Here is a 57,494-nt window from a genome sequence, read left to right as displayed (position 1 = left end):
GTTTTTCAGTTGATGGATTTGAAAATGTAAAAAAGCGTATTGAACTGGGTAAGAAGTTAGCGTGGCTATTATTTCATCCGAAGTATAAAGAGTTATTTTATGATTTTGCTTTGCATACGATTCCTACAGGCTCAAGGTTAGATTATGAACAATATTTCAAGGGAATAAAAGGATATCGTACGCCGCAGCTTAGAGAGGTGTTTTCTATTGTCCCTCCGGCGCGACAAGATCCATTAGATTGGTTTCATCCTTATATAAATGTAGAGAATTTTTTTATAGTTCAGGAGCCGCAGGAAAAGATTGATGTTACGACATGGTTTCTAAAGAAACAAAGGAACATTCATTACATTGCTTCATTTATTAGCTTTCCTAAAAGATTCCACAGCTTCGTGTTATAATAAAAAAGCCCCGCACTTTTTGGAAAATGCGGGGATCGACCATATATCTTACGTTCTTTGCGTATTGAATGAAAAAATGTTGTTGTAACAGCGTGAAAAAAGATGAACTTTAGAAGGAAATAACGAATTTGGATGAACAAACCCCTGTTTATGTAGCAGGGAAGTTTGGCCCGTCTAATTTTGGATTTCCTGTTTCAGGTTTGTTTCGTTGTTTACTTTGTTTTTTCTTCTTTTCATTTTTATTTTTAGCCATAGTAACACCTCCCATTTGTATTGTTACCATTTCTATAAAACACATGCAGAATACAAACTTTTCTAATTTCTAAAGGATGAAGAAGAAACACGAAAGAAAGTTTCGCTTTATTTGCCGAATCACAACTAGTTTTGTCAATCATGCAGGAGTGATAACTGGGTTGTCGAAATTACATGGCAAAGGGAAAGCAAAGAAGGAGGCGTTTTATAGATGGCGATGGTTCAGAAGGAAAATGTAATGAAGAAAATGGATCAAATGTTAAGTGCTCTTGATTTGCTGGAAATGAATGTTTCACTTAGGGTTAATCATGATTTAAAGGACAGACGTGAGGATATATGTAAGAAAGTAGAAATAACAGAAATGCACATTCAACATATGGAAGATAAATTAGTGCATCATGAGAAGAAAGGAAATTGGCTGCAAACGTTTCAAAACGTTGTCGTAGGTGCATAATAAGTAAGGTGGGATAAAGTGAAGTATCAAGCGTTAAAGCAATCTTCAATAAAGTTAATAGAGTATAACGATGAAACAATTGTTAAAAAAAGAGAAGTAGTAGAATATGATTTTTATACTGATATGAAGCCGTTTGTGGATAGGGTAGATAACGAGTTGAGGGCTTGGAAAGAATTGGCTTATCGATGGATAAAAGAAGAACATCCTAAATATGTCCATTTTCAACAAATAGATCAAGTGTGCGAAAATTTACAAAATAATGCTTTGCAGTGCTTTGTGAATAAAGGAAAAGGAAAACGGTTTTATGAAACGCACCAGGCGATTTTATATACGTTACAGACTATTGTGGAATTATGTAAATAACAAGAGGGAAATCCCTCTTGTGTTTTTTTATGATTCTGTAATTTTATGACGAGGTCTTGTTGCTCCGCTTGTTTCTAATTCTCGTATCAACACTCGATATTCTGAAATACAGATTTTCCCTTCCAAATAACAATGTCGCGCAAAGTCGAGCAATTCATTCATATTTTCTGTACAATACCCCTTTTTTTGTGAAAATGCTTGTTTTAAATCCCCTAATATCATGTTGATTCCTCCCCCATGAGAATCTTCTTCTTTTATATCATAACATGAAAGGGTTTACTTTCTTATTTTTTTAAAAATTTAAACTTCCGACAAAAACAGACAATTATATAAGAACACCTTTTATTTTGTCGGTACATATTCTAAAGGTAGAAACTAAGATAAAGGGGGAGAGAATGCATGTTTCAACAATCTACTTATCAAGGGTTTCATTCAAACCCACAACCAAACACGTATCAACATAATGGGGAGCCATATTTACGCTACAATATGTATCCTTTCACACCTTATTATGGGAATCAAAATTATTATCAACCATTTGAAGTATCATTTATGAATCAGCATGAGCAGCCTTATATGAATATGCCGTATTATGCACCGCCGCAGCCACAACCATCTATGTTTTATCCGCCAAAGCAGCCCTTTCAACCATATCCAAAAATGAACAAGCAGAAACAGCAACCGAGTCAGTTTTCTAGTTTGGTGTCTCAATTTAAAACAGCAGATGGAAATTATGATGTGAACAAAATGATGAATACAGCAGGCCAAATGATGAATGCAGTAAATCAGGTTACAGGAATTGTAAAACAAGTTGGTGGTTTCTTCGGAAAGTAATAGCGTGACAATGAGTCAAGCTCTTCATTTGATAACTTATAATCTAGACGAATTTCCTTTGAAGAAATAGGTGTATATAACAAGCGGCTTTTACTCTTTTCTCATATTGTAAAGTGTAGTTAGATTTTGAGTGAGAGAGGAGAGAAAAACTATGCGTCATTGTCATCCTTGTTTTGGAGGACATAAGCCAACAGGTCCTATTTGTACAACACCTCCTGTTGTTCATCCAACGAAACAATGTGTAACACACACTTTTTCTACAACGGTGGTGCCACATATTCACCCAACTCATACAACGCATGTGCATCATCAACAAATTAAAAACCAACATTTCTTCCCACAAACAAATTCAAGTGTAAATGTTGTAGATCCAGGATTTGGAGACCCAGGTTATGGTGGAGGATTTGGTGGAGGGTGTGGACACCATGGATACCCTCAGCAAGTATCACCGTTTGGTCCAAACGCAGGCCCTAATGTATCACCGTTTGGTCCAAACGCAGGCCCTAATGTATCACCATTTGGCCCGAACGCAGGTCCTAATGTATCGCCATTTGGTCCAAATGCAGGCCCTAATGTAGGTGGAATATTTAAAAAGTAAATGTTATGTTAGAACTAGCGAGATGCTAGTTCTTTTCTTTTTATTGGAGTGTTGATATGAAAGTTTTAGCTGTAACAGGATACAAACCGTTTGAACTTGGGATATTTCAGAATGATCACCCAGGTGTTGCTTATATAAAAAAAGCGTTACATCGTAAATTTCTTGCCTTTTTGGAAGAAGGATTAGAATGGGTGATGATTAGTGGACAACTTGGGGTTGAATTATGGGCTGCAGAAGTTGTGTTTGATTTACAATTAGAATATCCCGATTTAAAACTAGCTGTGTTTACTCCTTTTTTAGCACAAGAGGAAAACTGGAAAGAAGGAAATAAAGAATGGTATGAGCTTATTTTAGAGCAAGCTGATCATGTTGATAGTATTACAAAAAGAAAATATGAAAGCCCGGAGCAATTTCGATTAAAAAATCAATTTTTTATTGAAAAAAGTGACGCACTTTTAGCTGTATATGATGAAGAAAAACCAGGAAGTCCAAAATATATAGTAGAGGCAGCTAAGAAAAAAGGAGAAATAGAAAATTATCACAGCTATTTCATTCTTTTTTCTGATTTACAAGATATAATAGAAGAAGAACAGTGGAATGATGCAGAGTAATATGGAAGATTACTCGCGCATATATGATTGACAAAAGGGACTGTTTCTGAAAAAATTTAGCTAATAAAAGTTTTGGTGAAAATTTGAGGTGAAGAGAATGATTTCGGATAAAATTAAATTAACGGCAAAAGATATTTTAGAAAAAGAATTTAAAACAGGTATGAGAGGATATCAGCAAGAAGAGGTCGACAAGTTTCTTGATATGATTATTAAAGATTATGAAGCGTTTCATAAGGAACTGGAACAATTGCAACAGCAAAACGCACGTTTGAAACGTGAATTAGAAGAGCAGAAACTTGCTGCAGCACAAGCGCCGCAACAAACGATTCCAACACCGGCTGCACAACCTGTATATAGCAATACAAATACAGATATTTTGAAACGTTTATCTAATTTAGAAAAAGCTGTTTTTGGAAGCAAATTATATGAGTAATGTAGAAATGAAAAAGATTGAATCATCTTACATATAAAAAAAGCATTGCAAAATCTTTTTGTTTCCACTATACTAATCTTTGTCATAGCGTTTGGGTAATCGCTGCAACGTGAACGTTGTAGAGGAAAGTCCATGCTCGCACGACCTGAGATGGTCGTAGTGTTCGTGCCTAGCCAATTCATAAGCTAGGGTATTCTGGCCGCGAGGCTGGTTTAACGGCAGGGAAAAAACCTAAGTCCTTTTGGATATGGTTTGACTACCTTTAAAGTGCCACAGTGACGAAGTCCTTGAAGAAATGATAGGAGTGGAACGAGGTAAACCCCACGAGCGAGAAACCCAAATAATGGTAGGGGAATCTTTTCCAAGGAAATGAACGATGGAAAAGGACAGGTTCGAGTAACCTGTAGATAGATGATTACCACCGGAGTACGAGGCGTGGGCCGTTTGTAGTACAAAGGAACAGAACATGGCTTACAGAACGTTATGAACCAATTACGTAATGACTCAGCTCTCCTTTGAAAGAGGAGAGTTTTTTATTTGTATGAAGTAATGATGCGTGAGTTACAATGGTAAAGAAAACAATACTTTATCATACTTAATAATTTATAGAGTGATTATTGTTTGATTATACATAAGAGGTGAATAGAAAATGGGAAAAGTTACTTTAATTGCAACAGCAGCGATGGGAATTGAAGCTCTAGTTGCAAGAGAAGTTCGTGATCTTGGCTACGAGTGCCAAGTAGATAACGGAAAAGTAACATTTGAAGCAGATGTAAATGCAATTTGTCGTGCCAATTTATGGTTGCGTACTGCTGATCGTGTCAAAATCAAAGTAGGTGAATTTAAAGCAACTACGTTTGATGAATTATTTGAGAAGACAAAGGCTTTAAATTGGGGAGATTATATTCCTGAAAATGGAGAATTTCCTGTTATTGGTAAATCTCTGAAATCAACTTTATTTAGTGTTCCAGATTGCCAACGTATCGTCAAAAAAGCTGTTGTGGAAAAGTTGAAATCAACATATAAGCGTACAACTTGGTTTGAAGAGAATGGTCCTTTATTCCGCATTGAGATTGCCATGTTAAAAGATATTGCAACGTTAACAATCGATGCAAGTGGTGTTGGACTGCACAAGCGCGGATATCGTGTTGATCAAGGAGAAGCACCATTGAAAGAAACGTTAGCTGCATCGTTAATTAAACTTACAAATTGGAAACCAGATCGTCCATTCGTTGACCCGTTTTGTGGTTCTGGAACAATTCCGATTGAAGCGGCGCTGATTGGACAAAATATTGCACCAGGATTTAACCGAGACTTTGCATCGGATGAATGGGGCTGGATCGGTAAGCAAAATTGGAAAGAAGCGCGTCAAGAAGTAGAGGATTTAGCAAATTATGATCAGCCATTACAAATTATCGGATCAGATATTGATCATCGTATGGTAAGAATCGCGCAAGATAATGCAGATGAAGTGGGATTAGGTGACTTAATTTCCTTTAAGCAAATGCAAGTAAAAGATTTTACGACAAAAGAGGAATATGGCTATGTTGTAACGAATCCTCCATACGGAGAACGTTTAAGTGAAAAAGCACTTGTTGAAAAGTTATACAAAGAAATGGGAGAAGTATTTCGTCCGTTAGACACTTGGTCCTTATATGTATTAACAAGCTATGAGGCATTTGAAAAATGTTATGGACAAGAAGCGTCGAAAAAGCGTAAATTATTCAATGGCTTTATTCGTACAGATTACTACCAATACTTTGGAAAACGTCGGCCTCGTAATGTATAGTATAAAACCTCTTTTTTGCGCATATACTGGCTACTATGTAATGTGCAAAAGGAGGAATCGATATGGATGGGTTCCAGTTGTCAATGATTCAAAAAGCGATTCATCGTACGTATGATGAACTCGGCAAAGAACTCGACTTTCAAAGTGTAGCAGATGAAATTCAAAAGGCACAGGAAGAATATTTATCTGCGTTATCATATGAAACATTAATTGATAAGCGTTATTTAAAGTCATTAATAGAGTGAAAAAAGTTTTCCTTTACATAAAGGAAAACTTTTTTCACGCATTTCTATGTATTACAACAGGGGAAAGCAACTGCTATTTATAAGTAGCAGTTGCTATATCTTTTTTATAGAAAAACTTTTTGGTTGGAGGCTAAGCATGTTTACTAAGAAGAGATTACCATTTGAAGTAGGGAAACAAGATAATTTTTATGATAAGTTGAATGAGTGGATTGGAGATGTGTTTTACGATATCCTCCCAGAAAAAGGTTTTGAAGAGCGCGATGAACAAATTTTTATGGCGTTTCAATTAGAACGAGCGTTTCAAGAGAAGAAGGTTATGTTTGCTGAAGCTGGTGTTGGGACAGGGAAAACAATTGTATATCTTTTATATGCAATTTGTTATGCACGTTATACAGGAAAGCCCGCTATCATCGCTTGTGCAGATGAAACGCTAATTGAACAGCTTGTAAAAGAAGAAGGGGACATCGCGAAGTTATCAGAAGCATTAGGGTTATCTGTTGATGTTAGACTTGCAAAATCAATGGATAACTATTTATGTTTACGTAAACTAGAAGATGTAATGAGTGGACGAGCTCCAGAAGTAATTGAAGATTTATATTATGAATTGCCACAATTTGTATTTGATCACGGGACAATGCAAAATTTCACACCATATGGAGATCGTAAAGAGTTTCCGTTATTAAATGATGAAGAATGGTCAAAAGTATCTTGGGATTATTTTCAAGATTGTTTCACATGTGAATCTCGCCATCGCTGCGGTCAAACGCTTTCTCGTGAACATTACCGTAAAGCAGCAGATTTAATTATTTGTTCTCAAGATTTCTATATGGACCACATTTGGACATATGATGCTCGTAAGCGTGAAGGACAGATGCCGCTTCTACCAGAAAGTAGCTGTGTTGTTTTTGATGAAGGGCATTTGGTTGAGTATGCAGCACAAAAAGCATTAACGTATCGATTAAAGCAAACGATGATGGAACAATTATTAACAAGATTGTTGCAAAATGACATTCGTGAAGAGTTTGCCCATTTAATAGAAGAAACAATTTGGCAAACAGAACGTTTCTTTGATGTTTTACAAGAGAATAAAAAAGAAATCCCAGGATCAGATCGTTTAGAAATTACGGTAACAGAAAAAGTGACTACAGAAGCAAAACGATTATATGGCAAAATTGCTGAAGTCGGCGATGCATTAGTATTTGAAAGTGAAATGTATACAGTCAACACATATGATTTAAATATTGTTGACGAGCATTTAGATGTGCTAGAACATTCACTTCGTCTTTTCATGCATGAAAAAAATGTGATTACATGGGGAGAAGAAGGGGACGGAGCATTTACATTAGTTATTATGCCACGCGCAGTAGAAGAAGTATTACAAGAGAAAGTATTCTCTAAAAAAATTCCATATATTTTCTCTTCTGCTACATTATCTGAAAATGATTCATTTGCATTTACCGCAAATAGCCTCGGCGTAAAAGATTATCTATCGTTCTCAGTTGCTTCTCCTTTTGATTATGAAGAACAAATGAAAGTGTATTTACCATCCTATCATGAAGAAAATGCATGGGAAAGAAAGTGTCAATATACACTTGAAAATATTCAAAAAACAAATGGACGTACACTTGTATTGTTCCGTACAACTGAGGAGCTTGCTGCATTTAAAGAATACGTAAGCAAAGAACAAATGTCTGTTCCGTTCTTATATGAAGGAGATCAAGAAATTAGTCAGCTCGTTTCACGTTTCCAAAATGAAGAAGAGACTGTCCTTTGTGCTGTTCATTTATGGGAAGGATTAGATATTCCTGGTTCATCCTTATCACATGTCATTATTTGGTCGCTTCCATTCCCTCCAAATGACCCTGTGTTTGAAGCGAAACGAAAACATGTAAATGATCCATTCTGGGACGTAGATGTACCATATATGATTTTACGACTTCGCCAAGGAATTGGGCGCTTAATTCGTACAAGTGAGGACAAAGGAGCGATTTCGTTATTCTTGTCTGAAAATGAGAATGAGAAGGTTGTCGAAGCTGTAAAGAAAGTACTGCCAGTAGAAGGAATTGTTCTGTAAAATGATCTAACGAAGAAAAAGCTTGGTCAATGCCAAGCTTTTTTCTATAGAGAGAAAAGGAATTTATCTATTTATGTCGAAATAAAGGGCAGATAGAAAAAGGAGGAAAGGGAATATGACAATCGCTACACATGAATTAGAAAAAGAATTTTTAGCATATGTGAAAAAGATAAATAATTATGGCGAAGCACTTAATTTAATATTTTGGGACTTGCGTACAGGCGCTCCAAAACAAGGGGTAGATCAGCGCTCGGAAGTGATTGGAATGCTTTCGTCAGAAGTCTTTTCTTTATCCATTTCTGATGAGATGGAAAAATATTTAACAGAATTAGAACAACGAATTGCAGAGAATACAATTTCCGAAACAACGAAAAAAATTGTAGAAGAATGCCGTAAAAAGTATGACCAAAATAAAAAAATTCCGCAAGCTGAGTATGAAGAGTTTGTAAAATTACAAGCAAAATCAGAAAGTGTTTGGGGCGAAGCACGTGAAAAGTCTGATTTTGAAATGTTTAGACCATATTTAGAAAAAATTGTTGCATATAAGAAGAAATTTATTACATATTGGGGTTATGACACGTATAAATATAATACGCTGTTAGATATGTATGAACCGGGTGTAACAGTAGAAATATTAGATCATGTATTTGGGCAATTACGTGAGCGAATTGTACCGCTTGTGAAAGACATTTCAGCGTCTCATAAAACATTAAAAACAGATGTATTATTTAAGCACTTTCCAAAGGAAAAACAAAAGAATTTTACTTTAGAAGTATTAAAACAATTAAATTATAACTTTGAAGCCGGTCGTTTAGATGAAACGATTCATCCTTTTGAAATTACATTAAATAGAGGCGATGTTCGCATTACGACTCGTTATGATGAGAATGACTTCCGAATGGCTGTGTTTGGAACAATTCATGAATGCGGGCATGCTGTATATGAACAAAATATTTCCGAGGATTTAGAAGGAACACCGCTTTGCAGTGGTACTTCAATGGGGATTCATGAATCACAATCGTTATTTTTTGAAAACTTTATTGGGCGTCATAAATCTTTCTGGAAGAAAAATTATGAGTTATTGAAGCAATTTAGTGAGGGGCAATTTGAAAATGTATCGGTAGATGAATTTTATCATGCAATTAATGAATCAAAGCCTTCCTTTATCCGTATTGAGGCGGATGAATTAACGTACCCATTACATATTATGGTTCGCTATGAGTTAGAAAAAGAATTATTTGACGGAACGTTGGAAGTAAAAGATTTGCCAAAAGCATGGAATGATAAAATGGAGAGCTATTTAGGCATTCGTCCAAAAACGGATGCACAAGGAATACTGCAAGACATTCATTGGGCAGATGGATCGTTTGGCTATTTCCCATCTTATGCGCTTGGTTACATGTACGCTGCACAATTTAAACATAAGATGTTAGAAGATATTCCGAGCTTTGATGCATTATTAGAAGAAGGGAATATTACACCAATTCGCGAATGGCTGACAAAAAATATTCACCAATATGGTAAAATAAAAAAACCATTGCAAATATTAGAGGATGTAACTGGTGAAGGACTAAATGCGAATTATTTAGCGGACTATTTAGAAGCAAAATATAAAGAGATTTATGAACTATAAAAAAGAAGAGCCTATCTTAAAAGTATTCCTTTTCGAGACGGCACTGAAAAGTGATTGCTTTGAAAAAACAACACGCACTTTATTAACATGTTAAGAATAAAAAGGAGTCCGTCACCTGTATAGAGTAGGTGACGGACTCTTTTTACAAATTTAAGTTTCTATTTTTTTGTAGCGGAGATGTATATGTTTTTGTGCTTATGTTGCAAGAAATGTATGATTCAAAAAGAATTTTTAAATATAGAGAGGATGAAAGGGTTTTCAAAAGTCGAACAAAACAGATGTTTCGATAATATTTGTACGTGTTTTTCTTAGAAATACTTTTCAAAGTAAACAAAGTGCGTTATAATCCATCTATAAATAAGTTAGCTACACTCATATAATCGCAGGAATAGGGCCTGCAAGTTTCTACCGAAGTACCGTAAATACTTCGACTATGAGTGAGGACGAATAGATTTGCTTGTTTCGTATTCTTTTTTTGCGAAGCTCCAAAAGCGCGTCTCTCACTTGTAACGAGTGGTGGCTGCTTTTGGAGTTTTTTATTTGCATAAGAGGAGGAACAAACATGAAAGTATTACAAGAGAAGATTTTAAGTGAAGGAAAAGTTTTATCTGGTGATGTATTGAAGGTAGATGCATTTTTAAATCATCAAATTGATCCAGTACTTATGCAAGAAATTGGAAAAGAGTTTGCAAAACGCTTTCAAGAAGAGAACATTACAAAAATCGTGACGATTGAATCTTCAGGGATTGCACCAGCGGTTATGGCAGCTTTAGAGCTTGGGGTAAAAGTAATCTTTGCAAGAAAGCGTAAATCGTTAACGTTACAAGACAATATGTATGTTGCCAACGTATATTCATTTACAAAACAAGAAACAAATGAGATTTCATTATCTAAAAAACATATTCATGAAGACGATCGAGTGTTAATTATTGATGATTTCTTAGCAAATGGGCAAGCAGCTTTAGGGCTCATGAGCTTAGTAGAGCAAGCTGGAGCAAGCGTTTCTGGAATTGGGATCGTAATTGAAAAAGCATTTCAAGATGGAGGGAAGAAACTGCGTGAGAGAGGCGTTCGTGTAGAATCATTGGCAGAAATTGCATCGCTTGAAGATGATACAGTTACCTTTGTTCAACATGAGACTGCGGAGGTGAGATAGCCATGAAGCAACATCCATTTAAAATTGCTTCTCTTGGCATACAGCATATGCTTGCGATGTACGCTGGGGCTATTATTGTTCCGCTTATTGTTGGCGGAGGACTTGGGCTAAGTCAGAAAGAATTAACTTACTTAGTTTCTATCGACTTATTAATGTGCGGTGTTGCTACAATCTTACAAGCATTATCAAATCGTTTTTTGGGAATTGGTCTCCCGGTTGTACTTGGGTGTACATTTACAGCAGTTGGACCGATGATTGCAATCGGTAAGCAGTATGGTGTTTCTTCTATATATGGAGCAATTATTGCTGCAGGATTGTTCGTTGTTATTTTTGCGAAACTATTTGGCAAACTAGTAAAGTTGTTTCCACCTGTTGTAACAGGTTCTGTCGTTACAGTAATTGGGGTTACGTTAGTTCCAGCAGCCATTAATGATATGGCTGGTGGTGTAGGGAGTAAAGACTTTGGAAGTTTGGAAAATTTAGCGTTAGCATTTGGTGTACTACTATTTATCATTATTATGTATCGTTTCTTTGATGGTTTTATTCGTTCCATTTCTATTTTACTCGGCCTTTTATTTGGAACGATTATGGCAGCTTTAATGGGGAAAGTAAGCCTACAGACTGTTTGGGAAGCAGATTGGTTTCATGGCATACAGCCTTTTTATTTCGGAACACCTACATTTGAATTCACTCCAATGATTACGATGATTCTCGTTGCTTGTGTAGGGATAGTGGAAGCAACTGGAGTATATTTTGCTTTATCTGATATATGTAATAAAAAGATTGGTGAAAAAGATTTAACAAAAGGGTATCGTGCGGAAGGATTGGCGATGATTTTAGGTGGGATTTTTAATGCCTTTCCGTATACGACTTACTCACAAAACGTCGGTCTTGTGCAATTAACAGGTGTGCGAAATCGCATCATCATTTATGTATGTGGTGGAATGTTAATTGTGCTCGGATTTATCCCTAAAATTGCAGCCATTACAACGATTATTCCAAAGCCGGTGCTTGGCGGTGCAATGCTCGCAATGTTTGGGATGGTGATGGCATATGGAATTAAAATGTTAAGCAATGTTGATTTTGGAAAACAAGAAAACTTACTTATCGTGGCATGTTCTGTTGGAATTGGTCTTGGTGTTACAGTCGTTCCAACGTTATTCTCGCAATTTCCAGAAAGTATTCGTATTTTAACAGACAACGGTATTGTACTTGGAAGTGCTTCAGCGGTTATCTTAAATATTGTATTTCATATGATTCCGGAGCGCGGAACGAAAACAAAAGAAGAGCAAGTTTCAATGAAAAGTGCTGTCACAGAAATGTAAATCAAAAAAGCAAGGTTCTCATGAAGAGACCTTGCTTTTGTTTTTTAGAGGCATCATTTTTCCATACGTACCAAGGCGCCAAATGTATTCAAGTGGACCGTATTGATAGCGGGAAAGCCAAAAGCGACTCATAAAGATTTGTAATATGTAGAAACCGATGCAAAATAATAGTCCAATCCATAATGGAACAGGATAAGCATGTTTGAAAAATAGACCAAATACAATTAACGTTATGATTGTATGTGAAATATAATTTGTTAAGGCCATTCGCCCGACATATTGGAAGGGACGAAGTAACTTTTGCCAGCGCTCTTTCTGTAATAAGCGTATAAGTGTAAAAATATAAAAGATAAATAATGTTTTTCCGCTAAGCATTGTAAAAGCGTGCATATAGATTGGTTCATAAGATGGCTTTGATAAGAAGTAACGGATCATAAAGAACCACATTGGTAATGTTAAGACAAACATAATCATTTGCCATTTTTTAAATTTTGGATCTAGCTCTTTTGTGCGGCGGAATATATCTTTTTTTCCGGCATATAAACCGAGTAAAAACAATCCAACTATTTCTGGAAGCATAAATAGATTCAACTCGATTGCTTCAGAATAAAAGGCATGAAAGCGTTCTTGTATTTGTAACGTCCAGTTTTCTAATGGTATGCTTGGTACGGATAAATTTAGCTCTTCTTTCGATACAAAAGCAATCACTAGACTGCCTAATAGGGTGAGAAATTGGGAAATACATAGTAAAACGAGTGACCAAATGAAAAGAGTACGAGGTTCCCGTTTATAAAATAAGAATAAGAAAAAGCCTGCGATCGCATAACTATGTAAAATATCTCCATCCCATAGTAGAACATAATGAAATAGTCCAAATAATAATAAGAGAAGCAGACGGCGAACAAATAAAGTTTTCGGTCGATCTGTTTTCGCTTCAGCCCGACTCATAAAAATGTAAAAACTGAGTCCAAATAAAAATGAAAAAATGGTATAAAATTTTGTTTGAATAAATAAGTCATAAAAAAGACGAATGTAGCTGTCTATTCCTTCGTAAATTCCTAACATGTCTCGAGAGTCAATACCGGCGATAACGGGCCAGTTCACAAGAAAAATACCAAGTACAGCAATCCCTCTCATGATATCGATAGAATGAATCCTCTCACCTTGCGAAAGATTTTGTTCCATTATTTTCCTCCTTGTTAAATAAATCCCTTTTATTATACAAAATAGACAGGAAAGGGCATAGAGGAAATTTCCAATTATTGAAGCTATTAAGATGTGCTTGATGAGATATAATAAAGGTGCACAACAAATTTTTTCACTCCTTTAAAACAGGTGGTCAAAGCTCCTTTGAAGAAAGGGGCTTTCTTTTTTAGAAATGTATTGATAATGATTCTCTTTAATGGTAAAATGTATTCAAAAGTGATAATCATTATCAAAAAGGTTGGTGTGCGAAATGATATATGCATTCGTTGCAGGAACAGTTGCTATATATATCGGCATAACAAAGTATGTATTAAATGGAGTCGGAGCAACAAAATGAAAAATCTAACATAAAATCCCTTTCATCTATAAAAAGAATGAAAGGGATTTTTTTATTTTTAATGAGAATATGCTGAAAATTTAGTATGATAATAAGGTATATACATCTTGGAATAAAGGGGAACAAGGGGATGACAAACATAGTACAGACAAACAATATGAAAAAACTTGTTTGTTTTTATGAAGAATGGCAAAAGCATGGTGATACAGAAAATAGTTTGAAGTTGTTTGAAGTAATTCAAAAATATAAAGAAGAGCAGTTAATGATTGCATTTTGTGGGCATTTTTCTGCCGGAAAATCGACGATGATGAATTACTTGTACAAAGCGCAGTTATTGCCAACAAGTCCAATTCCAACTAGCGCAAATGTCGTTAAGATTGAAAAAGGACTTGATCGAGTTATTGTTACACTAAAATCAGGGGAGCATTATGAATATGATGGTGCATATTCAGCAGAAGAGTTGAAACAGCTCTGTAAAAATGGTGATGAAATTATTGGTGTGCATATTTACCGAAATGATGCACCAATTCCTGATGGTGTCGTGCTTGTTGATACTCCTGGAATTGATTCAACAGATGATGCGCATCAGCTAGCGACAGAATCTACACTGCATCTTGCAGATGTTATTTTTTATATGATGGATTATAATCATGTGCAGTCTGAAGTGAACTTACAATTTGTGAAAGAGCTAAAGCAACGCAACAAAACGGTGTATCTTGTTGTCAATCAAATTGATAAGCATAAAGAAAATGAATTGTCGTTTGAAGGGTATAAGCAAAGTGTGAAACAATCATTTTTAAATTGGGATATTCAAGTAGATGGTATCTTTTACACTTCATTGCGAATGATGAACCATCCGCATAATGAAATTCAAAGTTTAGAGCGTTTACTTTTTTCTATTATGAAAGAGCGCGATCAACATGTGAAACAAGGGATGGAAAGAGAAACAGAATATTTATTACAAGAGCACCTCTCTGCTATTCTTGCTGAAAATGAAAAGCAACTTCAACCATTTGAAAAAGAAATAGCTTCGCCGTTATCTCTTTCAGAAGTGACAGAAAAGAAGGAAGTACTTCTTGAAAAGAAACAGCGCGTAATTCATAAAGAATCCGATGTAAGAAGTGAATTTATAAAAGGTTTACAAGACATACTGGATAATGCGTATTTAATGCCGTTTGAAATGAGAGAATTAGCAAATCAATATTTAGAAACAAAGTTAACGAAATTTAAAGTTGGTTTACTATTTGCAAAAGGAAAAACAGAGCAAGAGAAACAAAAGCGATTAGAAGCATTTTATTCTGCTCTAAACAAGACTGTGGAAACGCAAATTGATTTTCATGTGAAAGAGTTTATAGTCTCTTTCTTAAAAGAAAAAGGGTTGTTTACAGAAAATATAGGGAAATCTGTGTATGAATTGGAAATTGATTTTTCTCCTGCATTGTTAGCAGAAACGATTAAGCAAGGAGCTGGTTTTACAGGAGATTATTTACTTCTTTATACAGAAGATGTCGCAAATGAGCTTAAGAAAAGATATTTTGTGAAAGCACGGCAAATTTTAGAGAGCAGTACGAGTATATTGAAGGAAAAGATAAAAGAAGAAATAGTTCATCTTGATGAAGAACTGGAGCAATATACTGTATTACAAACTGCAAAAGAAACGAAATTACAATATGCGGCGGCATATGATAAATATGAGAACTACTTACAGGACATTTGGAGAGAGCGCATCCCTGTGCCAGATGGATTACAAATAGAAGAAATACTGCAAGGGAAGAAGTTAGTTGTAAATGAGAAGTTCACATTACAAGAACAAGAAGTGAAAACGGAAAGTCTTTCTTACAGTGAGGAAGAAAGAAAGAGCGAAGCAAAATTAAATATTCATCGCATATTAGAGCGGGTAAAAGGTGCAGAAAAGATAATAGAGTCGCTTCCTACTTTGCAGCATTTACATCAGGAAGTGCTTGAAAAAAGAAAGCGTGTGGAAACAAAGCAGTTTACCGTTGCGCTTTTTGGAGCATTTAGTGCAGGGAAGTCTTCATTTGCCAATGCGTTGCTTGGCGAAAACGTACTCCCGGTATCACCAAATCCAACAACGGCGACGATTAATCAAATTTTACCGGTTACAAAGGATAAGCCTCATGGTACGGTAGTTGTTCAGTTTAAATCACAACAGGCATTATTAGAAGATATGAAAGCTGTTTATAAACTGTTTCATTATGAAATATCTACTTTGGAAGAAGCGTTGTCACAAATAGATACAATCATTCAGTATCCATCACCAAGCGGAAAACAGAAAACAACATTTAGTTTCTTGCGGGCAGTACAAAGGGGATATAAGGCAGTTTTCAACCATTTAGGAGAACAAGTGCAAGTAACAGTAGCTGAATTTGCTGATTATGTAGCGAATGAAGAAAAGTCATGTTTTGTTGAATATATGGAGCTTTATTACGACTGTGCGTTAACAAGGAAAGGGGTGGCTTTAGTTGATACGCCAGGAGCAGATTCGATTAATGCTCGCCATACAGATGTGGCATTCCAATATATTAAAAATGCAGATGCAATTTTATTTGTAACATACTATAACCATGTGTTCTCAAGAGCAGATCGAGAGTTTCTCATTCAGCTTGGGCGCGTCAAAGATACATTTGCTCTTGATAAAATGTTCTTTTTAATCAATGCTGCGGATTTAGCACAATCTGAAGAAGAGCTTGAAATGGTAAAAGGTTATATTGCAGAGCAACTCTTGCAATATGGTATTCGTAATCCGCGCCTCTTTGCGATTTCCAGTTTATGTGCATTAAAAGAAAAGCAAGGTGGCATTATTTCGAAAGAACAGTATGGTGTTTTACAAGATTCGGGAATTTCCGAATTTGAAGAGTCATTTACATCATTTATGATGCATGATCTTATGCTTGTATCTATACATTCTTTATACAGAGCACTGCAAAGCGCAGATCAACTTCTAACAAATATGATAGAGGGAGCAAAACAAGGAAATGATGAAAAAGAGAAGCAAATAAAAAAATATGAAGCAGAGCGAGCACGGCTACTTCATATTATTTCATCATATAGTGTTTTAGCAGAAGAACAAGCAATGAAGAATGAAGTAAAAGAGTTGTTATATTATGTACAGCAACGCTTGTTTTTACGCTATAACGATGTGTTTACGGAATTTATTAATCCTGCAGCACTTCGAACAGATGGAAATGTGAAGGCGAAATTACAAGAATGTCTTATGGAATTAGTTGCTTTTATCCAACAGGACATATTACAAGAAATGCGAGCAACGTCATTACGTCTTGAGAAATGGATTGATGAAGCGATAGGGCGGGCAAGAGATGAGATTGTAATGACATGCCAAAAAGAAAATGAATCCATTTCAATGAGCGAAGTAGCAGAGTATGAATATCAAGTGATTGCACATCAAGAACCATTTCCGTCTATTGATATGAAACATTTTAAAAAGGCGTTATCTCATTTTAAAAATGAGAAAAGCTTTTTTGAAAAAAATGATAAAGCGGCTATGCAAAGCGATACGAAAGAAGCGCTTGAGCCTTTCGTATCTCAATATGTAGCGGATGAAGAAAAATTATTTGTTAATCATTATAAACAGGAATGGGAAATGAAATGGAACTTATCTCAAAATGTTATGCAGGAAGATGTGAAGCAGTATTATGCAAGTCTATTATTTGCTTTAGCAGAAACGATTGATGTGTCACTATATGAAACAAGTAAGGAACAATTACAAGAACAATTGGCAGCGATTGAGAAAGAGATTCATATTTTATAATCTTTATGAAAAAAAGATTCGTTCCATTTTCTTCTGCAGAACAGTATCGAGTGATTTTACAAATCCGGCAAACTCGTCTGTGGAAATCATATGAGTTAAGACTAAACGTCTACCATCTGGTGTTTCACCGCATAAGACGAATGAAGAAAATTCATATGTTTTCCCTTCGATAACTAATTTTGGGTAGGAATAAGTTTCACTTTTCTTTTTCTTTACATCAATTGAGATGACGTTGCATTTTTTCTCATTGTTGTCCATGGTGAATCCCTCCTTTGTATTACTTATGGTAGACAAGGAGGGATTAGAACAAGAGAGAGGAGAGAATTTTTATAGAGATTGTAATTGAACGCATACAAAAGGAGAATGCTCCTCGGTCATTATTATTGCTTGCCGATCCGAGTGAGCAGCAAATTGATTCCTATATAAAACGTGGTTGCATGTATGTTGCAAAAGATGAAGAAAACGTAATAGGTGTATATGTATTACTGGAAACAAGGCCGTATACAATGGAAATCATGAACCTTGCTGTTGTAGATGAACTGCAAGGGAGAGGAATTGGTAAACAATTGTTATACCACGCTATTCAAACAGCGAAAGAATATCATATGCATACACTTGAAATAGGGACAGGAAATTCTAGTGTTTCACAGCTTGCTTTATATCAAAAATGTGGTTTCCGCATTGTTTCGATTGATTTTGATTACTTTTCAAAGCATTATGAAGAGGAGATTATTGAAAATGGAATTGTATGTCGTGATATGATCCGGCTTACAATGTCGCTTTAAGTAGTGGTTTATCAAATCTAGGGGGTAGTGAAGATGGAAGTACATACAGCAATTACAGCACATTCTCGTAAGCAAAATGAAATTGTGAAGACCTTTTTACAATTAGAAGCGCAGCGTGAAGCAGCAATTGATGCTGTAGTAGCACTTGCGTCAAGTGGAAAGCAGTTTTCAGTGGATGCAATTAATACGATAACAAAACAAATGAATGAACTGGCTAAACGAGGTATCGTACCACAGCGTAAGATTGTAACAGAGAATATGGTTATGGAGTATGTAAGACGCTTGACAGAGAAAGAAGGTCGTTAAGTATGATTGTTACGGTTGAATGGTTGCAGAATCATATAGAAGATGAACATGTTCGAGTGATTGATTGTCGTTTTGATTTAGCAAATCCCAATTGGGGGCGTCAGCAGTATGAACAAGAACATATTCCTTACGCGCTATATTTTGATTTGAACCTTGATCTATCGAGTCCTGTAACGAAGCACGGTGGGCGTCATCCGCTTCCTAATATGAAAGAGTTTGCCGAAAAACTTTCGCAAGCTGGCGTTGATGAAAATACGACAGTTGTTGCATATGATAGCCAAAGCGGTGCGATGGCCTCACGTTTATGGTGGCTGTTAACGTATGCAGGGCATAAGAAAGTATATGTGTTAAATGGAGGATTTCCTATATGGAAAGAACGAAATTTACCAACAGAATTTGAATGTACTGAAGTGAAGCGAAAAGAGTTCACTCCAAACGTACAGGAACATATGCTTGTAACGATGGAAAATGTAAGAGAAAGCATTCGTACAAATGCCGATATGACATTAATTGATTCGCGAGAGCCAAAACGGTATGCTGGTATGGAAGAACAAGTGGATTCTCAGGCTGGACATATTCCAACAGCACAAAACTATTTTTGGAAAGAAGGAATCACAGAAGAAGGTAAGTTCAAAGAACAAAAAGAACAAGAGAAGCGTTTCTGCCATCTCGATAAGGAGAAAGAAATCATCGTGTATTGTGGCTCTGGTGTAACGGCTTGTCCTAATATATTAGCGTTACAAACAGCTGGTTTTCGGAATGTAAAATTATATGCCGGAAGTTGGAGCGATTGGATTTCTTATCCAGAAAACGAAATTGAAAAAGAACAGTAGTAAACTCTTGCATACGAAAATATTTTGTATTAAAATAAGGTCACAGCAAGAAGTTGTTGTATAAACATTATATTTTACACATTGTTTGTAATGTGATAAGATAACGACAAGTAAATAACACATCCTGCGGTGTGCGTAACTCATTTATGTCTAAAACCGATGTTAGTAATAAGGAAGCTCAACATTTAGTTATTATAATCAAGCCTTCCGTGTGGAGGAAGATATATGGTAACTGTGAGAGCATCCACCTGCGAGTAGCGGGTTTTTGGACATTTAGGAGGAACGGCACGTGCGGGGGTCTTATTTCAACTTATATCATATAAAATTCCTACGGTGTACGTAGCTTATGTATGTCTTAAACCAATGAGTATAATATGGAAGTTCAATATTTAAATGTAAACAGCAGGCCGTCTTTTTAAGAAGGAAACTGAGAGCATTTGTGAGGACATCCACCTGTGAGAGCAGGTTTATGGACATCTAGAGAGAACGGCATATGTGGGACTATATAAAAAACCTTACGTTTGAAGCGTAAGGTTTTTATTTTTTATGGTCATTTGAAAGATTATCGATGTTCACCATTAAAAGTTCCATAATACACATAGCATTTTCGGTCTTCATCAATTTCTCTTGAGTCTAATGAAAATTCTATAAATTGTTCCTCTTTTTGTATATAGATTATATCGGAATGGAGGGTAGATAAAATATCCTCATGATTCCAAATCTCTTTACTTTCAAGTAAAATAGAGTCCGTGCCTTGCAGTTCTCTAATTTCAAAACCGATATGAGAATATGTATGATCTAAGGGATCATTAAGAAAATCTTCTTTTTGTACGTATAAGACCGCTGTTCCATCACGATCCATCGCGGTTGCTGTTACAACATACGTATCCCCTTCTTTCACGAAATACTCACAGGTCATTCTAGCGATGACTTCCGAAACAGGAATATTTGTATAGTTCCATAAGGCAGGATATTGTCCCTCTTCACTATTCAGTCGATATTCTAACCGCAATTGTCATCCCTCTTCCTTTTTGTTCTACTGTATCACGAATTCTTTTATAATAAAAATATAATTTATAAAGGGGAGTGGGAAGGTGACAAAAACAAAATTGTTAGTATCAAGTGTAATTACTTCTTTAATGGCAACTACTGTATCAGGTTGTACACAAGATCTTCCACCAAAACCAAAGGATAAAAGTTGTTCGAAGTGGAAGTGGGATGATGAGCTTGGTGTTTGGCGATGTAATGATAGTTACTCAAGCCGCGGTGGAGCTTATTATTATGGCGGGAAATATTATCATAATAAGGACACTCTTAAAAAATCATCGGCGTTTAAGTCGTATCAAGCTTCTTCTAAATTTAAAGGAGGGATTGGTAGCGGTACAAAAGGTGGATTTGGAGGGTAAATGATGTCCTTATATAGAAAAGAAAGAAAACAGTTTTATTCTAAATTCCCTCATTTTTGGTCTGATTTATATGGTGGGGAATATAGCTTGTTTCATCTTTTTGAAATAACGGAAGAAACGGTTCGGAATTTACAACTTGCGACAGAGCGAATGGGAAAAATATTTTTTAAGACTGCTAGACTTCTTCGTACGTTATCTGACGCTCAGCTTCTTGAACTTGGATTTCCACTTTCCAGTCTACCTTATATTAGAATGAGGTCTTTGTTTCCTGAATCTGTTATTTCACGTTTTGATTTCGCTGTGACAGATGATGGAATAAAAATGCTGGAGTTTAATAGTGATACGCCGACTTTTATTATGGAATGTTTCCAAATAAATGAAGCAGTTTGCAAGGCTTTTGATTGTTGTGATCCAAACAAGCAGCAAGAACGTCTTCTTTCTTCAGGAATAACAAAAGCTGTCATGGAGAGTGCGAAAGGAATTGAAAATCTAAATATAGTATTTACAGCTCATTATGAACATATAGAAGACTGGAATACAACGCAATATTTGCAAGAATTATGTCAAGTGAAAAGTAAAATCGTACCAATGTCAGAGCTAAGAATTACGGATGAAGCTTTAGTTGATACTGACGGTATTCCAATTGATGTTTTATATCGACAAACGTATCCAATTGAAGACTTACTTGAGGATCACGACCCGATTACTGGAGATTTTGTTGGGATTGAGCTATTGCAACTTGTGAAGAAAGGAAAGCTTTCGATTGTTAATCCGATTTCAGCCTTTCTTATGCAGCCGAAATCCATTCAAAGTTTAATTTGGGGGTTAGCAGTGGAGGGGGCTTTTTATACAAAGGAAGAACAAGAGTGGATTCAGACATATATGATTCCTACATACTTAGAGCCTGATGAATTTTTAGGAAAAGATTCCTTTGTGCAAAAGCCTTCGTTTGGCCGAGAAGGCGACACTGTTACAATTCGTGATAAAGACATGAAAATTATGACGCAAAATTCATATCAAACATATAAAAAAGAACTACCAGTATTTCAAAAGTACATAGAACTTCCAGTTGTTTCTCTTGAAACTACAAAAGGGAAAGAAGATTTGTCCTACGTATTTGGTTCGTTTTTAATTGCTGGGAAGCCAAGTAGCATTGGGATACGTGCTGGTGAAAAGATTACAGGGAATGAATCTTATTATTTACCTGTAGGAATCAAAAAGGGGGAGTATAAATGACGAATTTTTTACTTTATTTAGTTGTTTCGTTAGGTCTTTTATGTATCGGTCTGTTTCTTATGGAAGTGACGACAAAAGTGAAAGAATTTTCGCTCATGGCAAAAGGAAATAAAGCAGCGAGTTATGCACTTGGAGGGAGAGTTCTTGGTCTTGCCATCGTTCTTTATTCAACGGCTGCTCATTCCGTTTCATTGTTTGATATGCTTCTATGGGGAGCAATTGGTGTATTGGCACAAATCATTGTGTTCTACTTAGCAGAATGGCTAACGCCTCGTTTTCATATTAATCAAAGCATTGAAGAGGATAATCAGGCGGTTGGCCTTTTCCTTATGTTTTTATCCGTGTCTATCGGGATTGTCATTGCTGGGTGTTTAACCTATTAAATTTTTATTTTCCAAGAAATACTTGTTGCAATTCAAAAACTTTAAACCGAAAGTGTTGACATCTATTTTAAATAAGAGTAACATTTTCTATGTAATAAAATAAAGTCTCTGTTAGGTGAGGCTCCTGTATAGAGAAATGCTACTGCCCAAAAATGTCGAGAGACGCCAATGGGTCAACAGGAATGATCGAATTAAGGTTTTTCTTAACGTAGCTGGTAATGTACCTATGCTATACAGTGCTAAAGCTCGGCGAGGGAGAGGTTCGTAGATTTCTATATAGAGTAGAAATCGTTTATTTCTGTATGTTATGACCTTTACTCGCTTTTGAGTAAAGGTCTTTTTGTTAACTTACTATGAGAATTTTCATAGTATGAATTGTAATCAAAATGAAAGGGGAGGTGAGGAGCATGTCGAACTCTGACTCGGTTCCGTTACCCATATACTTGGAAACAAAAATATATGATGTAGGCAGGAAACGACTTGTTCCTCCCCCTATATGGATCATAAGGTGACACTTTTTGGTCATCGTAAGCTAAATATGGAACACTTTAAAGGTTATACTGTTAAAGTGGGGTAAATTGAGAAACAAAGCGTTTCTTCCTACGTTGTAAAGGAGGAGACGAACATATGCTACATGTAAACAAACTTGTGGGTAACACTTCTCATAAACAAAGTAAAAAAGAAATGAAAGAACAAATACTGTTACAACAAAATAAAGAGTTGTTAATTGAAATTGCAACAAGAGATGTGAAATCTGTATTTGTTTATTTTAAAACAACAAGAGACGGCCTTTCTATGAAAGAAGCACAAAAGCGCATCCATGTGTATGGGAAAAATGAATTATCTTCAAAACGTACACTTTTGACAGATGTAATCATGAAACTAGGCGGAATGATTCCTAGTTTTACAAAGCAACGTGAGCAGTGTGATGTGGAAACAGTTACTGTGTCTAGAGTAGAAGGAGAGATGAAGCGAGAATCGAAAAGAATCAATCTTCCTGTTGCAGAACTTGTTCCAGGAGATATCGTTTTTCTTTCTGCAGGTGATACAGTTCCAGCTGATGTTCGCATTATTTATGCAAATGATTTATTAGTGGATGAATCTATGTTAACTGGAAAAGAAGCGAATGTAGAGAAATTTGAAAGCTGTTATTATCTTGAACGCAAACGTTTTATTCCATTAAAACGAATGAAAGACTACAACCCACTTCAACTTGAAAATGTATGTTTTAAAGGAACAAAAGTGGTAAGTGGTACAGCGAAGGCAGTTGTTGTTTCAACAGGTAAAAATACGTATCCTGGATTGCTTCATATATGTTGCATGCAAACATCTTGAGTTACGAATGGTGCTAAATATGAAAAAACATTGTATAATAGATGGGTTGAAAAAACGTAGAATGGTAATCTATTTTATATAACCTTACGTGTTAACGTGAGGTTATTATTTTTTGTTAGTAGGAGAGGAATTATGAATAAAGTATTGTTAGTTGATGGAATGGCATTATTATTTCGTGCTTTTTACGCAACAAGTGTATACGGACAATTTATGAAGCGACAAGATGGTACCCCGACAAATGGGATTCATGGTTATATGAAACATTTATTAACAGCGGCGCAAACGATTGAACCAACTCATATTGTAACTTGCTGGGATATGGGCAGTACAACATTCCGAACAGAGTCGTTTTCAAATTATAAAGCAAATCGGGCAGCACCTCCAGAAGAGTTGATACCGCAATTTGATTTAGTTCAAGAAATGACTGCACAGCTATCCATTCCTGTCATTGGTATGAAAGGGTATGAGGCTGATGACTGCATCGGAACGTTAGCGAAAAAGTATTGCAGTGACGCAGAAGTATATATATTAACTGGCGATACAGATTTATTACAGCTTGTTGATACGAATGTTACTGTCATGCTACTTCGCAAAGGGATTGGAAATTATGAGTACTATACACCAGAAAAAATTATGGAAGAAAAAGGGGTAGAACCTTGGCAAATTGTTCACGCTAAAGCATTTATGGGTGATACAAGTGATAATTATCCAGGTGTAAAAGGAATCGGTGAAAAAACGGCGTATAAATTAATTCAAGAATACGGTACAGTAGCTGCGGTATTAGAAAATATTTCATCGTTGACGAAAGCGCAGCGAACAAAAATTGAAAATGATTTAGAGAACTTAAATATATCACTACAATTAGCGGAAATTCATTGTGAAGTTCCTATTTCGTGCTCGTTAGAAGAAAGTGTGCACACAATTGATGAAGGTAAGATGCGCAGTGTTTGTAATCAAATGAATTGGGGCAGACCTGAAATGTTCATAAATATGCTATAAAAAATGTCTGATCAAGTAGAGCTTGGTCAGACATTTTTTGTTAGAATATTTCACTAAGATTCTTGCTTTAATTGTTTTATTCTTTTTTCTCCCCAATCATACATCATTTGTAAAATAGGTTGTAAGCTTTCACCAAGTTCTGTTAAAGAATATTCAACTTTAGGTGGAACTTCTGGATAGACTTTTCTTGTAACAACACCATCATCTTCTAATTCGCGTAACTGTTTTGTTAACACTTTATGAGTAATTTTTGGGAAAAGTTGCTGAATAGCACTAAAGCGCATTGGCCCATGTAGTCCTAGCCGATATAAAATAACAATTTTCCACTTGCCACTTATAATAGATAACGTTAATTCTTTTGCGCAATGAAATTCTTTATTCTTTATTTTTTGTAATACTTCATCACGTAAGTCTTTCCCCATGTTTTTCACCTTCCATTTCGTATCCTAGGGGATACTTTCTATCCTTAAAGTGCATTCTTTTCATATTGTTACATTACATTTATAATGAAAGTGTAGGGGAAAAGAAAGCGCTTTATTCTATATTAACACAATTGGATTTGGGAATCTTAGTATAGAGGGGGAGTATGGATGCAGGAAGTGGGGGAAATGACAAAAAATTTTATTAGTATCTCTTTGGCGGAGGAACCAATCCGTATAAATAGTCGTTATACATTTAGTCTACCGCTATATACGATTGGTATATTATGTATGGAGCTACTTAACAAGGGGTATTTGCAGCTTAACCATAAAGAAGAATTAGAAATCATAAAAGAAAAAACTAGTAATCGTGGGTATGTAAAACATCTTATGGGATATGTGAAGCAGATGCGAGGACGTACGTGTAAAGAATGGATGCATTATTTTGCCGAAAAGACGAAAATAACAAATGATATATTTAAAAGTATTGTGAAAGAAATGAAGGAAGAAGGTACAGTTCGATACCATATGAAAAAGAGCGTTATGAATATGTTTTCACAAGCAAAAATTGAATACGTTACAGGGACAAACTCGTTTGTAGAGTATATGAAACAAGATTCCTTGATGGAAGTAGAAAATAAACTTGAGCTGATGCTGCTATTATGTGAATACGGTGGTGCAGAACGAGCTACTTTACAAAGAGAAAAAGTATATCGGTTCATACAACAAATGCAAGAAGGGGTTTTAGAAGGAGCACAAAGAAAAGTTTTATTTGTGTAAAAATAAATGTGATGAAAAAGGTTCTTCGGATAGGAGAACCTTTTTTGTTTTGCTAATAACTTCTTTAGCTAAGAAAGGTTTTTGAGAATGTGTGCTGTATATAGTTAATATTCATAAAAAACTGCTAGTTTAGGAGGAGAAAAAATGAAAGCGATTACGAAAGATATGTTATTATGGAAACCCTCAAAGCAGCAAATAGAAAATGCAGGTGTCACCTTTTTTATGAAATGGCTTTTAAAAGAGAAAGGTTTATCTTTTAAAAGCCAAACAGAATTATGGGAATGGTCTGTTGAAGAATTAGAATCATTTTGGGAGAGTATTTGGAACTATTGTGAAGTGAAGTCTAGCACACCATATCGTCAAGTTTTAGAATCAAGAAAGATGCCTGGAGCAAAATGGTTCACAGGTTCTACTTTGAATTATGCAGAGCATATTTTTCGACATGTAAAAGAGAATAAACCAGCAATTATTTTTCAGTCTGAATTTAAAAAGAAAACAGAAATAAGCTGGAAAGAGCTACTGGAAAAAACAGCGATGGTAGCCAATTCTTTAAAACGGTTAGGAGTGAAACGAGGAGATCGCATTGCTAGTTATATGCCGAATATTCCAGAGACAATCATTGCTTTTTTAGCGTGTGCAAGCATTGGAGCAGTTTGGTCCAGTTGTTCCCCTGACTTTGGAACGAATACAGTAATAGATCGCTTTCAACAAATTGAGCCAACAATTTTATTTACTGTGGATGGATATGTTTATAATGGTAACATTCAGAATCGACTCGCACATGTAGGGAAAATTCAATCTAGTCTACCTACCTTAAAGCAAACAATTGTCATCCCTTATATGGAAAGGAACGATACGGAATTAAATGGTGCAATGTATTGGGATGAACTCTTGCAAGGCGATTGTGAGCTTATGTTTGAACAAGTTCCATTTGATCATCCTCTTTGGATTTTATTCTCTTCAGGAACAACAGGTTTGCCCAAACCGATTGTTCAAAGTCAAGGTGGAATTTTAATAGAGCAGCTGAAGACATTATTAGTTGAGCAAGGTGTGAATCAAGATGATGTATTTTTCTGGTTTACGACGACAGGCTGGATGATGTGGAATCTTTTAGTAGGTGGTCTTTTAACTGGGGGGACGATTGTTTTATATGACGGTAGTCCATCTTATCCAAGTATACAAATGTTGTGGAACCTTGCAGACGAAGTAGGGGTTACGTTTTTTGGAACAAGTGCAGGTTTTCTTCATGCATGTATGAAGTCTGGAATGAAACCAAAAGAAAAATATCGTTTTTCGAAGTTAAAGGCGATTTGTTCTACTGGTTCACCATTATCTGCTGAAGGATTTGTATGGGTATATGAAAATGTGAAAGAAGATGTATGGCTCGTTTCAACGAGTGGAGGAACAGATGTGTGTACTGCTTTTGTAAGTGGCTCCCCCATCCTTCCTGTTTATGCAGGAAAAATCCAAACGCGTGCTTTAGGAGCCAACGTACAAGCTTTTAATGAGGAAGGAAAGACCGTTATAAATGAAGTAGGGGAATTAGTAATAACTGCTCCTATGCCCTCCATGCCTCTTTATTTTTGGGGAGATCACAATAATTATCGTTATCTTGAAAGTTATTTCGACATGTATCCTGGGATTTGGAGACATGGTGATTGGATTCAATTTGATGAAAAAGGAAGTTGCATTATTTTTGGACGCTCAGATTCTACAATTAATAGGCTTGGTGTTCGCATTGGAACAAGTGAAATATATAGTATAGTGGAGTCATTGGATGATATTGTAGAGGGATTAGTAGTAGATTTAGAACTTTTAGGGCGGAAATCGTATATGCCACTTTTTGTCGTATTACAGCCTGGCATACATATGAATGATGCGTTAAAAGCAAGAATAAAAACAGAAATAAAAGAAAACGTTTCACCGCGGTTTGTTCCTGACGAAATCTATGAAGTGGAACAAATACCGAAAACGTTAAGCGGAAAGAAATTAGAAGTTCCAATTCGGAAGATTTTATTAGGATTTTCACCAGAAAAAGTAGTGAATGAGGGAGCGCTCGTAAATCCAGACTCATTGGATTTTTTCATTGAGCTGGCAAAAATGATGAAGGAGAAAGAAGAAGGAAAATTTCTATAGATCAAGCTGAAAAGCTAAATGTTCCATGACAGTATAAAAACGCGTGCGAATAAAGAAATTTTCAAAGAAAATTCATTCTCATCCTGCATAAAAACATGTATGATAGGAAAGGGACAATTTTTAAATTAGGTGGGAACAGCATGCAGACAGTGCAGGATTATCTTTCATTCTTATATGCAAAAGGGTTCAAGTTATCTGAAGAAGCACAAGGATTTATTAGGTTTGGTCAAGGATATACAGGTGCCTCTGATACAATTGTAAACGCAGCGATTGAGGCGACCATTAAACATCAATTAGAGTTTGATGGGAGTTATTTTGTGGCGCTGCTAGAAAGATTGAAAGAAGAACAAATTACCGATAAAAAAAGCGCAAAGGCTTTTATGCGGAAGTTACAAGCTTAACTTCACGCAGCCTGCGCTTCTTTTTTTACTTTTGCAGGAAGTTCCACAAAAATCATGCCGAGAAAAATACAAAGGCAGCCGAGGATTGCTGAAGTAGATAGTTGTTCACCGGCAACAAGGATGCTTGTTAAAGCGGCGAAGACGGGTTCCATTGCAAAAATAATCGCAACTCTTGTTGAAGAGGTATGTTTTTGAGCTGCTGTTTGAATAAAAAAGGCAATAGAGGTTGCAAATAAAGATGTAGCAAGTAGCGCAAATAAGAAATCGCTGTTCGACCATAAAGAAGTAGAAAATATTTTCTCATAATCCTCAAATAAAAAGGCACAAACAGTCGAAAAGACCCCGACAGATAAGATTTGAGATGTACTTAATAATAAAGGTGATATTTTTTTGGAAAAGACACCGTTGATTAAAATATGGGCTGCAAAGGCAATCGCACAGCCGAGAACGAGTATGTCTCCGATATTAAGCTGAAAGGAGTCAGCAGCAGTTAATAAATAAAGCCCGATTGTGGCAGTGAGAATGCCAAGTAAAACAAAAGGTGTTGCCTTTTGCTTTAAAAAAATGAATGAAAGAATTGGAACCATAATAATGCTGAGCCCCGTTAGAAATCCTGCTTTGGAAGAGGTCGTATAAAGTAGTCCAAATGTTTGCAAAAGATAGCCAACAAATAGAAAGAAGCCTACAATGAGTCCAGCGAAGCTACTATAGTACATTTGTTTTTTTGAAATCTTTTTTGAAAATAAAATTTGAATGAATAATAAAATGATGCCAGCGCATAAAAAACGAATACCGTTAAATGTAAAAGGACCAACAAATGACATTGCATTTTGAACAACGACAAATGTAGCTCCCCAAATAAAGGAGACGAATAATAAAGCAAAAGGAGCAACCCACTCTTTCTTCACATTAAGACCTCCGTTCGTTTTGTAAAATTGCTTTTCTTGCTAGCTCATCTGCAACTTTATTTTGACTGCTTGGAACCCACTTAATAAAGAAAAGCTCAAACTTTTCAATATATGTTAATGCCTCTTGTAAAAGCGGAGCATATGTTTTATTTTTTGCATATTCTTTTTCAATTGCACGTTCTACAAGCTGAGAATCGGTGCGAAAGGATACAATGCTATAATTATGTTCTATACAATATTTTAATGCGATAAGTAAGGCATGGTACTCAGCTTCATGGTTTGACATGATCCCAAGAGGGATAGATAATTGAACCGGTTGCTGAATCCCTTTAATAAAAACACCTGCACCAGAAGGACCAGGATTTCCTTTTGATGCGCCATCAATATATACTTCAATCAAAATAAGATACCTCCGTTAATGAATTGTAAGGCTCCCCGCCTTACTTATCCCTCTATTTGAGGGTAGTAAGACTCCCACCTCAAGATTCAGAGAGAAGCAAGGTAGGGCTGCCCGTAACAGCCCGATTGGTGAGGGCTCATAATCAGTGGGGGATGAAGAAAACCCCCACTGATTAAAGTTTCACTTTATGAGAAAAGCGGGGGAGAACGTTATATATGTACTATCCAATTGTAATGCTATAGCGACATGTAAATGTTTCATTCGCTTGTAAAGACTGAATTCCCTTTTTCTCTTTGAAATCTTTTGCTCGGTTTACTTCATCAGCAATTCCATACCAAGGTTCAATGCAGAGGAAAGGAGCGTCATTTCCGGGTGTCCATACACCGACGAATGGGAAGCCTGTAAATGTTACTTTCACAAATTTATTATGCTTATGAGATCGAATTGCGATTTCATTCGTATTCATATTTTCAAAAATAAGAGCATCATTTTTAAATAAATCATATGTGAGTGGTAATTCTGATGCATGATCTACAATAAGTTGTTTTTCTTTTGAAAGAAATGGTCCTTCTAAAACGCTAGTTTCTAAATATTCTGATCCACGGAATGCGAGATAGTAGTCTGTAAATGATGTACTTTCTACAATCGGGCAATTGAATCCAGGGTGAGCACCAATGGAAAAGAACATTTCTTTCGAAGACGGATTATGTACGTTGTAAGTAACGTGTAGACTTTGCCCCTCGAGTTCATAAGAAACGAATAATTCAAATTCATAGGGATATTTTTGTAACGTTTCTGCATTGCTCGTGACGATATAAGTAATATTTGTTTCACTCTGTTTTTTTATAGAAAAGGTAAGGTCGCGGGCAAAACCGTGTTGTGTTAATGAGTAGGCAGTACCATCTACATAATATGTATGATCGACTAATCTACCGACGATTGGGAATAAAATGGGAGAACGGCGTCCCCAATAGTGAGCGTCTCCTTGCCATAAGTATTCGGTGTTGTCTTCTTTTAAGCGAATGCTTTGCAGTTCTGCACCTTTTTCAGAGATGGAAACGATTACTTTTTCATTTTGAATTGTTGCGATCATGAAGTGAAACCTCCTAAATAGTTCATCGTTTTTATTATACGTTGTCTATAAGAAAAAAGGTAGTAATCTATTGACGGATGGTTAGCTATTGCGTACAATATAAAATTGTTGTGTAAAAACGAATCACGTGGTTCGAAACCATCCCACGTAAAAAAACTAAGGAGTTTTTATGATGAATATTAAAACGTTAGTTGGAAATGGTATTCTTGCAGCTTTATATATTGCTGTTTCCATACTGATTCAGCCATTTGGCTTTACAAATGTACAGTTCCGGGTGTCGGAGATGTTTAATCATCTCGTTGTATTTAATAAAAAATCCATTTACGGAATTGTTTTAGGTGTATTTTTAACAAACTTATTTTTCTCACCGATGATTGCATACGATTTAGTATTTGGAGTAGGACAGTCAGTTTTTGCGCTTCTTGCTACTATTATTTCGATGCGCTTTATTAAAGGAGTTTGGGCACGGATGATTTTTAATACAGTTATCTTTACGATTACAATGTTTATGATAGCGATTGAACTTCATCTTGCATTTGATCTACCATTTTTATTGACATGGCTTACATGTGCAGCTGGTGAATTTGTTGTCATGGCAGTTGGAATGCCAGTTATGTATTGGATCAATAAACGAGTACAATTTGAAAAAATGATGTAAATCATAAAGAAAGAGGCCGCGCCAATTGAAATAGATTGGGCGGCCTTTTTTTACATAAAGTGAAACGTTAATCTTTATCCCGCACCGATTCTACATCTTGAGGTGGGCGCCTTACTACTTTAAAATAGCAAGATAAACGTTTCCCTAAAAAATGAAATGCTCATATAACAAATGGATACCGGATTCATTCGCATATAATACACGGATTTTTGATAAAATATAATAATAAATAAGAAGTCTTCTATAAGGGGAAAATAATATGAAATATAAAATTCATTGGCACTATAAAACAAAACATGGTCTTCAAACTGAGTTAACAACAGAGTATATAAGTATCGAGGAAGCACTTCAACTTGCAGCTGACTTTGAGAAAACTGGACGTGTAAAGACCCTTGTATTTTATGATGAAATGAATGTAGAGTGGACGCTAAAAGAAATGAAAAAGCTCAGTAAACAAGTAGAAGAGGAACCACAAGATATTCATCTTTATTTTGATGGTGGCTACGATATTGAAACAAAAACAGCAGGGATTGGGATATGCGTCTACTATAAAAAGGGAAGTAGTAATTACCGAATTCGCCGCAATGCTTACATAGAAGGAATATACGATAATAATGCAGCTGAATATGCAGCGTTACAATATGGCATACATGTATTGGAAGAGTTACAAGTGAGATATGAAGTAGTTAGACTACGCGGTGACTCGCAAGTTGTACTGCAACAACTTGCTGGAAAATGGCCATGCTACGATGAGCATTTGAATCATTATTTAGATCAGATTGAACAAAAGGCGAAGCAAATGAAATTGAAGCTAATCTTTGAGCCAGTAGCGCGAAAACAAAATAAGGAGGCTCATCAATTGGCGACGCAGGCGCTAGAAGGGACAGCAATCGATAGTCATATAGAAATAACTGGATAGAGGGGTGTAGTGGTGAATAAAAAGCGACTGATTGTTGAGGTAAATGATTTATTAGAGACATATTGTCAAGACTGTTTTTTACAAGAACATAATCGGCAAACGCATAGTAAGTACTACGCCCATTCGTTTTGTATTCGACAATGCACAGTTGGACAACAGTTAAAGAAATATGGAGATCAATTATCATAAAAAACATCCAGAGGTTCCTTTCTCTGGATGTTTTTATCATCTCACTTTTTCCTCTCATGTATAGAATTTAGTGAGAGGGAAGGTTAATGCTTCGCTTCTTGTAATTGATGCTCGCATTGGTCTAATTTTTTTTCTTCATTTCGTAAAAAAGGTTCATCTAAATCCGTTGCAACGGATTTCATAATTTCAAGTTGAGAGCGTGCCGACTCAACTGCATTTGTCGCATGCTCCAGGGATTCTGGGTCCATTGTAATCGTTGCAGAACCTACTAGTTTTTGTGCACTTTCTATGCGGAATTTTACTTCTTCAAAATCATTTACATGTGAGCCCATACTGATTACCTCCTTTGTACTTTCACATTTTACATAGTTTTTGCTCTGCAAAAGGGAAATATACAAAGGAATAATAAAGGAGGCTACCTGTTTGGTAACCTCCTATTATACGTTAGATTAAAGTTTTACTACGTTAGCTGCTTGAGGTCCGCGGTTACCTTCAACGATGTCGAAAGAAACTTCTTGACCTTCTTCTAAAGATTTGTAGCCTTCGCCTTGGATTGCTGTGAAGTGTACGAATACATCGTCAGCACCTTCGATTTCGATGAAACCAAAACCTTTTTCGTTGTTAAACCATTTTACTTTTCCTTGCATGTTACAATTCCTCCTAAAAAACAATTACTTTTTCATTTAGTCATATTCATTTCAAATATTGGCACATTCCCAAAACTAGAAATGCTATATTCTCGAATATTCTGCTAAATGATTAATTTAAATATACACGAAATGGTAGAATTTAGTCAAGTAAGCGGTTTTAAATTTTTGTATTTTTAAATAATTTTTTGCCCAAATTTCTTATATTTTGAATGAAACAAAATACGTAGGAACTGCATTGAATCCAACTTTTCTTTATTATTTTGGGATCCCATTTTAATGGAAAATAAATTCGTTGTTTTTCTTCATGTGTTTCGATAGGAGAAATGCGTGTAAGTACTTCTGTTATAGTATGAGAGTAGTTTTCAATCGTTTTTTAGTGTAAAACAAGGAATTTTGCAGCAGAATATAGAATATATTGTAAGAAGGCTTCGGTGTTTTTTTATAGCGGATTTTTTCCTTGCAATGTATAATCCTTACGTTTTATTTTAAGGGATATGTGAGAGGAAGCTGAACTTATGTTGTTCATACAAGATTGAAGGGGAGATTGTTATGTATCGAACCATTATTCATGGAAAAGAAATCATTATTACATTAGGTCCAAAAATTCGAAAAGAAGTGACCGACAGAAATTCGTTATATGAAGCTGTACTTCAAACTGCAGAAAGACTATTACAAACAAAGCAACCAACGTTTGCAGTAAATCATGATGAGTTTGGACTGATTATTGGTGAAGTGCAGAGAGGGGAAGTAACGGTTTTTGCGGTTGAACATATTATTCCGAAGCAAAATATATTTGGCCCAAAGAACTTTTTGTCTACAATGAATCAGCAAGCAAATTTGTAATATCATGTGAATACGATAGATAAGAGAGCAGTCGTAACAGTAGTTACGGCTGTTTTTTCTGAGAGAGGGGGAAATGAAAAGAATTGTTAAGAAATTCTTTTTACAACATGATCCATGTAAGTATGTTTGGATTTTATTGCGAAAAAATATAGTAGAAAATTGTAGCAATATGACAGAAAATGTCTACTGAAAAATCTTTGCAGCAAAGAGGGGATTGTCTAAAATAAGTATAAGTTTCTGAATATTTATAAAATTTAGTTTTTAAAAATGGAGAGGAGAATGAGAAATGAAACGAGAGGATAGTTCGGCGCGTCAGTTGCAAAGAGAGATAAATTATACAGAAATTGTACAGTCAACTGAATTTCAAGCATTGTTAGAAAAGAAGAAGAGATTTATTATTCCGATGAGCATCTTCTTCCTTAGTTTTTTCATTGCCTTACCGATTTTAACATCTTATTCAACAGAGTTACATACAAAAGTGTTTGGTGATGTGACATGGGCGTGGATTTTTGCTTTTGCTCAATTTGTTATGACGTGGGCGCTCTGTATGATTTATAGCAAAAAAGCTGAATCATTTGATGAAATTGCTCAGAGAATTCATCACAATATAAAAAAAGGGAGGGAATAAAAGTGAATACGACGGCATTTATACTGTTTTTAATAATTGTGCTTGGTACGCTAGTGATCACGTATTTTGCCTCGAAAAAAACGAAAAATGCGAGCGAGTTTTATACAGCTGGCGGAGGGTTAACAGGTTGGCAAAATGGACTGGCTATTGCTGGTGATTATATGTCAGCTGCCTCATTTCTTGGAATTGCCGGAGCGATTGCCTTAACGGGATTTGATGGCTTTTTTTACAGCATTGGTTTTCTAGTTGCTTATTTAGTCGTGTTATATTTAGTAGCTGAGCCCCTGCGGAATTTAGGGAAGTATACGCTAGCGGATATGATTGCAGCACGTTTTGATGCGAAAAAAGTGCGAGGCATTGTGGCGTTAAATACAATGACGATCTCCATTTTTTATATGATTGCTCAATTGGTAGGAGCAGGTGCACTTATTAAATTATTGTTAGGGATTGAATATACAACGTCAGTTTTAATCGTTGGGACGTTAATGACAGTATATGTTATTTTTGGGGGCATGACAGCAACGAGCTGGGTACAAATTGTAAAAGCAGTATTACTTATGGCAGGTACATTTATTATTTCAGTCATTGTATTTGCCAAATTTCATTTTAGTATAACGGAAATGTTTGCCCAGATGAAAACAGCAACACCGCTGAAAGAAGCGTTCTTGCATCCAGGAGTGAAATATAAAGATGGACTCGATACACTTTCTCTAAATTTAGGACTTGTTCTTGGAACAGCAGGCTTACCTCATATTCTTGTGCGCTTTTTTACGGTTCGTGATGCAAAAACAGCACGTCAGTCTGTAGTATGTGCAACATGGTTAATCGGTGCATTTTATATTATGACGATTTTTCTTGGCTTTGGTGCAGCTGCATTTGTTGGAAATGCAGCGATTGTGAAGGCGAACCCAGCAGGGAATATGGCAGCGCCGCTATTAGCAAAAGCGCTGGGCGGAGATTTCTTATTTGCCTTTGTTTCTGCCATTGCATTTGCAACGATTTTAGCCGTTGTAGCGGGACTTGTTTTAACAGCTGCTTCAGCTTTTGCTCACGATTTTTATAATGAAATTGTTCGCAAGGGGAAAGCGACCGAGAAAGAACAAGTATCGATGGCGCGCTATGCATCACTTGGTGTAGCTATATTGTCGATTATGTTGGCGCTATTTGCTCAAACGCTCAATGTTGCGTTCTTAGTTTCCTTAGCCTTTGCGGTTGCTGCAAGTGCGAATTTACCCGTTATTTTATATACGATTTATTGGAGGCGTTTTAATACAACGGGTGCTATTTGTGGAATGCTTGTTGGATTAATTTCAGCCATTGTTTTAGTGGCATTTAGTCCAAATGTGTGGAGCCCAGAAGCCGGAAAAGCAATTTTTGTTGGTGAGGCGTTATTCCCTTATACAACACCAGGAATTATTTCTATCCCACTTGGGTTTTTAGCGGCTTACTTAGGAACAATCTTTTCCAGTAGGAAAGAGGATAAAGCGAAGTTTGATGAAATTCTTGTTAAATCTAATACAGGATATGGCGTGAGTGATATTTCTGGTCATTAAACGAAAGAGCTTTCCGATTTGGGAGAGCTCTTTTTTCATTTTAAACGCTGGAATGGGTAGGATTTGTATCGTTCATGTGGAATGAAGATAAGCAGGAAGTTTTAACTCATCATGGCACCAGTACAGATTGAGAAAGAATAAGTTGTTATGGAAGGTGGAATGTATGGTGAAAATGAAGCAAACAGATGCACTGCTTGTAAAGGATGAAAAATATGTTTGGCATGGCATGCGACCATTTAGCCCGAAAGGAATAATGGTTGGAGCGAAAGCAGAGGGGTGCTGGGTAGAAGATATAGACGGGAAAAGGTATTTAGATGGAATGAGTGGTCTTTGGTGTGTAAATAGCGGATATGGGCGAAAAGAGCTTGCTGAGGCGGCTTATGAGCAATTGCAAAGATTATCCTATTTTCCAATGTCACAATCGCATGAACCTGCGATCAAGCTTGCTGAAAAATTAAATGAATGGTTAGGAGGAGAATATGTTATTTTCTTCTCTAATAGTGGTTCGGAAGCAAACGAAACAGCATTTAAAATAGCAAGGCAATATTATGCCCAAAAAGGGGAAGCATACCGCTATAAATTTATGTCGCGTTATCGCGGTTACCATGGAAATACGATGGCAACGATGGCAGCGACAGGACAGGCGCAGCGTAAATATCAATATGAGCCATTTGCTTCAGGCTTTTTACATGTAACACCACCAGATTGTTATCGAATGCCAGAAATAAAATCGCAAGATATTTATGATGTAGAGTGTGTAAAAGAAATGGATCGTATTATGACATGGGAATTAGGTGAAACGATCGCTGGATTTATTATGGAGCCGATTATTACAGGTGGTGGCATTTTAATGCCGCCGCAATCTTATATGAAGGCTGTGCATGAAATTTGTCAAAAACATGGGGCTTTACTTATTAGTGATGAAGTCATTTGTGGTTTTGGCCGGACTGGAAAAGCATTTGGTTTTATGAATTATGATGTGAAACCTGATATTGTGACAATGGCAAAAGGGATAACAAGTGCATATTTACCATTGTCGGCGACAGCGGTAAAAAAAGAAATATATGAAGCATTTAAAGGGACAGGGGAATATGAGTTTTTCCGTCATATTAATACATTTGGTGGAAACCCCGCAGCTTGTGCACTTGCACTCAAAAACTTAGAAATTATGGAAAATGAAAATTTAATTGAGCGTTCTGCACAAATGGGAGCTCTCTTGTTAGAACAGTTAAAAGAAGAACTTGAAGATCATCCTTTCGTCGGAGATATTCGAGGAAAAGGGTTGCTTGTTGGGATTGAGTTAGTTCGTGATAAAAAGACGAAAGAACCGATTGAGGATGAGAAAATTGCAAGCGTAGTGAATGGTTGTAAAGAAAAAGGATTAATCATTGGACGAAATGGGATGACAACAGCAGGCTACAACAATGTGTTAACGTTGGCACCACCGCTTATTATTTCAAGTGAAGAAATTGCTTTTGTAGTGGGGACGCTGAAAACAGCAATGGATTGTATAAAATAGGAAACAGCAAGCCGTTGTTTGGCTTGCTGTTTTATGATGAATACTATGCACTTTGTTTTAACTGCTTATCTTTCACACCGAAAGAGTACTTCAGCATTGGGGGTGTAATCATTGTTGTCAAAATAACGACGATTACAATGGCTGTAAAGTAGTCTTTTGCTAATAATCCAGACGTTAATCCTTGCCCGGCAATAATAAGAGCAACCTCCCCGCGTGAAACCATACCAGATCCAATGATTGTAGAGGACTGTAAATCAAATCCTGTTATACGTGCCCCAAATCCACATCCGATCAGTTTTGTTAAAACAGCAATTACCGTTAAGGCTAAGATAAACCATACTTTATCTCCAATACCTGCAAATGTAATGTTCATGCCAATACTTACAAAGAAAATAGGAACGAACATTGCATAGGCAATTGGTTCTACTTTCTTTTCAACTTCATGTTTATAATCTGTTTGAGAAATCGCGATACCTGCTGCAAATGCACCGATAATACCTGCAATTCCTAATATTTCACCGAAATACGCAAATGCAAAACAAATAATAAGAGCTGCGCTAATAATAGATTCTGAGACGCGCAGTGGTGATAACCAGCGCATAATCATTGGAACGCCTTTCCAACCAATTAAAATAATAGACGCAAAGAAGACAACTTTCTTCAAGACAACCATTGTTAAGTTTACATCATCAGCACCTAAGAAACTCATTGCAAACGCTAATAAAATCACAACTAAAATATCGTCAAATACAGCTGCGCCAAGCATCGTTGTACTTTCGCGTGTTTTCATTTTCCCTAAATCTCTAAGCGTTTGGACAGAAATACTTACGCTCGTTGCGCATAGTAGGAGGCCTAAAAAGACTGCGTTTGCTTGATCCATACCCATTACAAGACCAGCTACATACCCACCTACAAATGGAAGAATAATCCCCCCAACAGCAACTGCAAAAGAAGAATTGCGATTTTCATTCAGTTCTTTTAAATCCGTTTCCAGTCCAGCCATAAACATAAGAAGGATAACGCCGACTTCACTTAATTGTGTAAGTAAATCTGAGTTATTTACCCACCCTAATACCGCAGGACCGATTATAATACCGACAAGTAATTTTCCAAGTACAGACGGTTGCCCGAGCCTAACACTTATATCCCCTGCGATTTTTGTACTTAATAAAATTAAGGCAATTTGAAAGAAAAATTCCATCTCATCTCTCCTTTTCGTGTTTTGTTTTATATAACGATTTCTCGGAATTTGCTTAATGTAAGATTGTATGTACACATCAAACAAAGGTTCTAAATACAGGTTCTTTTGAACTTGTAATTTGAACCTGTAACAAATATATAATACATTTTCAAAAAAATCAATGTTAATTTAAAAGATTTTCATAGTTTTCATGATTTGGTGACATCATCTTTTTATGAAAAATTCATGTTCTTCTAGGTATGGAACGTCTTTTCATAGCAGATAATAATCCTTAAATGGAATGGTTTTATAAAAAGGATACTATGCTTATGTAGATGTCCTTTAATAGGTGGAAAAGGAGGATATTGAATTTGAGCATGTCAGAAAATACATTATCAATTTTTGCGTTAGGCGGAGTGAACGAGATAGGAAAAAATATGTATGCTATTCAATATAAAAATGAGATTGTAGTAGTAGACTGTGGTTCTAAATTTCCGGATGAAAGCTTATTGGGCATTGATCTTATTATTCCAGATATTACATATTTACAAGAAAATAAAGAAAAAATTCGGGGGCTCTTTGTTACACATGGACATGAAGATCATATTGGGGGGATACCGTATATATTAAAACAATTAAACATCCCTATTTATGCAAGCAAATTGACGCTCGGCTTAATCGAACTGAAATTAAAAGAACATCACTTACAAAATCAAACGAAACTGATTATGATTGACTCTGAATCTGAAATTGAGTTGGAGACAATGCGTCTTACTTTTTTTAAAACAAATCATAGTATTCCTGATTGTCTCGGGATTGCATTTCATACAGAAGAAGGAACAGTCGTACATACAGGGGACTTTAAATTTGATTTAACACCTGTAAATGAGCAATACCCAGATATTCATAAAATGGCAAACATTGGAGAAAAAGGAGTGCTAGCGTTACTTTCTGAAAGTACAAATGCAGAGCGAGCCGGATTTAGCCCCTCAGAGCGCTTGGTAGGTGAACGGATAGAAGAAGCGTTTCAGAAAGCACCAAGAAAAGTGATTCTCTCTACTTTTGCTTCGAATGTGAATCGTGTACAACAAGTAGTGAAAGCTTGTATAAAAACAAATAGGAAATTGGCGTTACTAGGAAGAAGTATGGTAAATGTAGTATCTGTCGCAATGGAGCAAGGATATTTAACGATTCCTGAAGGAATGTTAATTGAAGCGGATGAAATCAATAGGTTAGATCCAGAGAAAGTAGCAATTCTCTGTACAGGTAGCCAAGGGGAACCGATGGCAGCACTTGCTCGTTTAGCTAGTGGAAGTTATCGTCAAGTGGAGATTTTGCCAGAGGATACTGTCATTATTGCGGCAACGCCTATACCTGGAAATGAACGTAACGTGTCACGTATTATTGATAATTTATTTGTGTTAGGTGCCAATGTGATTTACGGTACAGGAAGTTCGACAGGGATGCATGTGTCCGGGCATGCATATCAGGAAGAATTAAAATTAATGTTAACTTTAATGAAACCGAAATATTTTATTCCGATTCATGGTGAATTTAGAATGTTACACCATCATAGTTTGTTAGCAGAGTCTGTTGGGGTTCAAAAAGAGAACATTTTTATCATTAAAAATGGGGATGTAGTGGATATAACGAAACAAGTCGCCTATCAATCAAGAAGGATACCGGCTGGGAACATATATGTAGATGGACTTGGAATTGGCGATGTAGGAAATGCTCTTTTGCGTGATCGCAAACAACTTTCGGAAGATGGTATGCTTGTTATCGTAATTACTTTGAGCAAAACAGACGGAGAAATGATCTCAGGACCAGACATTATTTCACGCGGTTTCATATATGTTCGTGATTCGGAAGAATTTCTTAAGGAGATCAATCAATCCGTTGTAGAAACGATTCAGCGTCTGCAGCAATCTTATGTGGGCCAATGGTCGATTTTGAAGAAGGAAATAAGGGAAAAATTAAGTCAATTGATATATACGAGTACAAAACGAAAACCAATGATTCTTCCGATTATTATTGAAGTGTAATGAATTGTGGAGAAACTGAATCCCGCTTTCAAAGGAGGAGAGGGGGGATAAAGAAACAGAATGCAGCATAATAGAAATCCCCTTTCTATATTAAGGGGATTTTTCGTTTTTGAGGCTAATGGCAAAAGAACCATCTATTTCTTGAACAGAAGCAAATGCGATGCCTTTTATTGTATCAAATCCTTTTGCTTTTAATTCTTTTTGTAGCCAATCTACATTTTTATGAATTAGTTTTAAATTGTCATATTGAATTTGTTCATCAACAATAACTGCTACTGGTAAGCCGGCGTATGTAACATCCATCTGTATATCTTTTGGAGTAAGTGGGATCAGTTCTCTTTTTGGTAAAATACTAATGGAACCATTTGCCTCTAAAATTGCATATTCAATATCACTGACATTTGGATATCCAGCTACTCTTAAGTTAGAGAGTAGTTCTGCAATCGGATATCTGCTTTCTTTTAAGTTTTCAAATAAAATATTTCCATGTTTGATGAGAAGTGTTGGATGTCCAAGAATAAAAGGGTTCAGTTTGTTTAACAAACTAAGCTTTGTAATGAGAAGGTGGAGAAATGTAACAATTATAATACCCGTAATGGCCTGAAATAGGTTGTCTATTTTAATTGCTCCGAAAGCTAAATAAGATAAAAAGATGATAGCGCCAAAATCATGCGGTGTGAGCTGTGCTAATGCTGATTTTCCTAATAGTTTAATCGCTATAATAAATAATATATATAAGAAAGTTACTGTACTTAAAAAAACAAACAACGTTGACACCCCTTAAGACAAATTTGCATGATAAATGGTATACACTTTCTTTACTATGCCCTGCACAGATGATAAATATTACATTTTGAGATTTGATTTATTTTGTTGGGATTTTATATATGAAAATATTAGTAATAGCATTATAATGAAAAAATAGAAAAATAGGAGATTAATAAATGTTAACAAAGAAAAAAGGTATAAAATATAGCCTGATTACAATGTTCATTGTCATTGGTTATATAAGTTTCTTGCAGTACGAAATATATAAGTATGGACATATGGAAGTGAAAAATGATGCAGACTATATGATTGTACTTGGAACGAGTGTGAAAGGAAGTAAACCATCATATGCGTTACAATATCGAATCGATGCAGCGGCGAGCTATTTAAAACAGAATGATAGAACAATAGTGATTCTATCGGGAGGCCAAGGAAAGAAGGAACATATTTCAGAAGCATTGGCAATGAAACGTGGACTTATGAAACAGGGCATCTCAGAGGAAAGAATGATACTGGAAGATCGCTCGACAAATACAAATGAAAATATTACATTCTCTAAAAAGCTGATTCCACCAGATCGAAAAAAGGGCCTTCTCGTTACAAATGATTTTCATATGTTTCGTGCTAAAAAAATTGCTGAGAAACAAGGCTTACATTTAGAAGGGCTTTCTGCTAGAACGCCAAAATCAATTGTCATCAAATCGAATATTCGAGAATATTTTGCAATCACAAAATATTGGGTATTGAACCGAATATAATATTTTATTATGATGTCACTTTACTTGGAAGGGAAAAGTAGTTTTTGTTACAATTCAGGTATTAATTTTTCATTAGGAAGAGGAGCGATTTTGATGAATGAAATGATACAGAAAATGAAGAGTCATACGTCAGTACGAAAATATAAAAACGAATCGATTCCTAAAAATATAATAGAACGAATGGTACAGGCAGCTCAGCATGCAGCATCATCTCATTTTGTTCAAGCGTATTCTGTTCTCTATGTAACAGATGAAACATTAAAAGCAAAGCTAGCAGAGTTATCTGGAAATCGACATGTGCAACATTGCGGAGCATTCGTTGTTTGTTGTGCGGATTTAAAACGTTTAGAAATTGCTTGTGAGAAACATGGAGCAGAGATGAAACATGATAGCGTAGAAGATTTTATCGTTGCTACAGTAGATGTATCATTATTTGCTCAAAACTTAGCACTTGCTGCAGAATCATTGGGATATGGTATTTGTTATATTGGGGGCATTCGAAATAACCCAGAAGAAGTGAGTGAGTTACTTCATTTACCAGATAAAGTATATCCGGTCTTCGGGATGACAATTGGAGTGCCAGATCAAGAACGTGAGGTAAAACCGCGCTTGCCAGTAGAAGCCATTTTACATGAAAATACATACGATGTAGCGAAATATGAATCACTATTAGAAACATATGACGAAACGATGAGTGCATATTATAACGCCCGATCTACCAATCAAAAAAATGTAACATGGACAGAATCAATGAGCACATTCATGTCAAAAGAAAAACGAATGCATATGAAGGAATTTTTACATAAAAGAGGTTTGAATAAAAGATAATGTGATATGAGCCTGTCTCAAAAGGATAGCTTTATAAATGTCAGGTCTATATTTTGGAAACCTTGTAACAATCATTTTAAACGTGGATTAGGTTCAAATCCAGCGATTTTAAATCATAAATTTACTTTAAAAGTTAACGTCCCTACTTTAGGAGAAATGCAACAATTAACTATTCCATTTTACTGTATGTATCCTAGTAGGAAATTAAGTGTGGATAGTACTTAAACACCAAAGGAGTATTTTTTATGACAGCTGAAGCAACATTTACAGGGATTTTAGGACTGATATTAAGAATAGTATTATTACTTATTTCTTTAAAATCAAAAGATATGAACACCATTGTAAAAATGATTTTAGTAAGTAGCTCAGCATTTTTAATTATTATAGGTTGTCTAACATTATGGGAAATATACGTAATTGTAAAAGAGTTATATCACTTATGATTTTGTAATTGCAGGAAAAATAAGAAGGATGTAAGGAAAAACACAGAGATAATAAACCTCTGTGTTTTTTCTTTGCGATTTAAAAACAATCCCTATCAATCTAGTTTTTTACCCATAAAGCAAAAAATACGCTATCCTTGCTGATCATCATAGGAAAGGGTGGCGTATTTTCATTGTTTCTGGGATTATTTTCTTAAGTTTCGCAAAATTCGTAAATCCAAAATATGGTTGACATTCCGGGATTACATTTGTAATATCGGAATGTGGATTACAAGTGTAATACAAGGGGTGGAATTTTATAAAATGAAAGAATTACCAAAAATATCGGAAGCTGAATTGGAAATCATGAAAGTTCTTTGGTCAAGGTCGCCTCAAACAGCCAATGAAGTGATTGAAGCACTTGAGGAAACGATGAATTGGAAACCGAAAACGATTCGAACGCTTATTAATCGATTAGTCCAAAAAGAGGCTGTTTCTTATCATCAGGATAAAGGGCGTATGTATGCATATTATCCTTTAGTGTCGCAAGATAGTTATTTACAAGTAGAAACAAAATCGCTCCTCAAACGTTTCTATGGTGCGGCATTTAAACCGTTACTTGTGAATTTTTTAAAAGAAGAAAAACTTTCTTCAGAAGATATTAACGAACTCAAACGTATTCTGGATGAAAAGACTGAGAAAAATCAGAGGAAGGATAGATAATAATGATAGATATGTTCATAAACGTCTATCTACCTCGCTTCTTTGATTGGGTGATAGAAACCTCTATTATGGCAAGTATATTAGTTGGCCTAATCTTATGTGTTAAAGTTTTGCTTAGAAATAAATTAACCCCACGATGGCAATATCTATTATGGATGATATTAATTGTAAGACTTCTATTACCATGGTCACCGGATAGTTCCTACAGTATCTATTCTATCCTTTCGCACGGTAATGGCACTGCAGTTATTTTTTACCAAGCCCCTGTAACTGTTTCTTCTTCAAAAGAACGTATGCAAGAATTGACAGATATAGGCGACTCAAAGATAACCACAGAAGAAGATATCTATGCATCTGGTTCAACAAAAATAGCTGAAGAAAGTAAGAAACAAACACACAATAGTGAAAAAAGAAATGATGCGACGTTTTCATTTTATACAATCCTTTTCTATATTTGGCTTGCTGGGGTTATCATTCTTAGTTTTACTACTATCATTCTGAATAGGCGTTTATTACTCTACATAAAAAAACAACCTACTATTATAGATGAAAGGATAGTCCGAATTTTTGAAAACTGTAAGAAATCTATGTCTGTTCAACAGGATGCCCCACTACTTTTAGCTGGAAAGATTTCAAGTCCAACTGTGTTCGGATTTATTCGGCCAAAGGTATTATTGTCAAGTGTACATATGAAAGTACTAAATGAGCAACAGTTACGATGCATTTTTTATCATGAATTGGCTCACATCAAACGAAGAGATGTTGGTGTGAATTGGTTGATGCATGGCTTACTCATTTTAAATTGGTTTAACCCAATTCTTTGGTATGCCTACTCATGCATGCGGGAAGATCAAGAATTGGCCTGTGATGCATTGGCTTTGACATTTATAGATTCAGAGGAACAAATAGCATATGGCCACACTATTATTACGCTTTTAGAACATTATACAAATTATTATCAAGTGCCTAGTTTAGCGAATTTAAGTAGAAATAAAAGGACATTAAAAAGGAGAATCCTTATGATTAAAAAGTTTCAAAAGAAATCATATCGTTGGTCTGTATTTGGAGCTGTTGCTGTAATTGCTGTGTCATCTATATCTTTATTAAATGCACGTGCAGATATATCAACCAACCCACAGAAAGAACAAACGGAAGTAAAAAATAATATCAAAGAAGCAAAAACACAAACTAAAGTTCCTATTCAGCAAATTGTAGAAAAGATGATTGGTACAAAAGGACAGGCATTTGCAGAATTTCATGTTTCAGACAGTCGATATGAATCTACACTTGAAGAAATGGAAGTAGCACGGAATCTGTTAACAAAAGAAGAATTTGATCAATTGATTAAATTGCAAACAGAGGCGTATATCATTGATAAAAAGACAAGAGATGTAGGGAGACCTGAAGATTTAGAACCAGACGATCGTAAAGAATTAGAGGAAAATAGCAAAGCTATTGGACCGTTATGGGAAAAAATCTATTCACATTTCACGTTTACTGTAAAGGAGGCACAGAAATTAGTTGATTTTCCAATTAAGAAACCAACTTATGTAGCGAAAGGTTATGAACTAAAGAAGGAAGAAGTTGAAACAGAAATTACAACAAAAAAGCTGAATCCTATCATTCACTCAGAATATAGAGCCGAGGAGTTTGGCTATAGAATTTATCAATCCGCCATTTTAGAAAAAGGAAAAGATCCGTTTTACATGTGGATTAATGACAATGACAAGATAGAAAATTATGAACTAGAAGGTGCAAAAATCACTTTTGCTAAAATGACTGGAAGTAATGTAAAAGGCATGAAGATGATTGTTCCTGCAAAAGGAAAGGACAGTGCCTATCAAGTTGTAATCATTGATGATGTTTTAAATAAGGCTGAATTAGAGAAAATCATGATTTCCTTTTTGAAATAAAAATAGAGTCTCAAGATTCTTTTCTTGAGACTCTATTTTTATTTGAGTTCGAACGAAATCTTCATGTGATAAAAGAAATTAATAATCTATAAAACAAAAAATTTGTACATTTTTACCTGGAGATGTCAATTTTCTTGTTTTGGGATATTTGCTTTTCTTAGCTTAATGGGCATGTGGTGCTACCCCCATACAAGAAAAGAAGAGAATAAGTAATAAGCTGCTTCTGACAGCTATTTGAACAGAGATAGCCAATTGTAAGAGTAAAGAAAAAAAGCATTATCAATTCTTCCATTATTTTAACGGAGGAGAGTGTTTTATTAAAATGTAGAAAATACCGGATTATCAAATGGTGAAGGTATGTGATTATCTTTCTTTTTTATGTAAGGATTGCACTTGTTTTTTCCATTCACTGAAATACATTTTCTTCGTTTGTGCTAGTTCAGCAGGAAGCCTTGCAATGAGTTCTAAGCTATTTCCATCAGGATCTTGAAAATAAACAGATGCATGTGCTTGTTCTGGAAAAACAATCGGTTCAATTGGTTCCATGTTAAAGCCTTTTTTTGCCATAATTCCTTTTGATTCAGCCATTCGATTGCTTGCTCTAAGTCATCCATTTCTATACGAAAGGCAATATGTCTTGAAGCAGGATGATAGGGTATTTTATATTCATCATCTTCCCAAAGTCCAAGCCAACTTTCATTTTCGACAATCCAAAAGAAAGCAATTTTCTTATATTTTTTATATAGTTTAAGGCCAAGAGATTCGTAAAATGGGATGGACCGTTCTAGATTACAAACAGGTAGATGGGCTTCATATAAGCCTTTAATCATTGGATTGCTCCTCCTTTAGAAAAATATTTCTTATTCTCTATTTTATATAATATATGGTTTATTTTTATCATGAAATAGCATGAAAGAGTCTCGTACAAAAGTAACAGAAAAAAAGGGCGCTCATTTGAGTGCCCTTTTAATATCCAAATCCGCCGCCCCAGCAGCTACATCCGATAATAATTAAAAGGATAAACAGCACAACGAGTAAAGCAAATCCGCCGCTAAAACCAAAGCCACTAGCTTCATAACCCATGATTTTTCCTCCTTTCCCAATGCGCATTTGTATAACAAGGGGGGTACTTCATACGTTATGTTTGTTGACCAAAAAGGAGCAGGTCCATTTGAAAAAATAAATCAGATAAAGAAAAACTTTTTTAATCAATGGGAGGATTCCTTCTGACTGATAACTGGATTTTTTATTTTTGCGCAGAATTATGCAAATGTATCGGTCACGAAATAGAAAGCTGAATGAAATTAAAAAAATAACCATAGAATCCAATGGATAGAAGTGAGTAAAATAAAGGGTGTTTTTACAATGATGAATTTTTAATTTATAAATATTTAAATAAATTCGTGTTTTTTTATTTTTTTATATGAGCGGATGTATTATACTTTAAAAGTAATAATATGGAAAAAAGGGGTTTTTATGATAGATATGGAGATGAGACAATTACAAGAGAAAATAGAAAATCAGAAGCAAGAGTTAAGTGTACTTGTGGCTCAATATGGGTTAGCGCACAATAAAGTATTGTTGTTTAGTAGAGAGTTGGATGCGTTAATTAATAGATTTATGAATGAACAGAAAGAAATGGTATGAAATATTGTGCTAAATAAAGAAAGACACTCTTTAGAGTGTCTTAATAGGAAAGAGGAGATAAAACTATTGTTTACAAGCCTCAACATCAATGCCAGCGGCAATTAATTTCTTTTCGCCTTCTCGTTCAATTATTTTTTGTAATTTTGATAAGAAGGAATCGAAGTTTGTGTGCTTAGCAACTTGAAATGTCATTTTATGTTCAATAGGAAGCCAAGTGCGAATATCTGCTTCGTTATGTTGGATCTTTACTTCCAGTTTATCTAGAGCATTTGCAACTTTTGCTTCGTATGTTTCTTTTTCTTCAAATTCCATCCATAAATGATACAACTCTTCACCAAGAGGACCTTCTAATGTTTGTTTAATATTTAATATAGCTTGTTGTTCATTTTCTTGTTTTGTTAATTGTAATTCTTGACTATTCATTGTATCAAAAGCGGGAATATCTCCAGCTTCTGCTTCCACAAGATCATGAATAATGACCATTTTAAGCAGTTTTTCCATATTTACTTCTTTATCTAAATAAGGCTGAACTAAGATAGCCATAAGCGACATGCGCCATGTATGTTCAGCGACACTTTCTTGACGACCGTTTGAAAGCCAGCTATGTCTCATTTCATATTTTAATTTTTCTGCGAGTGCAATGACTTGTAAAATATTATTCTCCATATGGATCCTCCTCATATCAATATATTGTAATTTTAATATAAAAAAGAAATGTGTCAATTTTATGAGGTTATTGCGATAAATAGATAAGGGAAGTATAATAAAAAACGAATGCGAAAACGTATTATCAAAATAAAAAAATAGAAAAATGAAAAAAGGAAGGGCAGAAATATGAGAGATGAAAATCAACCATTAATTAGGCCACAAAAGAAAAAAAGAAAATTTGATATTTCTAGCCCATTTGGGATTATAGTAGGATTTGCTGTTGTAATTGCGGCTATTATGTTTGGCGGAGGTGGAATAAAAGGATTTAAAAATTTCTTGGACGTTTCATCTATTTTAATTGTTGTAGGAGGAACAATGGCAACAGTGGTTGTTGCGTATCGATTTAGTGAAATGAAAAAATATATAAAAAGTATTTTTTCCGTATTGCATAGAAGAGACGAAGATTTAGAACAATTAACAGAGATGTTTGTAGAGTTTTCCAAAAAATCGAAAAAACATGGGTTGTTATCATTGGAAGCTGATGGAGAAGAAGTAGATCATGCTTTTATTCAAAAAGGCATTCGCTTAATGCTTAGTGGATACGATGAAGAGGAGTTAAGAGAGGTATTAACAAAAGATATTGAGACAGAAGTATATGAATTGAAAAAAGGTGCAGCATTGTTAGATAAAATTGGTGATTTTGCACCAGCTTGGGGAATGATTGGGACATTAATTGGTCTCATTATTATGTTGCAAAATCTACAGGATACGTCTCAAATTGGAACGGGAATGGCAGTTGCCATGTTAACAACGTTATATGGATCTGTTATTGCCAATATGATTATGATTCCGCTTGCTGAAAAAGTATACCGGGGTATTGAAGATATATACATTGAAAAGAAATTTATTATGGAGGCAATTTCAGAATTATACCGTGGACAAATCCCTTCTAAATTAAAATTAAAGCTTGATACGTATGTATACGAAACGAAAATAAAAAAAGAAAAACGAGCAGCGTAACTTTTTAGGGGTGGGATGATGATGAAACGACCGCAAAAAGGATCACCTCGATGGATGACGACCTTTACTGATTTAACGATGTTATTGCTTACTTTTTTTGTATTATTAGTTGCGACATCAAAACAAGATACAGCGAAATTATCAAAAATGCTTGAGAAGTTTAGTGATGCAGGGCAAGTGGATGCACAAGTAATGGAAAATACAATACCAGATATTTCTCATGAAAAAAATAGTGAGAAAGTATCGTCTAAAAAAAGAATGGATGATTTGTATAAGAAGCTAAAAGGTTACGTAACAGAGAATGGAATTCAGGAGGTACAGGTGTACCGCGAAGATACAGGGGTTAGCATTGTTATTGTTGATAATTTAATATTTGATACTGGTGATGCAAACGTAAAACCAGAAGCGAAAGAGATCATTAGTAGATTAGTTGGATTCTTTCAGTCTGTTCCGAATCCAATTGTTGTAGAAGGACATACAGATAGTAGACCGATTCATAATGAAAAATTCCCATCAAACTGGGAGTTATCCTCTGCACGCGCTGCGAATATGATTCATCATCTAATTGAAGTATATGACATAGATGCTAAAAGGTTAGCAGCGGTTGGATATGCCGATACAAAACCAGTTGTATCGAACGATTCACCAGAAAATTGGGCGAAAAATCGTCGTGTTGTGATATATGTAAAAGAATAATATATGAGTATTTCATAAAAAAATAATAGAAATACAAAAATTCTTTAAAAAAAATATTAAATTTTCTCGTTTTATTTTGTATAATGAGTGAGAATGATAAGCTGAAATATTATGATATATTTATACATAGAAGGAGAGAATTGAAAAGAATGGCACATAAAATTTTAGTAGTAGATGATGCGATGTTTATGAGAACGATGATTAAAAATTTATTAAAGAGTAATCCGGAATTTGAAATTATCGGTGAAGCAGAAAACGGACTAGAGGCGATTCAAAAATATAAGGAACTTCAACCTGATATTGTAACATTAGATATTACAATGCCAGAAATGGATGGTCTAGAAGCATTACAAGAAATTATAAAAATTGATGCAAATGCAAAAGTTGTAATTTGTTCTGCAATGGGACAACAAGGCATGGTATTAGATGCGATTAAGGGCGGCGCAAAAGACTTTATTGTTAAACCGTTCCAAGCCGACCGTGTTATTGAAGCATTAACAAAAGTAGCGGCGAGCTAATTCATATAAAGAGGGGTGCCACAAAGAATCGAACAATGATAGATATAAAAGTGTGGGCCCCTTTTTCTATTGTTTTTAAAACATTAAATTGTTATACATAAATGAAATGCTTGATAAGGCAGGGGGGTTGAAAATGCAAACAGATTTATTAAATATATTTTTTGAAGAGGCAGAAGAACATTTGCAATCATTAAATGAAAATGTCTTAAATTTAGAACAAAATCCTGAAGATATGGATGTTGTTGGTGAAATTTTCCGTTCTGCCCATACATTTAAAGGTATGTCTGCAAGTATGGAGTTTACAGAGATGGCTGATTTAACACATAAGATGGAAAATGTTCTTGATGAAATTCGTCATGGAAATATGGCAGTTAATGCTGATATTATAGATGTTATTTTTGAATGTATTGATAATTTAGAAAAAATGGTCGCTGATGTACAACAAGGTGGTGTAGGGAATTTAGATGTTGCAGCTACAAAACAGAAGCTAGAAGCTTTGTTAAATGGTGATGTAGTCAGTACAACAGATACCCAGCAACAAATCGAATTACCTGACAATGAAACAGTTTCGCATGAAGTTCATATTACGATTGAGCAGCAAGCAATATTAAAAGCAGTACGAGCCATTATGTGTATAGAAGTTCTACAAGGTTTAGGAGATATTGAAAAAACAGTTCCGAGTATAGAGGAAATCGAAGCAGATGCTTTTGGGTTTGAGTTTACAGTCTACATGAATACAGAGCGGAGCGAGGAAGAACTAACACAAGCTACACTTCATGTTTCTGAAATTGAAAAAGTGGAAGTGAAACAAGCGAAACAGGAACAGCCAGCCATAGGAGCGCAAGCTGAGAAAGAAGCGAAGCAGAGTGCAACATCTTCTTCACAACCAGCTAACAAAGGAACATCTCCTAAAGGAAATGCAAAAGGAAAAAATGCAAAAGTAGAAAATCGTTCTATTCGTGTTCAGTTAGAAAAGATAGAGCGATTAATGAATATGTTTGAAGAAAGTGTAATTGAACGTGGCCGTATTGATGAATTAGCGGAGAAGATTCAAAATAAAGAATTAATAGAGCATTTAAATCGATTGGGAGATATTTCAAAAGATATTCAAAATGTATTGTTAAACATGCGTATGGTACCGATTGAAACGGTGTTTAATCGTTTTCCACGCATGGTGCGCATGCTAGCGAAAGATTTAGGGAAAAAGATTGATTTACAGATTACTGGTGAAGATACAGAAGTCGATAAGATTGTCATTGATGAGATTGGAGACCCACTTGTTCATTTAATTCGTAATGCAATAGATCATGGCATTGAAACGGTTGAAAAACGTCGTGATGTAGGAAAGAATGAGACAGGAACAATAAAATTAGAAGCTTTTCATAGTGGAAATCATGTTGTCATTCAAATTACTGATGATGGAAACGGGATTAATAAAGGAAAAGTATTAGAGAAAGCGATTAAAAATGGTGTTGTAACAGAAGCGGAAGCGAATAAATTAACAGATCGTGAAGTATTTGATCTTATTTTTCAACCTGGATTTAGTACAGCGGAAGTTGTTTCAGATCTTTCAGGAAGAGGTGTGGGATTAGATGTTGTTAAACATACACTCAATAGTCTCGGCGGTCATTTAATTGTTGATTCAGAAGAAGGAAAAGGTAGCATATTCCGCATTGAACTTCCTTTAACGCTATCTATTATTCAATCTATGCTTATTCAAACGAATGAAACACGATATGCTTTACCGCTTGGTAATATTGTTGAAGCAATTCGAATTAGAAAAGAAGATATACAATCATTGCAAGGAAAAGATGTTTTAAATTATCGCGACCAAATTATTGAAGTGAAACATTTAAGTGTGATCTTTGGTGAAAAAACAGCAGAAGAGGTATTTACATCATATGATAATCAAATGATTCCTGTTTTAATCGTGCGTAATACGCATCGTAGCTACGGACTTATCGTAAACACAATTATTGGTCAAAGAGAAATTGTCTTAAAGTCATTAGGTGACTTCTTTGCAGAAAGTGCAAAACATTTCTCTGGTGCGACAATTCTCGGTGACGGACGGGTAGTCCTCATTTTAAACCCAGAAGGTTTATAAGTGAAATGAAACTCCCTAATGTGCAAAGTTGGGGAGTTTTTCGTGACTATAATAATCAACTGTATTATTATTCATTTATATCACAATTCTTATCATAAGTTTGTTAAAATATAACGGGTATAATAGAAAGGCTATATAAACCAAACCATAAGAAAGAAATAGAAATGAGGAGGCGAGAAAAATGCCTGAAGAACATACAAAAGAGGAAACGGAAACTCTTGTGGCAGAAAAAGAAGAACAATTACTTACATCTGAAGAATGTGATATTCTAGGCGAGATTGCGAATATCTCATTTGGTTCTGCATCAACGATTCTATCAACGATTTTAAATAAACAGGTCAGTATTACTGCTCCTCATGTTGAAATGGTAAATTTATATGATGCGAGAGAAATAGAAGTTCCACATGTCGTATTAAATATTCATTTTACAAAAGGATTAGATATAGAAAACTTGTTTGTTCTTCAACAAGATGTTGCGTTGGCTATTGCGGATCTCATGATGATGGGATCAGGTGAAGTGGAAGAAGGAAAAGAACTTGGAGAATTAGAACTAAGTGCAGTACAGGAAGCTATGAATCAAATGATGGGGTTTGCCGCAACATCTATGTCAGAGTTTTTCCAAGATACAGTGGACATGTCGCCGCCGACTATTAAGGTTGTAAAACTACTAGATGAAATGGAGAAAATCTCTGGTAGTGAAGAAAATAATATAATTATTAAAGTATCGTTTGATTTAAAAATAGATAGTCTTGTAAATTCTAAGCTTGTGCAAATTGTATCAGTTGAACATGCGAAACAAATGATAGATAAATTATTACAGTTGTCTAGTGGTACAGAACAAGAAAAGAAAAATATTGAAACAAAAAAAGAAGTAGAAAACAACCAAGAATTAATAGAAACAGACTCTGTAAAAGAGCAATTAACACAAGAAGAAAAAGATGTGTTAGGGGAAATCGCCAATATTTCCATTGGTTCCGCATCAACAGTATTATCGACAGTATTAAATCAACCGGTTAGTATTAGTACACCAAATGTAGAAACAATCAATGCTCGTCATTATGATGGTGTTCCAATTCCATTTGTTATATTAAATGTTGACTTTGTTGAAGGCTTAAAAAATGAAAATGTATTTGTATTTACAAAAGACGTTGCTTTAACGATGGTAGATCTCATGATGATGGGAACAGGTGAAATCGATCCGGACCAAGAGTTAACAGAACTAGAACTAAGTGGCATTAAAGAAATCATGAACCAAATGATGGGACATGCGGCAACTGCCATGTCAGAAATGTTCAAGGAAAAGATGGATATTACTCCACCAACAGTAAAATTTATTACTTTAAAGGAAGAAATGGAATATTTGGGAGGAGGTACAAATTGGAATGAACTAGTTCAAATTACATTTAATATTGAAATTGGAGAACTTGTTCAATCGAAGATGTATCAAATCTTGCCAATCCCAGAAGCGAAGGAAATGGTGCGGCGCCTGTTAGATCCTGTTATAGAAGAAGCTGAAATTGAGACAGGAGAAGTTGTCCAAGAAGAAATGAAGGAAGAAGCAGTTCAAGTATCAGAAGCGCAACCATTCGAGTTCCAAGAAATTCCAACAACTAATGCATTGGGAATCGATGCATCCATTCTTCAAGATGTGGAAGTAAATGTGGAATTTGTATTTGGAAGTACAGTAAAGACAATTGAAGATATATTAAGTTTACATGAAAATGATGCAGTTGTACTTGATGAAGATATTGATGAACCGATTCGAATTTATGTGAATAATATATTAGTTGCATACGGTGAACTTGTTAATGTTGATGGATTTTTCGGTGTGAAAGTTACAAAATCGTTATAAGACGTTAAATAGGAGCTTGAACAAATAGATGAATAGTATGAGATATGTTCTCGTTTGCTGGATGATATTACAGCTACTTCTCTTCTTCCCAATTCAAAGTAAAGCAGAAGAGAGTATACAAGAAAGTAATATCGAAACAATCAACCAACAAGATATGCAAAATAATAAACAGCCAAAAGAAGAAATAGAACACCAAGAAAAGCAGCAAGAGGAGCAAGAACAAAAGTTTGAAACAGAATTAGGTATAGTTACGGTGAGTAAGCCTCAGTTTATGTTAGGAGAACAGCTGAAAATTACGATTGAACCGAAAGAACAAAATGTGCAAAGTGTAAATGGAACACTGCAATTGCAAGTGAAAGAAGGACAAAATGAGCAAGAGCGGTCGTTAATTTTTCAATATGAAGCAGAAGCGAACAAGTGGATTGCATCCTACACAGTTGGAGCTTATGATTTAGAAGGAGATTGGCATCTTCAGCTCATGCAACAGTATGAAGACGATGAAAGTAAAGAAATCATAGAAAAAGAAATAGAAATCCCACTCGTTAACATTAAAAATGAAGCTCCGACTTTAGATAAAGAATTGCCGAAGTTAGAACAACTTGTTGTTGAAGACGCAAAGGATGGGATAATCGAGCGGAAAAATGGTGATATGTTAGAGATTCGTGTGAAAGCCTCCGATGCAGAATCAATAGTAAAAGAAGTGCGTATTGTATTAAAAGGGGAAGAACCGAATAATGATATTACTTTTTTACTAGATTATCAAAAGCATGAACAGGATTGGCGGAAAATTTATGAAGTAACAGAAGCGATGAAAGTGGGGAGATACCATCTTCATCTTGAAATCGTTGACGCTGCTGGTAACCGCTTTGTGCAAGAAAGCTCGTATATTATCTCTATTTTAGAACAAGCATCTAAAGAGAGCGAAGAGCCAAAAGAACAAGTTCAAGAAGAGAAGCAAACGGAAGAGCCGATCAAAGTAGAGAAAGTTGCTGCGAAGGAAGAGACGGTTGTCCCAATTGCTGATGTGCCGAAGAAACAAGAAGAGCAAAAACAGCCTGAACAAGAAGTGAAAAAAGTACAGCCGTCAAAAAAAGATCATCAAACGGTTTCTAAGAAGCAAGAGCAAGTTGAAAGTAAAAAAGAGAAGAAACAGCCAAAAGAAGAGAGATTTGAAGCTTCACAAATATTTATGATAATAGCAGGCTTGTTCGCGTTATTCTTTGTTGTAAAAAGTAATAAAGAGTGGAGCTAACATAATAATGAAATGCGGAAGTGCTTGAAAAGGAGCATGGAAATGGATATTAAGCGCATTGGTATGGAAAACAAGACGTTAGACCCGTTCAAACAGTCTGCGACTATTTCTAAACAGGAGATACATAAAGAGCGAAAACAAAGTAATCTAGTAATTACAACTCAATCTCAAATCATTACAAAGAATCATGAAATCGGTATTTTACTTGCAAATCTTGGTGATGGAAAAGCGCTTACAGCATTTCTCATGAAGGAAATAGATACGATACTTCAGTTATTTTCAAAACTGCATACAGTAGCGAATGAAGGAAAGCAGTCCGAACAAATATATGAGCAAATTGTGAGGAGTATAGAAGGAATTGTAAAGCAGGCACATGTAAAGGGGATTCCTTTATTAGATGGAACGTATGATTATGCCGAAGTACAGCTTGTATTTGGACGGAAAGTATTTATCCCATTATTAGATGTAAGTGGGCTTCTTTCTTTGGCGGAGCAGAATCCTTCTCAAGGTAATTTGAATATGATTATGAGCGTCATTACGACTTATATGACAAAACTATCAAATGAAACTTCATTAATAAATGGTGTTTATCCTTCTCAGGATCGTGATGCGAGTGCATGGCGTGCATTAGCCGAAATGAATATGACACAGTTGTCACACCAATTCAAAAAAGCGATGCAAGAACATAAGTGGTCGATTACGATTTGTTTTTTACTTATATGGATTGTTTGTATTCTTTTCATACGGTCATGATAGAGAGACAAAAGGTCGCTGCTTTCTAAAAAAGCAGCGACCTTTTTATATTTTTTCATAAAAGAACGTATCAAAGCGCTGAAGATTATAGCGCTCAGGAGTTAAAATTTGCTCCGTGCTACCGACAAATAATACGCCGCCTTTTTTTAAGGAACGGCTAAATTTGTCATAAAGTAGCGCCCTTGCTTCTTCTGTAAAGTAAATCATAACGTTGCGACAAATAATTAAATCAAAATTTGTGTCGAAACTTTGTGTCAATAAATCGTGTTGTTTAAAGGTTACTTGTTGTTTTATGCTAGGACTTATTGTATATATATCATTTTCTTTTATAAAATGACGTTTTTTAAAAGCATCTGGTAACTCTTTCAAAGAGCGTTCTGTATATTGACCTTGTTTTGCTTTTTCTAAAATATGAAAATCGAGATCTGTTGCTTGAATTTCAAAGCGAAAAGTTGGCAATCGCTCTGATAAAATGAATGAAAGGGTATAC

60 protein-coding genes, 3 other RNA genes, 3 pseudogenes and 3 riboswitches (2 of these 69 cut by a window edge) are annotated in these 57,494 nt (G+C 35.4%); of the genes and pseudogenes, 50 read left to right on the top strand and 16 right to left on the bottom strand.

Annotated features, from left to right (window positions below; all coding sequences use genetic code 11):
- The 3 genes from MR063_RS05790 to MR063_RS05780 form a co-directional block, all read left to right on the top strand.
- A protein-coding gene (locus MR063_RS05790; RefSeq protein ID WP_242195137.1) for a DUF2515 family protein crosses the window boundary here: on the top strand, positions 1–398 show its 3' portion. Its footprint begins 631 nt before the window's first position; 398 of the gene's 1,029 nt are visible here — the last part of the coding sequence; its start codon lies beyond the left edge, outside the window; the stop codon is at positions 396–398.
- 463 nt (positions 399–861) lie between these two features.
- Complete coding sequence (locus MR063_RS05785) at positions 862–1,104, top strand: hypothetical protein (protein WP_242142689.1); 243 nt, start codon at positions 862–864, stop codon at positions 1,102–1,104.
- Positions 1,105–1,122: 18 nt separating this feature from the next.
- Positions 1,123–1,467, top strand: a complete 345-nt coding sequence (locus MR063_RS05780; protein WP_242195133.1) for a YppE family protein — start codon at positions 1,123–1,125, stop codon at positions 1,465–1,467.
- 27 nt (positions 1,468–1,494) lie between these two features.
- Here the strand turns inward: MR063_RS05780 and MR063_RS05775 are convergent, their stop codons facing one another.
- The gene (locus MR063_RS05775) at positions 1,495–1,689 is read right to left on the bottom strand and encodes a YppF family protein (RefSeq protein ID WP_242142691.1); all 195 of its coding nucleotides are present in this window, start codon (positions 1,687–1,689) and stop codon (positions 1,495–1,497) included.
- A 177-nt stretch (positions 1,690–1,866) separates the two neighbouring features.
- Between MR063_RS05775 and MR063_RS05770 the strand changes: the two genes are divergently transcribed.
- The 11 genes from MR063_RS05770 to pbuX all read left to right on the top strand — a co-directional run bounded on the left by MR063_RS05770 (position 1,867) and on the right by pbuX (position 12,165).
- Positions 1,867–2,301 (top strand): YppG family protein, encoded by a 435-nt coding sequence (locus MR063_RS05770; RefSeq protein WP_242142692.1) that lies wholly within the window; start codon positions 1,867–1,869, stop codon positions 2,299–2,301.
- Positions 2,302–2,452: 151 nt separating this feature from the next.
- Positions 2,453–2,899 (top strand): CotD family spore coat protein, encoded by a 447-nt coding sequence (locus MR063_RS05765; RefSeq protein ID WP_242195129.1) that lies wholly within the window; start codon positions 2,453–2,455, stop codon positions 2,897–2,899.
- Between the two features lie 56 nt (positions 2,900–2,955).
- Positions 2,956–3,510: an SLOG family protein gene (locus tag MR063_RS05760; RefSeq protein WP_242195126.1), complete on the top strand. Its 555-nt coding sequence runs from the start codon at positions 2,956–2,958 to the stop codon at positions 3,508–3,510.
- A gap of 97 nt (positions 3,511–3,607) precedes the next feature.
- Positions 3,608–3,943, top strand: a complete 336-nt coding sequence (gene gpsB / locus MR063_RS05755; protein WP_242195124.1) for a cell division regulator GpsB — start codon at positions 3,608–3,610, stop codon at positions 3,941–3,943.
- Between the two features lie 87 nt (positions 3,944–4,030).
- Positions 4,031–4,422, top strand: an RNA gene (gene rnpB, locus MR063_RS05750) — RNase P RNA component class B.
- 170 nt (positions 4,423–4,592) lie between these two features.
- A complete protein-coding gene (locus MR063_RS05745; protein ID WP_242195121.1) occupies positions 4,593–5,732 on the top strand; it encodes a THUMP domain-containing class I SAM-dependent RNA methyltransferase in 1,140 nt (379 codons plus the stop codon).
- Between the two features lie 62 nt (positions 5,733–5,794).
- The gene (locus tag MR063_RS05740; protein WP_242142697.1) at positions 5,795–5,977 is read left to right on the top strand and encodes a DUF3921 family protein; all 183 of its coding nucleotides are present in this window, start codon (positions 5,795–5,797) and stop codon (positions 5,975–5,977) included.
- A 136-nt stretch (positions 5,978–6,113) separates the two neighbouring features.
- The gene (locus MR063_RS05735) at positions 6,114–8,051 is read left to right on the top strand and encodes an ATP-dependent DNA helicase (protein WP_242195119.1); all 1,938 of its coding nucleotides are present in this window, start codon (positions 6,114–6,116) and stop codon (positions 8,049–8,051) included.
- Positions 8,052–8,166: 115 nt separating this feature from the next.
- Complete coding sequence (locus tag MR063_RS05730) at positions 8,167–9,684, top strand: carboxypeptidase M32 (protein ID WP_242195116.1); 1,518 nt, start codon at positions 8,167–8,169, stop codon at positions 9,682–9,684.
- Positions 9,685–10,036: 352 nt separating this feature from the next.
- Positions 10,037–10,138, top strand: a riboswitch (purine riboswitch).
- A gap of 108 nt (positions 10,139–10,246) precedes the next feature.
- Positions 10,247–10,840: a xanthine phosphoribosyltransferase gene (locus MR063_RS05725; protein WP_242195112.1), complete on the top strand. Its 594-nt coding sequence runs from the start codon at positions 10,247–10,249 to the stop codon at positions 10,838–10,840.
- Between the two features lie 2 nt (positions 10,841–10,842).
- Positions 10,843–12,165, top strand: coding sequence for a xanthine permease PbuX (pbuX, locus tag MR063_RS05720; protein WP_242195110.1), 1,323 nt, complete (start codon positions 10,843–10,845; stop codon positions 12,163–12,165).
- 18 nt (positions 12,166–12,183) lie between these two features.
- Here the strand turns inward: pbuX and MR063_RS05715 are convergent, their stop codons facing one another.
- On the bottom strand, positions 12,184–13,350 hold the full coding sequence (locus MR063_RS05715; RefSeq protein WP_242195107.1) for a DUF418 domain-containing protein: 1,167 nt from the start codon (positions 13,348–13,350) through the stop codon (positions 12,184–12,186).
- A gap of 488 nt (positions 13,351–13,838) precedes the next feature.
- On the opposite strand from MR063_RS05715, the gene MR063_RS05710 reads away from it, so the two are divergent.
- Positions 13,839–17,498 carry a dynamin family protein gene (locus tag MR063_RS05710; protein WP_242195105.1) on the top strand — a complete coding sequence of 1,220 codons (3,660 nt, stop codon included), beginning with the start codon at positions 13,839–13,841 and terminating at the stop codon, positions 17,496–17,498.
- 3 nt (positions 17,499–17,501) lie between these two features.
- On the opposite strand, the gene MR063_RS05705 is transcribed toward MR063_RS05710, so the two are convergent.
- On the bottom strand, positions 17,502–17,756 hold the full coding sequence (locus MR063_RS05705) for a DUF3931 domain-containing protein (RefSeq protein WP_242195103.1): 255 nt from the start codon (positions 17,754–17,756) through the stop codon (positions 17,502–17,504).
- A gap of 71 nt (positions 17,757–17,827) precedes the next feature.
- On the opposite strand from MR063_RS05705, the gene MR063_RS05700 reads away from it, so the two are divergent.
- The 5 genes from MR063_RS05700 (at position 17,828) to ssrS (MR063_RS05680) (ending at position 19,928) form a co-directional block, all read left to right on the top strand.
- Complete coding sequence (locus MR063_RS05700) at positions 17,828–18,283, top strand: GNAT family N-acetyltransferase (RefSeq protein ID WP_242195622.1); 456 nt, start codon at positions 17,828–17,830, stop codon at positions 18,281–18,283.
- Positions 18,284–18,316: 33 nt separating this feature from the next.
- Positions 18,317–18,589 (top strand): YpbS family protein, encoded by a 273-nt coding sequence (locus MR063_RS05695; protein WP_242195100.1) that lies wholly within the window; start codon positions 18,317–18,319, stop codon positions 18,587–18,589.
- A gap of 2 nt (positions 18,590–18,591) precedes the next feature.
- Positions 18,592–19,422, top strand: a complete 831-nt coding sequence (locus MR063_RS05690) for a sulfurtransferase (RefSeq protein ID WP_242195098.1) — start codon at positions 18,592–18,594, stop codon at positions 19,420–19,422.
- A gap of 118 nt (positions 19,423–19,540) precedes the next feature.
- Positions 19,541–19,723: non-coding RNA, 6S RNA (gene ssrS / locus MR063_RS05685), on the top strand.
- 21 nt (positions 19,724–19,744) lie between these two features.
- Positions 19,745–19,928, top strand: a non-coding RNA gene (ssrS, locus tag MR063_RS05680) — 6S RNA.
- Positions 19,929–19,984: 56 nt separating this feature from the next.
- Here ssrS (MR063_RS05680) and MR063_RS05675 read toward each other — a convergent pair.
- Positions 19,985–20,434, bottom strand: coding sequence for a hypothetical protein (locus MR063_RS05675; protein ID WP_242195096.1), 450 nt, complete (start codon positions 20,432–20,434; stop codon positions 19,985–19,987).
- Between the two features lie 82 nt (positions 20,435–20,516).
- Between MR063_RS05675 and MR063_RS05670 the strand changes: the two genes are divergently transcribed.
- The 5 genes from MR063_RS05670 (at position 20,517) to MR063_RS05650 (ending at position 24,781) form a co-directional block, all read left to right on the top strand.
- Entirely contained in the window at positions 20,517–20,828 is a 312-nt protein-coding gene (locus MR063_RS05670; protein WP_242142708.1) for a hypothetical protein, read from the top strand.
- Positions 20,829–20,831: 3 nt separating this feature from the next.
- A complete protein-coding gene (locus tag MR063_RS05665; protein ID WP_242195094.1) occupies positions 20,832–22,064 on the top strand; it encodes a glutathionylspermidine synthase family protein in 1,233 nt (410 codons plus the stop codon).
- A complete protein-coding gene (locus tag MR063_RS05660) occupies positions 22,061–22,447 on the top strand; it encodes a DUF350 domain-containing protein (RefSeq protein ID WP_242195092.1) in 387 nt (128 codons plus the stop codon). Before MR063_RS05665 ends, MR063_RS05660 begins: the two co-directional genes overlap by 4 nt.
- Before the next feature lie 100 nt (positions 22,448–22,547).
- A riboswitch (M-box (ykoK) riboswitch) is annotated at positions 22,548–22,711 on the top strand.
- A gap of 363 nt (positions 22,712–23,074) precedes the next feature.
- Positions 23,075–23,782 (top strand): P-type ATPase actuator domain-containing protein, encoded by a 708-nt coding sequence (locus MR063_RS05655; protein ID WP_242195090.1) that lies wholly within the window; start codon positions 23,075–23,077, stop codon positions 23,780–23,782.
- Positions 23,783–23,914: 132 nt separating this feature from the next.
- The gene (locus MR063_RS05650) at positions 23,915–24,781 is read left to right on the top strand and encodes a 5'-3' exonuclease (RefSeq protein WP_242195087.1); all 867 of its coding nucleotides are present in this window, start codon (positions 23,915–23,917) and stop codon (positions 24,779–24,781) included.
- A 53-nt stretch (positions 24,782–24,834) separates the two neighbouring features.
- On the opposite strand, the gene MR063_RS05645 is transcribed toward MR063_RS05650, so the two are convergent.
- Positions 24,835–25,203 (bottom strand): winged helix-turn-helix transcriptional regulator, encoded by a 369-nt coding sequence (locus tag MR063_RS05645; protein ID WP_242142713.1) that lies wholly within the window; start codon positions 25,201–25,203, stop codon positions 24,835–24,837.
- Between the two features lie 168 nt (positions 25,204–25,371).
- Here MR063_RS05645 and MR063_RS05640 point away from each other — a divergent pair, with 168 nt between their 5' ends.
- The 3 genes from MR063_RS05640 (at position 25,372) to MR063_RS05630 (ending at position 28,517) form a co-directional block, all read left to right on the top strand.
- Entirely contained in the window at positions 25,372–25,980 is a 609-nt protein-coding gene (locus MR063_RS05640) for a hypothetical protein (protein ID WP_242195085.1), read from the top strand.
- Positions 25,981–26,124: 144 nt separating this feature from the next.
- Positions 26,125–28,116: an acetoacetate--CoA ligase gene (locus MR063_RS05635; protein WP_242195082.1), complete on the top strand. Its 1,992-nt coding sequence runs from the start codon at positions 26,125–26,127 to the stop codon at positions 28,114–28,116.
- A gap of 140 nt (positions 28,117–28,256) precedes the next feature.
- A complete protein-coding gene (locus MR063_RS05630; RefSeq protein WP_012093808.1) occupies positions 28,257–28,517 on the top strand; it encodes a DUF6123 family protein in 261 nt (86 codons plus the stop codon).
- Positions 28,518–28,519: 2 nt separating this feature from the next.
- Here the strand turns inward: MR063_RS05630 and MR063_RS05625 are convergent, their stop codons facing one another.
- The 3 genes from MR063_RS05625 to MR063_RS05615 all read right to left on the bottom strand — a co-directional run bounded on the left by MR063_RS05625 (position 28,520) and on the right by MR063_RS05615 (position 30,918).
- A complete protein-coding gene (locus tag MR063_RS05625; protein WP_242195079.1) occupies positions 28,520–29,425 on the bottom strand; it encodes a DMT family transporter in 906 nt (301 codons plus the stop codon).
- A 1-nt stretch (position 29,426) separates the two neighbouring features.
- A complete protein-coding gene (locus tag MR063_RS05620; RefSeq protein ID WP_242195077.1) occupies positions 29,427–29,825 on the bottom strand; it encodes a reverse transcriptase-like protein in 399 nt (132 codons plus the stop codon).
- Positions 29,826–30,045: 220 nt separating this feature from the next.
- Positions 30,046–30,918, bottom strand: coding sequence for an aldose 1-epimerase family protein (locus MR063_RS05615; RefSeq protein WP_242195073.1), 873 nt, complete (start codon positions 30,916–30,918; stop codon positions 30,046–30,048).
- 121 nt (positions 30,919–31,039) lie between these two features.
- Positions 31,040–31,084, top strand: a riboswitch (PreQ1 riboswitch).
- Between the two features lie 6 nt (positions 31,085–31,090).
- On the opposite strand from MR063_RS05615, the gene MR063_RS05610 reads away from it, so the two are divergent.
- From MR063_RS05610 to MR063_RS05600, 3 genes are all read left to right on the top strand, one after another.
- Positions 31,091–31,576, top strand: coding sequence for a QueT transporter family protein (locus MR063_RS05610; RefSeq protein WP_242142719.1), 486 nt, complete (start codon positions 31,091–31,093; stop codon positions 31,574–31,576).
- A gap of 259 nt (positions 31,577–31,835) precedes the next feature.
- Positions 31,836–32,495 carry a ribonuclease H family protein gene (locus MR063_RS05605; RefSeq protein WP_242195070.1) on the top strand — a complete coding sequence of 220 codons (660 nt, stop codon included), beginning with the start codon at positions 31,836–31,838 and terminating at the stop codon, positions 32,493–32,495.
- Positions 32,496–32,507: 12 nt separating this feature from the next.
- The gene (locus tag MR063_RS05600) at positions 32,508–32,684 is read left to right on the top strand and encodes a zinc-finger domain-containing protein (RefSeq protein ID WP_242142721.1); all 177 of its coding nucleotides are present in this window, start codon (positions 32,508–32,510) and stop codon (positions 32,682–32,684) included.
- An 83-nt stretch (positions 32,685–32,767) separates the two neighbouring features.
- Here the strand turns inward: MR063_RS05600 and MR063_RS05595 are convergent, their stop codons facing one another.
- A complete protein-coding gene (locus MR063_RS05595; protein ID WP_242195067.1) occupies positions 32,768–33,016 on the bottom strand; it encodes a DUF2564 family protein in 249 nt (82 codons plus the stop codon).
- Positions 33,017–33,133: 117 nt separating this feature from the next.
- Positions 33,134–33,331 carry a cold-shock protein CspD gene (gene cspD / locus MR063_RS05590; RefSeq protein WP_012093819.1) on the bottom strand — a complete coding sequence of 66 codons (198 nt, stop codon included), beginning with the start codon at positions 33,329–33,331 and terminating at the stop codon, positions 33,134–33,136.
- A 552-nt stretch (positions 33,332–33,883) separates the two neighbouring features.
- On the opposite strand from cspD, the gene MR063_RS05585 reads away from it, so the two are divergent.
- The 4 genes from MR063_RS05585 to MR063_RS05570 all read left to right on the top strand — a co-directional run bounded on the left by MR063_RS05585 (position 33,884) and on the right by MR063_RS05570 (position 37,877).
- A complete protein-coding gene (locus MR063_RS05585) occupies positions 33,884–34,177 on the top strand; it encodes a cytoplasmic protein (RefSeq protein WP_242195062.1) in 294 nt (97 codons plus the stop codon).
- 286 nt (positions 34,178–34,463) lie between these two features.
- Entirely contained in the window at positions 34,464–34,805 is a 342-nt protein-coding gene (locus MR063_RS05580; protein WP_242195059.1) for a DUF485 domain-containing protein, read from the top strand.
- Positions 34,806–34,807: 2 nt separating this feature from the next.
- On the top strand, positions 34,808–36,358 hold the full coding sequence (locus MR063_RS05575) for a solute symporter family protein (protein WP_242195056.1): 1,551 nt from the start codon (positions 34,808–34,810) through the stop codon (positions 36,356–36,358).
- A 163-nt stretch (positions 36,359–36,521) separates the two neighbouring features.
- The gene (locus MR063_RS05570; protein ID WP_242195053.1) at positions 36,522–37,877 is read left to right on the top strand and encodes an aspartate aminotransferase family protein; all 1,356 of its coding nucleotides are present in this window, start codon (positions 36,522–36,524) and stop codon (positions 37,875–37,877) included.
- A gap of 43 nt (positions 37,878–37,920) precedes the next feature.
- Here the strand turns inward: MR063_RS05570 and MR063_RS05565 are convergent, their stop codons facing one another.
- Positions 37,921–39,078 (bottom strand): cation:proton antiporter, encoded by a 1,158-nt coding sequence (locus MR063_RS05565; RefSeq protein ID WP_242142727.1) that lies wholly within the window; start codon positions 39,076–39,078, stop codon positions 37,921–37,923.
- 356 nt (positions 39,079–39,434) lie between these two features.
- Here MR063_RS05565 and MR063_RS05560 point away from each other — a divergent pair, with 356 nt between their 5' ends.
- On the top strand, positions 39,435–41,102 hold the full coding sequence (locus tag MR063_RS05560) for a ribonuclease J (protein WP_396021820.1): 1,668 nt from the start codon (positions 39,435–39,437) through the stop codon (positions 41,100–41,102).
- A 90-nt stretch (positions 41,103–41,192) separates the two neighbouring features.
- On the opposite strand, the gene MR063_RS05555 is transcribed toward MR063_RS05560, so the two are convergent.
- Positions 41,193–41,870: a DUF421 domain-containing protein gene (locus MR063_RS05555; RefSeq protein WP_242195046.1), complete on the bottom strand. Its 678-nt coding sequence runs from the start codon at positions 41,868–41,870 to the stop codon at positions 41,193–41,195.
- A 176-nt stretch (positions 41,871–42,046) separates the two neighbouring features.
- On the opposite strand from MR063_RS05555, the gene MR063_RS05550 reads away from it, so the two are divergent.
- The 5 genes from MR063_RS05550 (at position 42,047) to MR063_RS05530 (ending at position 46,514) form a co-directional block, all read left to right on the top strand.
- Positions 42,047–42,628 (top strand): YdcF family protein, encoded by a 582-nt coding sequence (locus tag MR063_RS05550; RefSeq protein WP_242195042.1) that lies wholly within the window; start codon positions 42,047–42,049, stop codon positions 42,626–42,628.
- 93 nt (positions 42,629–42,721) lie between these two features.
- Complete coding sequence (nfsA, locus tag MR063_RS05545; RefSeq protein WP_242195038.1) at positions 42,722–43,456, top strand: oxygen-insensitive NADPH nitroreductase; 735 nt, start codon at positions 42,722–42,724, stop codon at positions 43,454–43,456.
- A 245-nt stretch (positions 43,457–43,701) separates the two neighbouring features.
- Positions 43,702–43,899 (top strand): hypothetical protein, encoded by a 198-nt coding sequence (locus MR063_RS05540; RefSeq protein WP_242195035.1) that lies wholly within the window; start codon positions 43,702–43,704, stop codon positions 43,897–43,899.
- Between the two features lie 303 nt (positions 43,900–44,202).
- Positions 44,203–44,601: a BlaI/MecI/CopY family transcriptional regulator gene (locus MR063_RS05535; RefSeq protein WP_242195032.1), complete on the top strand. Its 399-nt coding sequence runs from the start codon at positions 44,203–44,205 to the stop codon at positions 44,599–44,601.
- A gap of 2 nt (positions 44,602–44,603) precedes the next feature.
- Positions 44,604–46,514 (top strand): M56 family metallopeptidase, encoded by a 1,911-nt coding sequence (locus MR063_RS05530; protein WP_242195030.1) that lies wholly within the window; start codon positions 44,604–44,606, stop codon positions 46,512–46,514.
- A 363-nt stretch (positions 46,515–46,877) separates the two neighbouring features.
- On the opposite strand, the pseudogene MR063_RS05525 reads toward MR063_RS05530, so the two are convergent.
- Positions 46,878–47,344 (bottom strand): annotated as a pseudogene (locus tag MR063_RS05525) (VOC family protein).
- A 136-nt stretch (positions 47,345–47,480) separates the two neighbouring features.
- Positions 47,481–47,597, bottom strand: a complete 117-nt coding sequence (locus tag MR063_RS05520; RefSeq protein ID WP_081428358.1) for a YjcZ family sporulation protein — start codon at positions 47,595–47,597, stop codon at positions 47,481–47,483.
- A gap of 348 nt (positions 47,598–47,945) precedes the next feature.
- Here MR063_RS05520 and MR063_RS05515 point away from each other — a divergent pair, with 348 nt between their 5' ends.
- Complete coding sequence (locus MR063_RS05515) at positions 47,946–48,161, top strand: aspartyl-phosphate phosphatase Spo0E family protein (protein WP_242142736.1); 216 nt, start codon at positions 47,946–47,948, stop codon at positions 48,159–48,161.
- A 63-nt stretch (positions 48,162–48,224) separates the two neighbouring features.
- Here MR063_RS05515 and MR063_RS05510 read toward each other — a convergent pair whose 3' ends face one another.
- Positions 48,225–48,827, bottom strand: coding sequence for an HD domain-containing protein (locus MR063_RS05510; protein WP_242195027.1), 603 nt, complete (start codon positions 48,825–48,827; stop codon positions 48,225–48,227).
- Positions 48,828–48,995: 168 nt separating this feature from the next.
- Between MR063_RS05510 and MR063_RS05505 the strand changes: the two genes are divergently transcribed.
- The 8 genes and pseudogenes from MR063_RS05505 to MR063_RS05475 all read left to right on the top strand — a co-directional run bounded on the left by MR063_RS05505 (position 48,996) and on the right by MR063_RS05475 (position 57,004).
- Entirely contained in the window at positions 48,996–49,829 is an 834-nt protein-coding gene (locus MR063_RS05505; protein WP_242195024.1) for a MotA/TolQ/ExbB proton channel family protein, read from the top strand.
- A gap of 18 nt (positions 49,830–49,847) precedes the next feature.
- Positions 49,848–50,525: an OmpA family protein gene (locus MR063_RS05500; protein WP_242195021.1), complete on the top strand. Its 678-nt coding sequence runs from the start codon at positions 49,848–49,850 to the stop codon at positions 50,523–50,525.
- 149 nt (positions 50,526–50,674) lie between these two features.
- Positions 50,675–51,043: a response regulator gene (locus MR063_RS05495; protein WP_242142740.1), complete on the top strand. Its 369-nt coding sequence runs from the start codon at positions 50,675–50,677 to the stop codon at positions 51,041–51,043.
- A gap of 133 nt (positions 51,044–51,176) precedes the next feature.
- Positions 51,177–51,858, top strand: a pseudogene (locus MR063_RS22075) (Hpt domain-containing protein); the annotation flags it as partial.
- 95 nt (positions 51,859–51,953) lie between these two features.
- Positions 51,954–53,147, top strand: a pseudogene (locus MR063_RS22070) (chemotaxis protein CheA); the annotation flags it as partial.
- 181 nt (positions 53,148–53,328) lie between these two features.
- The gene (locus MR063_RS05485; protein WP_242195015.1) at positions 53,329–54,999 is read left to right on the top strand and encodes a flagellar motor switch protein; all 1,671 of its coding nucleotides are present in this window, start codon (positions 53,329–53,331) and stop codon (positions 54,997–54,999) included.
- 28 nt (positions 55,000–55,027) lie between these two features.
- A complete protein-coding gene (locus MR063_RS05480) occupies positions 55,028–56,251 on the top strand; it encodes a transglycosylase (protein WP_242195012.1) in 1,224 nt (407 codons plus the stop codon).
- A 42-nt stretch (positions 56,252–56,293) separates the two neighbouring features.
- Positions 56,294–57,004 (top strand): hypothetical protein, encoded by a 711-nt coding sequence (locus MR063_RS05475; RefSeq protein ID WP_012093838.1) that lies wholly within the window; start codon positions 56,294–56,296, stop codon positions 57,002–57,004.
- 45 nt (positions 57,005–57,049) lie between these two features.
- Here MR063_RS05475 and MR063_RS05470 read toward each other — a convergent pair whose 3' ends face one another.
- A protein-coding gene (locus MR063_RS05470) for a CheR family methyltransferase (RefSeq protein ID WP_041809613.1) crosses the window boundary here: on the bottom strand, positions 57,050–57,494 show its 3' portion. 338 nt of this gene lie beyond the right edge of the window; 445 of the gene's 783 nt are visible here — the last part of the coding sequence; the start codon falls outside the window, past its right edge; its stop codon occupies positions 57,050–57,052.

Origin of the sequence: Bacillus cereus group sp. BfR-BA-01492, assembly GCF_022662815.1 — a bacterium.
Taxonomy (GTDB): Bacteria; Bacillota; Bacilli; order Bacillales; family Bacillaceae_G; genus Bacillus_A; species Bacillus_A cereus_BD.
Note: the sequence above shows the minus strand (reverse complement) of the source record. Positions and strands in the feature narration are given on the sequence as shown.

What these genes read in the sequence shown, in the direction of transcription:
- MR063_RS05735 (WP_242195119.1), top strand. Translation starts at nt 6,114, where the DNA reads ATGTTTACTAAGAAGAGATTACCATTTGAAGTAGGGAAACAAGATAAT.
- MR063_RS05640 (WP_242195085.1), top strand. Translation starts at nt 25,372, where the DNA reads ATGCAGGAAGTGGGGGAAATGACAAAAAATTTTATTAGTATCTCTTTG.
- MR063_RS05495 (WP_242142740.1), top strand. Translation starts at nt 50,675, where the DNA reads ATGGCACATAAAATTTTAGTAGTAGATGATGCGATGTTTATGAGAACG.
- MR063_RS05500 (WP_242195021.1), top strand. Translation starts at nt 49,848, where the DNA reads ATGATGAAACGACCGCAAAAAGGATCACCTCGATGGATGACGACCTTT.
- MR063_RS05530 (WP_242195030.1), top strand. Translation starts at nt 44,604, where the DNA reads ATGATAGATATGTTCATAAACGTCTATCTACCTCGCTTCTTTGATTGG.
- gpsB (WP_242195124.1), top strand. Translation starts at nt 3,608, where the DNA reads ATGATTTCGGATAAAATTAAATTAACGGCAAAAGATATTTTAGAAAAA.
- MR063_RS05510 (WP_242195027.1), bottom strand. Translation starts at nt 48,827, where the DNA reads ATGGAGAATAATATTTTACAAGTCATTGCACTCGCAGAAAAATTAAAA.
- MR063_RS05730 (WP_242195116.1), top strand. Translation starts at nt 8,167, where the DNA reads ATGACAATCGCTACACATGAATTAGAAAAAGAATTTTTAGCATATGTG.
- MR063_RS05480 (WP_242195012.1), top strand. Translation starts at nt 55,028, where the DNA reads ATGAATAGTATGAGATATGTTCTCGTTTGCTGGATGATATTACAGCTA.
- MR063_RS05770 (WP_242142692.1), top strand. Translation starts at nt 1,867, where the DNA reads ATGTTTCAACAATCTACTTATCAAGGGTTTCATTCAAACCCACAACCA.
- MR063_RS05765 (WP_242195129.1), top strand. Translation starts at nt 2,453, where the DNA reads ATGCGTCATTGTCATCCTTGTTTTGGAGGACATAAGCCAACAGGTCCT.
- MR063_RS05695 (WP_242195100.1), top strand. Translation starts at nt 18,317, where the DNA reads ATGGAAGTACATACAGCAATTACAGCACATTCTCGTAAGCAAAATGAA.
- MR063_RS05655 (WP_242195090.1), top strand. Translation starts at nt 23,075, where the DNA reads ATGCTACATGTAAACAAACTTGTGGGTAACACTTCTCATAAACAAAGT.
- MR063_RS05485 (WP_242195015.1), top strand. Translation starts at nt 53,329, where the DNA reads ATGCCTGAAGAACATACAAAAGAGGAAACGGAAACTCTTGTGGCAGAA.
- MR063_RS05610 (WP_242142719.1), top strand. Translation starts at nt 31,091, where the DNA reads ATGAATATTAAAACGTTAGTTGGAAATGGTATTCTTGCAGCTTTATAT.
- MR063_RS05785 (WP_242142689.1), top strand. Translation starts at nt 862, where the DNA reads ATGGCGATGGTTCAGAAGGAAAATGTAATGAAGAAAATGGATCAAATG.
- MR063_RS05645 (WP_242142713.1), bottom strand. Translation starts at nt 25,203, where the DNA reads ATGGGGAAAGACTTACGTGATGAAGTATTACAAAAAATAAAGAATAAA.
- MR063_RS05580 (WP_242195059.1), top strand. Translation starts at nt 34,464, where the DNA reads ATGAAACGAGAGGATAGTTCGGCGCGTCAGTTGCAAAGAGAGATAAAT.
- MR063_RS05550 (WP_242195042.1), top strand. Translation starts at nt 42,047, where the DNA reads ATGTTAACAAAGAAAAAAGGTATAAAATATAGCCTGATTACAATGTTC.
- MR063_RS05570 (WP_242195053.1), top strand. Translation starts at nt 36,522, where the DNA reads ATGGTGAAAATGAAGCAAACAGATGCACTGCTTGTAAAGGATGAAAAA.
- MR063_RS05595 (WP_242195067.1), bottom strand. Translation starts at nt 33,016, where the DNA reads ATGGGCTCACATGTAAATGATTTTGAAGAAGTAAAATTCCGCATAGAA.
- MR063_RS05505 (WP_242195024.1), top strand. Translation starts at nt 48,996, where the DNA reads ATGAGAGATGAAAATCAACCATTAATTAGGCCACAAAAGAAAAAAAGA.
- MR063_RS05745 (WP_242195121.1), top strand. Translation starts at nt 4,593, where the DNA reads ATGGGAAAAGTTACTTTAATTGCAACAGCAGCGATGGGAATTGAAGCT.
- MR063_RS05715 (WP_242195107.1), bottom strand. Translation starts at nt 13,350, where the DNA reads ATGGAACAAAATCTTTCGCAAGGTGAGAGGATTCATTCTATCGATATC.
- MR063_RS05565 (WP_242142727.1), bottom strand. Translation starts at nt 39,078, where the DNA reads ATGGAATTTTTCTTTCAAATTGCCTTAATTTTATTAAGTACAAAAATC.
- pbuX (WP_242195110.1), top strand. Translation starts at nt 10,843, where the DNA reads ATGAAGCAACATCCATTTAAAATTGCTTCTCTTGGCATACAGCATATG.
- MR063_RS05520 (WP_081428358.1), bottom strand. Translation starts at nt 47,597, where the DNA reads ATGGGTTATGAAGCTAGTGGCTTTGGTTTTAGCGGCGGATTTGCTTTA.
- MR063_RS05475 (WP_012093838.1), top strand. Translation starts at nt 56,294, where the DNA reads ATGGATATTAAGCGCATTGGTATGGAAAACAAGACGTTAGACCCGTTC.
- MR063_RS05635 (WP_242195082.1), top strand. Translation starts at nt 26,125, where the DNA reads ATGAAAGCGATTACGAAAGATATGTTATTATGGAAACCCTCAAAGCAG.
- MR063_RS05660 (WP_242195092.1), top strand. Translation starts at nt 22,061, where the DNA reads ATGACGAATTTTTTACTTTATTTAGTTGTTTCGTTAGGTCTTTTATGT.
- MR063_RS05630 (WP_012093808.1), top strand. Translation starts at nt 28,257, where the DNA reads ATGCAGACAGTGCAGGATTATCTTTCATTCTTATATGCAAAAGGGTTC.
- MR063_RS05535 (WP_242195032.1), top strand. Translation starts at nt 44,203, where the DNA reads ATGAAAGAATTACCAAAAATATCGGAAGCTGAATTGGAAATCATGAAA.
- MR063_RS05650 (WP_242195087.1), top strand. Translation starts at nt 23,915, where the DNA reads ATGAATAAAGTATTGTTAGTTGATGGAATGGCATTATTATTTCGTGCT.
- MR063_RS05615 (WP_242195073.1), bottom strand. Translation starts at nt 30,918, where the DNA reads ATGATCGCAACAATTCAAAATGAAAAAGTAATCGTTTCCATCTCTGAA.
- MR063_RS05690 (WP_242195098.1), top strand. Translation starts at nt 18,592, where the DNA reads ATGATTGTTACGGTTGAATGGTTGCAGAATCATATAGAAGATGAACAT.
- cspD (WP_012093819.1), bottom strand. Translation starts at nt 33,331, where the DNA reads ATGCAAGGAAAAGTAAAATGGTTTAACAACGAAAAAGGTTTTGGTTTC.
- MR063_RS05665 (WP_242195094.1), top strand. Translation starts at nt 20,832, where the DNA reads ATGTCCTTATATAGAAAAGAAAGAAAACAGTTTTATTCTAAATTCCCT.
- MR063_RS05515 (WP_242142736.1), top strand. Translation starts at nt 47,946, where the DNA reads ATGTATTATACTTTAAAAGTAATAATATGGAAAAAAGGGGTTTTTATG.
- MR063_RS05760 (WP_242195126.1), top strand. Translation starts at nt 2,956, where the DNA reads ATGAAAGTTTTAGCTGTAACAGGATACAAACCGTTTGAACTTGGGATA.
- MR063_RS05605 (WP_242195070.1), top strand. Translation starts at nt 31,836, where the DNA reads ATGAAATATAAAATTCATTGGCACTATAAAACAAAACATGGTCTTCAA.
- MR063_RS05540 (WP_242195035.1), top strand. Translation starts at nt 43,702, where the DNA reads ATGACAGCTGAAGCAACATTTACAGGGATTTTAGGACTGATATTAAGA.
- MR063_RS05710 (WP_242195105.1), top strand. Translation starts at nt 13,839, where the DNA reads ATGACAAACATAGTACAGACAAACAATATGAAAAAACTTGTTTGTTTT.
- MR063_RS05725 (WP_242195112.1), top strand. Translation starts at nt 10,247, where the DNA reads ATGAAAGTATTACAAGAGAAGATTTTAAGTGAAGGAAAAGTTTTATCT.
- MR063_RS05740 (WP_242142697.1), top strand. Translation starts at nt 5,795, where the DNA reads ATGGATGGGTTCCAGTTGTCAATGATTCAAAAAGCGATTCATCGTACG.
- MR063_RS05775 (WP_242142691.1), bottom strand. Translation starts at nt 1,689, where the DNA reads ATGATATTAGGGGATTTAAAACAAGCATTTTCACAAAAAAAGGGGTAT.
- MR063_RS05705 (WP_242195103.1), bottom strand. Translation starts at nt 17,756, where the DNA reads ATGGACAACAATGAGAAAAAATGCAACGTCATCTCAATTGATGTAAAG.
- nfsA (WP_242195038.1), top strand. Translation starts at nt 42,722, where the DNA reads ATGAATGAAATGATACAGAAAATGAAGAGTCATACGTCAGTACGAAAA.
- MR063_RS05560 (WP_396021820.1), top strand. Translation starts at nt 39,435, where the DNA reads ATGTCAGAAAATACATTATCAATTTTTGCGTTAGGCGGAGTGAACGAG.
- MR063_RS05585 (WP_242195062.1), top strand. Translation starts at nt 33,884, where the DNA reads ATGTATCGAACCATTATTCATGGAAAAGAAATCATTATTACATTAGGT.